This window comes from Dictyoglomus sp. SSW, assembly GCF_055181335.1.
Window position 1 is genome coordinate 230,687 of the sequence record NZ_CM143705.1, and the last position, 57,671, is coordinate 288,357.

Here is a 57,671-nt window from a genome sequence, read left to right on the forward strand (position 1 = left end):
AATGTAACTGATTTTACTTCTACAAGTATTTTATTATTTACTAGAAAATCATATCTTTTGCCATGGAACGTAAATTCTTTTCTTAAATCTTTGACCTTTACAGGAAATCTATATAGATTTTCTTCAAATATACGATTGGCTAAGGATGCATTTAAAGAAACAAGATTTCCGTTCTCTACCCCAAGAACAGCCTCAAAAGATGTTTTTCTTTTTTCTCCTTCTTTCTTAGATATATAAACCACAGATGAAGGATAAATTATATTTTCCAATCTCCCAGGATTTGGAAGATATGAAAGTACCTCTTTTCCATCATACTTTATAAATAATCTGAATCTTTTTTCTCTTCTTATAACTTCCGCTGATTCTAAAAGAGGAAGTCTCATAGAATGAATTATAACATAAAAGGGAGAAAGGAATATATTTCCTTTCTCCCAAAATAAAATTAGGTTATTACTTATTATTTATGTTTACTTCAAAAGATCCACTATCTTTTTGCCCTGATAGGTTAAAAGGTCCAATTTCTTGAGGGCCAATCTTTTCACATTATCAGGTAGAGGTACATATAAGAGTTCTTCAGCATATTTGTCTCCCTTTTCATATGCCCATCTAATAAATTTTACAAGAGCCTTTCCTTTTTCTAAATCTTTCTGTTCCTTAGGGATCAATAAGAAAGTGTAACCTGTAATAGGATAGCTATTTCTTCCAGGAGCATCTACTATATATACTGCAAAATCATCTGGTACCTTAAAGAAAGCTGCTGAACTCTTTATAGTCTCAAAAGTTGCATCTACCACATTACCAAATTTATTTCTTATTTTTGCATAAGGAAGATTATTTTGCTTTGCATAAGCAAGCTCTACATATCCAATAGCACCTATAGTATTTTTAACAATTCCTGCCACTCCCTCATTACCTTTTCCACCTATTCCTACTGGCCAGTTAACAGATGTACCCGCTCCTACTTTTTCCTTCCACTCTGAACTTACAGTAGAAAGAAAGTTGGTAAAAATAGCAGTTGTACCACTACCATCAGATCTTCTTGCTACAATAATAGGCATATTGGGAAGATTTAAATCTTTATTTACTGCTCTTATTTTGGGATCATTCCAGTTCTTTACTTTTCCAAGATAAATATCTGCTATAAGATCTCTTGTGAGTACTAAGTTATTTATATTAGGTAAATTATAGATCATCACAACAGCACCTATAACAGTAGGTATCATTATTAAACCATTTTCTCCCTGATCTTTTCCAGGAAGAGGTGCATCTGTTGCCCCAAAATCTACTGTTCTTGCCTTTATTTGCTGAATACCTGCCCCACTTCCTACAGATTGATAATTTATTTTAATGCCTGTTTCTTTCTCAAACTCATAAAACCAACGAGAATAAAGAGGATAGGGAAAAGTTGCTCCCGCACCGTTTATAAGAATACTTTGACCTAAGGATATAGAAGAAAGAAGAAGTAAAAACACTAAAATGAGAACCTTTCTCATGAATTTCCCTCCCTTTTAAGAATTAATATTCCTAAAAGAAATCTAATTTTTTAACTATTATCACCTCCCTTTCCAATTATTTCCATTATAGATTCTATTTTTTATAATTTAAAGTCCATTTAATCTTCAGTTAAATTTGTATAAAAAAAGGTTAAGTAATTGTTAAAGATAATTTGTGCTATAATAAATAAAAATTTTTAGAAAGGAGCGTGCAAAATGCCAGAATTTGGTACACCATTTTCAGTATTAGGCTTAGAAAGAAAAATTACAAAGGAAGAACTTATCAGAGCTATAAGATTATTCATTGCTGCAGAGTATGAAGCTATCCAATTATACGAGGAAATTGCAGAGGCTACTGATGATCCACTTGCTAAAAAGGTCCTTTATGATATAGCCAATGAAGAAAAAGTTCATGCTGGTGAATTCTTAAGACTTTTGAAAGAATTACATAAAGAGGAAGAAGACTTCTACAAAAAAGGCGAAGAAGAAGTGGAAGAGATGATAAAAGAGGAAAAAGAGTAAAAAATGTTTCACGTGAAACACTTTTGAGGGGATAGAATGGGTAAGATCATATCTGTTGCTAATCAAAAGGGAGGAGTAGGTAAAACTACTACAGTTATAAATTTGGGATATGCATTAGGAGAAATGGGTAAAAAAGTACTTATTGTGGATGGAGATCCTCAGGGAAATGCTACTAGTGGAATCTCTCCATTAAAAAATAAAAAACCAAATCTTTATTCAGCCCTTATAGGAGAGGTACCTATAGAAAAAGTTATATATCCTTTAAGAGATGGAAAAAATCCTATAAGAGAAAAGCTATTTCTAATACCTTCTAACATAGATCTGGCAGGGGCAGAGGTTGAACTGGTTTCAATGTTATTTAGAGAATTAAAATTAAAAGATTTGTTGAAAAAAATCTCCGATAATTTTGATTTTATTATTATAGATTCACCCCCCTCTCTTGGCCTTCTTACTGTTAATGCATTAGTTGCTTCAGATTTTGTATTAATACCCCTTCAATGTGAGTATTATGCTTTAGAAGGAATATCCCAACTTTTGAAGACTATAAATATAATCAAGAAAAATTTAAATCAAGATTTAGACATATTAGGTGTAGTACTTACCATGTACGCAAGAACTACCCTTGCTCAGCAGGTAGTAGAAGAAGCCTATAATTATTTTAAAGACAAAGTGTTCAAGACCCTTATACCAAGGAATGTCCGTTTAAGTGAAGCACCAAGTTATTCCCTTTCCATATTTGAATACGCCCCCGATTCTACAGGGGCAGAAGCCTATAAAGAATTTGCCAAAGAGGTGGTAGAACGTGTCTCTTAAAAAGAAGGGTTTAGGAAGAGGATTAGAAGCACTTCTTGGTGAAAATGAAAGGGAAGGAATAGAATTTGTTCCCATAGATAAAATTATTCCAAATCCAAAACAACCAAGAGAGACCCTTAACCCTGAGACATTACAAGAACTAATAGACTCAATAAAAAATGTGGGACTTTTACAGCCTATTCTTGTAAGACCAAAAAATGATTTATATGAAATCATAGCTGGTGAGAGAAGATACCATGCTGCAAAAGTAGCAGGTTTAAAGGAAATACCTGTAATCATAAAAGATATCGATGACCAAACAGCATGGGACATAGCCCTTACAGAAAATCTTCAAAGAGAAGATCTAAATCCTATTGAAAAAGCAAAAGCCTTCCAATACTATATAGAAACCTTTAATGTGACCCAAGAAGAATTAGCAGAGAGATTATCAATTAGTAGATCTGAGGTAGCAAACTTTCTCAGGCTTTTACAGCTTCCTCCAGAAATCCAAGAAGAGGTAAGAAGGGGAAATCTTACCTATGGCCATGCAAGAACACTTCTTGGAGTAGATGACCCCTACATTCAAAAACTTCTTGCCCAAAAGGTTATAAAAGAAAAGCTTTCAGTAAGAGAAACAGAAGATTTGGTAAAAAAGAAAAAAGTAAAGGAAAATATAGATCTTCCAGAAATAAGATCCATAGAAGAAAAACTACAAAGGCACTTAGGTACTAAGGTAAAGATACAACCTAAATCCCCTAATAAGGGTAAAATTACTATAGAGTATAAAAGTATGGAGGAGTTAGAAAATATTATTAAATTATTTCTGGACTAAATTATGAAAAAACTAAATGGAAAGATTCTTGAAAATTTAATACTTGATACATTAAAGGAGTTTGTAATTCTTTTGGATAAAAATTTAAAGATTCTTTTTGCCAATTCTTCGGCAGCAGAATCCCTACAACTTCAAAAAGAAGATATGATAAATAAATATTGTTATGAATTATGGCATCAAAGAAAAGAACCATGCATTAATTGTCCAGTAATAAGAGCAATGAAGAAAAAAGAACCCGATGAAGGAGAAGTGGTAACCCCCGATGGAAGATACTGGTATATAAAAGGGTATCCTGTAATAAATGAAGAAAATCAAGATATAGTAGGTGTTGTAGAGATAGTACAAGAAATAACAGAGAAAAAGAGAATGGAAAAAGAAATTCAATATTTAACATTCCATGATAAACTTACAGGTCTTTACAATAGAGCCTTTTTTGAAGAAGAATTAAAAAGATTAGATACAAAAAGACAGCTTCCTATAAGCATTGTAATAGGAGATTTAAACGGTCTAAAATTAGTAAATGATGCCTTCGGACATGAAAAGGGAGATGAACTTTTAATAAGTATCGCGGATGTTTTAAGAAAATCGTGTAGAAAAGAGGATATTATTGCCCGATGGGGCGGAGATGAATTTGTAATAATCTTTCCTAAGACACCTAAAGAAATAGCAGAGAAAATCTGTGATAGAATAAAGCAAAACTGTGAAGAACATAATAAAAACAATAATCAAACCCCTATACCTTTAAGCATCGCTTTAGGATATGCCACAAAGGAAATAGAGGATGAAAAAATAGATGAAATATTAAAGATAGCAGAAGATAGAATGTATAGAAATAAATTAATAGAAGGAAAGGGATTTAGAGATACGGTGCTTCAAACCTTAAAGGAATTGCTTTGGTCAAACTCTTACGAAAGCAAGGTGCATGAGGAAAGAATAAAGGAACTTGCCATAAGGATGTCTGATATACTGTATCTTTCTGATATAGAAAGAGAAGATTTAATACTTCTTTCTTATTTTCATGATATAGGAGAAATTACCATACCCCCTGAAATTTTAAAAAAGTATACATCCCTTACTAAGGAAGAATTTAAAAAAATAAAAACCCATCCAGAGGTAGGATACAGAATAGCAGAAGCATCTTATGAATTAACCAAAATTGCAGACTACATTCTTACTCATCATGAGTGGTGGAATGGTAAAGGATATCCAAGGGGATTAAAAAGAGAAGAAATTCCCCTTGTATCAAGGATCTTTTCAATAATTGATGCCTATGAAGTAATGACCTCAGGAAGACCATATAAGAAAGCAAAGACAAAAGAAGAGGCAATAGAAGAGCTAAAAAAATGTGCAGGATCTCAATTTGATCCAAATTTAGTAGAAGTATTTTTAACAATTATATAAACCATGGAACTTAAAGGGATAATTTGGGATTGGGATGGTACATTAGTAGACTCTTATACAGCTTGTATTGTAACCACTAAAAAGATCTTTTCTCATTTTGGTATAGAGGTAAAAGAAGAAGAATATAGAAAAAACTTTTCTCCAAATTGGTATGAAATATATGAAAATCACGGTTTACCAAAAGAATATTGGGAAAAAGTAGATGAGCTTTGGAAAAAATATTTTGACTATTCTCTAGTTAAGTGGAGAGAGAAGGCAGAAGAATTACTTTATTTCTTAAAAGGTTTTGGCCTTAAATTAGGAGTGGTAACTGCAAGTACAAGAAAAGATATTGAATCGGAAACTCCCTATTTACATCCCGAAAGATTTATAGACGAATGGATTTTTTGGGAAGATTCAGAAAAACCCAAACCAGATCCTATGCCTTTAAAAAAGATTTTACTAAAGATGAAATTATCTCCCTATGAGATTATATATATAGGAGATGCCCCTCAAGATATTTTAATGGGAAAAAGACTAAAGGTAGTAACTATTGGAGTTTATTCTTCATTTGTCTCCCCAGAAAGATTAGAAGAGGCATCTCCTAATTTCATTTTTAAAGATCTAAATGACATCTTTCATTTTTTTAAGGATTTACTTCTCTAATAATTTCTCTAAATTCTCCTTAATACTCTTTATAAAAGTTTCCGTATCTACATATTTATCAACAGGCGGTACTGCAAGAGGTTGAAGATCCTTTGTCATTATTCCACCTTCAATAGTCATAATCACCGACTTTTCAAGCTTATCAGCAAATTCTATAACATCCCTATCTCCATCTAATTCTCCTCTTTTTCTTATACCTCCGGTCCAAGCAAAGATGGAAGCAGTAGGATTAGTAGATGTCTTATTACCTTTCAAATACTCGTAATAATGCCTTCTTACAGTTCCATGAGCAGCTTCATACTCATATTCTCCGGATGGAGATACTAAAACTGATGTCATTAAACCAAGACTTCCAAACCCTGCAGCAATCATATCAGACATCACATCCCCCTCATAGTTCATACAAGCCCACAAAATTCCACCCTCACTTTTTATTATCTGGGCTACTGCATCATCAATAAGAAAATATCTATAACTTATACCACTATTCTCAAAGTCTTTCTTTCTTTTTTCTACCTCATCTCTAAATATTTCCTTAAAAAACCCATGATAAATTTTTGATATAGTATCTTTTGCTGAAAACCATAAATCAACTTTTTCGCTTAAAGCATAGTTTATACACGATTTCGCAAAACTTCTAATAGACTTCTCTGTATTATGAATAACCATAAATACACCTTTACCATCAAAATTATGAACCGAGAAATTCTTGTTTTCAGAATTTTTTAAACTTACTTCCAAAGAAACATTACCTTCCACTTTGTATTCAAAGGCATTATAGATATCTCCATATGCATGTCTTCCAATAATAATAGGCTTTTTCCATGTTCTAACAAAAGGTGGAATATTTTTTACAATAATAGGTTTCCTAAAAACAGTACCATCTAAATATGCCCTTATTGTTGCATTTGGACTTTTCCAAGCTCTTTTTAGATTATACTCTTTTACTCTTTCATCATCAGGAGTAATAGTGGCGCATTTTACCCCTACCTTATATTCTTTTATAGCCTTAGCGGATTCCAAAGTTACCATATCATCAGTCCTATCTCGATTTTCAATTCCTAAATCAAAATAGATTATAGGTATATCAAGATAAGGAAATATAAGCTCTTCTTTTATCCATTTCCACATAACTCTTGCCATTTCATCTCCATCAAGTTCTACAATTGGATTTTTTACTTTTATCACTTTATCATTCCTCCTTAAAAATAATATCTTGAAGGATTATAATAATATAAATAATACAAGAGGAAAGGGAAAGGGAGCAAGTACATGTGGTGGTTTAAAAAACCCTATCTTATTCTTATATATGAAATCACATTTATCTCTCCCTTGACACCTGAGAAGAAAATAGAGATAGAAAATCAAAAAAATTATATTTATAGAATTTTGGAAGAAGAATTTAAAAAAGCAAATTGCGAGGTTATTATTTGGGATAAAGATAAATATCATCAACCAATAAATTCCACTTATGCAGTAATAATTAATCCAGTTTATCTTAGCCTAAATGAAAAAGTAGAAAATGTACTCAAAAATAATACAGAGGATATAAACCTTTTAAGAGAGGAACTCCCAGAGGTAGAACCCTTAGCTGTAAAAATTGGCAAAAAAATTTGTGAAAATCTACAAATTTATCCAGAGCTTCACCCCAATTTTATAAATATGATATTCATGGAAGATAATATAGACATTCATCATATTAAATCCTCCACAAAGGTGCTTTTTATAAGATTCCTTATGGCAAAATTAGGAGCCTTTAAAAATATAATAGTTCCGATAAAAGAAAATAAAATAAAAGATAACAAAATTATCTTAGGAACCTTAGAAGGAGGACATCCATCCCTTTCTTTAAATGAAATTGCCAAAAGACTTATGGTTTTTGGTTCATGTAAAGAGGTGGGTGGTTGGAAAGAAATAGAAAATATAGAAATTCCAAAAGAAGTATGGCAAAAATCAATAGTTTTAAATAGTGTGATTGAACTTGGAAAATTCTTAGGAGAAAAAGGATTACTTTCTTCTCCTGTAGAGATAAAAAATCTAATAAAAGACGAAAAATTATATAAATTTATTACTAGATTAATCAATTACTCAAGACAGGCTGAAGGAGCTTTCATGGCTTATGAGCCTGATATATATAATGGTGTTTTTGCAGTAACATGTTCAGGAAAATATGGCACTATAAAGAGTAATCTTACCTCTAAGGACATAGCTTTTGTCATTCCTATAGAAGAAAGAAGAATTGGAGTAATAAAAAAGGAAGGCGAAGAAACCTTAGGACCCTCTGTAGAAGCAGAAGAATTTGTTATACCATTATGGGAACATGATAAAAAGATAAAAATTAAAAAGGTAGAAAATGGTTATTCATATGATGAAAAAGGGAAATATATGCCTCCTATAAGAGGAATTGTTCATCTTCATAGAGGATATAAAATTCATTCTTTTAATGATGAATTCATAGAAGTACCAGTAGATATAGAAAATTATCCACCAGTTGGATGTGGAGTAGATCTTATGCAAGAAATGAGCAGATATGCCATTAATAAAGCAGTAGAAATATGGGAAAATAAGGATAGAAAGCCTTGTCTAGCCTTTTTCAATGTACCTAATCATGGTACTAATATATTTATATTTTGGAAGGATATAAATGGTATTATTCCTAAAAATCCTTTTTATTTCCTTATAAAGTATATTTCAGAAAATAAAATAAATTTCATAGAAGTACCCCAACTCTAACTTTAGTATTTTTCTTACAATTTTTGTTAAAATTTTTTAATAATTTCAAAATGAAATTACCCCCTTTACAAGATTGTTTCTATATGATATTATTTTAAACACAAAGGGACCTTAGAGCATGGTCCAAGATCTAATTTACCCCAAATATAGGAGGTGTAAAGATGAGGGGTAAGGTTTTAGGGGTACTTTTAACAGTTTTACTTTTAACACTTTTGTTTGTACCTTCTACCTTAGGTCAAGTTTCTTTACCACGTAATGAGACTGTATATACTGTTGGAGCTCTTTGGTCAGCAACTACTTATAGCTTATATGCACCCTCAGCAACCTATGGAACAGAACATTTCATGTACTTACCACTCTTTATCTACAGCAACATGAAAGACGGATGGTTACCAGTTATTGCTGAGTCATTCACAGCAGTAAATAAAACCACATTAAGAGTAAAGATTAGAGATATTGCAAAATGGAGTGATGGTACACCAATTACAGCTCAAGATGTTGAGTTCACTTTTAATTGTACAAAGGAAGTAGGATTTGGTCCTGGTAATGGTTGGTGGGATTACATTAAATCTGTAAAAGCAGTAGATAATAAAACTGTAGAATTTGTAATGAGACCAGATGCTCAAAACTATGCATCTTTCTTAGGTTATGCATTAACAACAAGAATCGTTCCTAAACACGTATATGAACCACTTTTAAAGAAAGGCGTTCAAGCTGTAAAAGACTTCCAAAACGATGATCCAGCCAAACAAGTAGTATCTGGACCATATAAACTCTACTACACAGATCCTAACATCGTTGTATACGGAAGGATTGATGATTGGTGGGGTAAATCTGTATTTGGACTTCCTGTACCAAAATATATTGCCAACGTGATTTATAGAGATAACGCAGTTGCAAACTTAGACTTTGAGAAAGGAAATGCTGATTGGGCAGGAGTATTTATACCAGATGTAAGCTCTCTCTGGAAAACCAAGAAACTCCCAATTGGTACATGGTTCAAAGATAAACCATACTTCATGCCAGATGGACTTGATTTACTCTACATAAGCTACTACAACCCACTTCTTAAAGATCCTGCTGTAAGAAAAGCTATTGCCTACGCTATTCCATACAAAGAAATGCTTGATAAAGCATACTTTGGCTACGGTAACCAAGCCCATCCATCAATGGTAATAGATGACTTTGAAGCATATCATGAATACATTGATCATGCATATGCAAGATATTACTGGGGTTCTCCAGATGGAAAACCTAAGACTGATCTTAAGAAAGCAAACGAGATACTTGATAAGGCAGGATACAAGAAAGGAAAAGATGGAATAAGAATTAGCCCAGATGGAAAGAGAATGGGTACCTTCACCATCCAAGTTCCAAATGGTTGGACCGACTGGATGATGATGTGTGAAATGATGGCAGCAAATATGAGAGCAATCGGACTTGATGTAAAGACTGAATTCCCAGACTTCTCTGTATGGTGGACAAGATGGACACAAGGAACATTTGATTTCATACTTGGATGGTCTGCTGGCCCCGGATTTGATCATCCATGGAACGTCTACAGATTAGTACTTGATCCAGCACTCTATAAGCCATTTGGTCAGGATCAATATGGTAACTTTGAAAGATATAACAATCCAGAAGTAGGAAAACTCTTAGATAAGATTGCAGCAACTCTTGATCCAAAAGTTAAGAGAACATTATTCTTCCAGATACAAAGAATTATTTACAGAGATCTTCCTGCCATACCTCTCTTCTATGGTGCCCACTGGTATGAATACAACGAAACAGTATGGACAGGATGGCCTAATGCAGAAAAACCATGGTGGTTCCCAGCTGCTCCATGGAGTGGATATGCACTTCCTGTTCTCTTTGGTATTGCACCAAAAGGTCAAACACCCAAAGTTCCTACATGGGTAGAATTTAAAGCAAAAGGCGGACTCTTGATACCAACCAACGATATACTCAATGCCTTAGCAAAAGCAAAAGCCAAGTAATAATTTAGGAAAGCAAAATGGATCATGCTCTAAGGTCCTAAAGGTTAATAACGAAACATATCCCCCCGGATTAGATTCCGGGGGGTATATTTTGATTAAAAAATGCAATAGGTAAACACAACAATACAAAAGGAGGCTTATAAATAAATGCCAAAATCAGCCTTAAAACCTTTCTTAAAATATATAGGAAGAAGGCTTTTCTTCTTAGTACTAACATATCTCGTTGCCATAACCATAATCTTCATACTACCAAGGGCAATCCCTGGAAATCCTCTTGCCACCCTTCTTCAACGTATAGCTGTACAGGGTGCAGCCAATCCAGAAACCGTATCAAATGTACATAAAGCTCTTATGGAAGAATTTGATATAGACAAACCTATAATAATACAATATTTAAGATTCATAGGAAGACTTTTTACAGGAAATCTTGGAACTTCTATTCATTATTATCCTAAAAAATGTCTTGATGTATTAGCACCTTTTATTCCTTGGACTTTATTTTTACTTATACCAGCCACCCTTACAGCCTGGATAATTGGAAATACCTTAGGAGCAGTAGCCGGAAATAAGAGAGGTACATGGATAGATAATATAGTCCTAAATTCTTCTCTTGTAATTAGCCAAATACCTTACTATTGGTTAGGTATGTTACTTATTTATACTTTTGCAGTAAAACTAAATATATTTCCGAACCAAGGAGGATATTCTCAAGGAATAATCCCAAGTCTAAATATCAAATTTATATTAGATGTTCTTCATCACTATATACTACCTTTTCTCTCTATAGTAATTGCAGCTATAGGGGGATGGGCCATTGGTACAAGACTTCTTGTTATTTATGAACTTGATGCAGATTATACCGTTTTTGCTGTAAACTTAGGAATGAGAGATTCCACAGTTTTTAAATACGTTTTCAGAAATATACTCTTACCCCAAATAACAGGTCTTGCTTTAAACTTAGGTTCTGCCCTTGGCGGTGCTTTAATTACAGAGTTAATTTTCAACTATCCCGGTACTGGATATATACTATTTAGGGCATTGAGCACCTTAGATTACCCCTTAATACAGGCCATATTTGTAATCTTAATAGTTGCTGTTTATTTAGCCAACTTTATTGTTGATTTTGTTTATGCCATTGTAGATCCAAGAATAAGATTAGGACAAGGAGAGGGAAGCTAAAATGTGGAAACAAATGATAAGACCTTTATTTAAAAATCCCAAATTTATTGTTGGATTGACCATATTCCTATTAATAGTTCTTATGGCTTTAATAGGACCAGTAGTCTATCCCAAAGATCCCACTTCCTTTGCAGGAATGCCAGAACAACCACCAAGTAAAGATTATCCCTTAGGAACAGATACTTATGGGGGAGACCTATTAGCTAAACTTCTAAATGGTACTAGATCTTCACTCTATATCGGATTCTTAGTTGCTATTATCTCAATGATCATAGGTTTATTAGTAGGAATCTTCTCAGCAATGAAAGGTGGAATAGTAGATGAGCTTTTAATGTCCTTTACAAATATTGTACTAACCATACCAAGCATTCTTCTTGCCATATTAATTGCAAGTTACCTAAGAATTAGAAGCTTAGAAGTCATAGCAGTAATCTTAGGAGTTCTTACATGGCCATGGTTTGCAAGAGCAATTAGAGCTCAACTTATGAGTTTGATAAATAGAGAATATGTATATCTTTCAAGACTTGCTGGATATAGCGACTTCAGACTTGCAATTGAAGACCTAATTCCTGCAATAGCTACCTATGCCTTTATGGCTTTTATACTCTTTATCAATGGTGGTATTTTAGGTGAAGCAGGATTAAGTTTAATTGGCTTAGGACCAACAAAGGGAGTAACCCTTGGTGTTGTACTACAATGGGCAGTACTTATGGAAGCAGTAAGAAGGGGATTATGGTGGTGGTTTATCCCTCCTGGTGTTGTCATAGTTCTTCTTACTTCCTCTCTTCTAATAATAACCACAGCAATGGATGAAGTATTTAATCCAAAGCTAAGAGAGAGGTGATAGAAATGAAAGGAACATTAATAATAAGCTTAGATAATGTAAAAGCATACTATGCAAGAGGGGAATATTATGTAAAGGCAGTAGATGGAGTAACATTAAATGTTTATAAAGGAGAAACAGTAGGAATTGTAGGTGAAAGTGGTTCTGGAAAATCTACTCTATCAAACGTTATGATAATGAATATCAAAAAACCATTAACTTTTATTGACGGAAAAGTAACATTAAATGTGGGAGCAAACTTCTTAGAGCTAAATAATATGTCAAGACAAGAGCTACAAAAAATTATATGGGGGAGAGAAACCTCCATTATTCCTCAATCAGCAATGAATGCCCTTATGCCAACAAAAAAAATAAGAGATTTCATCTCTGACTTGGTAAAAGATCATTTTGAAAGAGCCTTAAATGAGGAAGAAATCGTTGAAAGGGCTAAACAAAGATTTACCGATGTAGGAATAAGCCCTAACGATATATATAGATATCCTTTTGAACTTTCTGGTGGTATGAGACAAAGAGCAGTAATAGCTATTGCTACTCTCTTAAATCCAAGACTTCTTATATGTGATGAGCCTACATCCGCCCTTGATGTGGCAAATCAAAAATTAGTATTGAAAACCCTTGAACAATTAAGAGTAAGAGAAATTGTAGAGTCTATAGTATTTATAACCCATGATATTGCTACTGTAAGACAGATTGCCACAAGAATGGTGGTTATGTATGCAGGAAAAATTGTGGAAAATAGCCCTACTGATGACATAGTAAAAGAACCTCTACATCCTTACACAAAGGGTCTACTTATGTCAGTTGTAACTCCAGAGCCAGAAGTAAAGAAACGTGGTATATCTTTCATTCCAGGTACACCCCCAGATCTTGCTAATCCACCTATGGGTTGCAGATTCAATACCAGATGTCCTAATAAGATGCCAATATGTGAAAAAGAGGAGCCTCCTCTTATAAAGATAGATACAAATAGAGAAGTAGCATGTTTTCTATTTAATAAATGAGGTGAGATAAAATGGCACTTTTAGAAGTTAAGAATTTAAATAAAATATATGAAGTGGGTCTTTTTGTAAGAAGGCATATACATGCAGTGAAAGGTATTAATTTTACAGTAGAAAAGGGAGAGATAGTATCTCTTGTAGGAGAAAGCGGCTCTGGTAAAACAACTACTGCAAAGATGATATTAAGGCTTGAAAAACCAACCTCTGGAGATATTATTGTGGAGGGTATAAATGTTTGGAAAGATATAAAGACAGTGGAAGACAAGAAAAACTATTATAGAAAAGTACATGCAGTATTCCAAGACCCTTTTGCCAGTTATAATCAATTTTATCCTATTGATAGAATACTACATCAAGCCTTAAATTTAATAGGTATAGATCCCAAAAATGAAAGATCTAAGGAACTAATCGAAGAAGCATTAGTAAATGTAGGTTTAGAGCCCAAAAACATTCTTGGAAAATATCCTCACCAGCTTTCTGGAGGAGAAAAACAAAGAATAATGATTGCAAGATGCTGGATTTTAAGACCATCATTAATTATAGCTGATGAACCTGTATCCATGATTGATGCATCAACTCGTGGTGGTATAATAAAGCTATTTGAAAGATTAAGGGATGAAACAGGAACTTCTATTATATTTATTACCCATGATATGGGACTTGCTTATTATATATCAAATAGAATCTTCATAATGTATAAGGGTGAAATAGTAGAAGAAGGAACACCTGATGAAATAATTTCATCTCCAAAACACGATTATACAAAGAACCTAATTGGAAGTATACCAACCCTATATAAGAAGTGGGAAGATATTGGAGAACTGGAAAAAAGAGCATAGGGGAGAGGCTTTCTCTCCCCTTTTATTTTTTTATTAATATTATCCACGTTACCTAATCCCCTTTTATAAAATTACCTTTTAATTATTTTATTAGTACCAACGTGAAATTTTCATGATATACTATAAATATAATTTGTTAGGGAGGTATATTAAATGGAGAGGGATATAAAAAAACTTATCTCACAGATGACTCTTGAAGAAAAAGCCTCTTTATGCTCTGGACTTGATTTCTGGCACACAAAACCCATTGAAAGACTTGGCATACCATCAATAAGAATGTCTGATGGTCCCCATGGACTTAGAAAAGAAGAGACCATGTTCAGCAAGACTGTACCTGCCACCTGTTTTCCACCAGCATCATGCCTTTCTGCCTCTTGGGATAGGGATCTAATTGAGAGAGTAGGAAAAGCTATTGGAGAAGAATGCCAGGCAGAAAATGTACAAATTCTACTTGGACCTGGAGTAAATATAAAAAGATCTCCCCTTTGTGGAAGAAACTTTGAATACTATTCTGAAGATCCACTTCTCTCATCAGAGATGGCCAAACACTTCATAAAAGGAGTACAAAGTGAAGGAGTAGGAACATCTATAAAACACTTTGCAGCTAACAACCAAGAACACAGAAGACTTACAGTAAGTGCAGAAGTAGATGAAAGAACATTAAGAGAGATCTACTTAGCCAGTTTTGAGAAGGCAGTAAAAGAAGCAAAACCATGGACAGTAATGTGCTCTTACAACCGAGTAAATGGAGTATATGCCTCTGAAAATGAATTTCTTTTAACAAAGGTATTAAGAGAAGAATGGGGATTTGAAGGATTTGTAGTATCAGACTGGGGAGCTGTAAATGACAGAGTAAAAGGACTATCAGCAGGACTTGATTTACAGATGCCTTATGATGGAGGTTGGGGAGACAAAAAGATCATAGAAGCAGTAAAGAAAGGAGAACTAAAAGAAGAGATTTTGGACGAAGCAGTAGAAAGAATACTAAGCATTGTCTTCAAGGCTATAGAGAATAAAAAAGAGAATGCCACATATGACAAAGAAGCCCATCATAGGCTTGCCAGAGAAGTAGCAAGAGAATGCTTTGTCCTTCTTAAGAATGAAGAAAAGATCTTACCATTAAAGAAAGAAGGAAGGATAGGTTTAATAGGAGCCTTTGCAAGAAAACCTCAAATACAAGGAGGAGGAAGTGCCCACGTAAACCCAACCATGGTAGATGATGCAGTAGAAGAGATAAAGAAACTTTTGGAAGGAAAAGCAGAGACACTTTATGCAGATGGATACAAAATAGAGACTGATGAAGTAGATGAAAACCTCATAGAAGAAGCAAAAGAAGTAGCAAAGAAATCAGATGTAGTAGTAATCTTTGCAGGACTTCCTGAAAGATACGAATCGGAAGGATTTGACAGGCCTAACATGAAGATGCCCGAGAATCACAACAGATTAATAGAGGAGATAGCAAAGATAAACAAAAATGTAGTAGTGGTACTAAGCAATGGAGCACCAGTAGAGATGCCATGGGTAGATAAGGTAAAGGCAATACTTGAGACCTACAGAGGAGGACAAGCCTGGGGAGGAGCAGTGGCAGATGTACTTTTTGGAGTTGTAAGTCCATCAGGAAAGCTTCCTGAAACCTTCCCAAAGAAATTAAGTGATAATCCCTCCTATCTCTTTTTCCCAGGGGAAGGAGACAAGGTAGAGTATAGAGAAGGAATCTTTGTAGGATACAGATACTATGACAAGAAGGAGATGGAAGTACTCTTTCCCTTTGGACATGGCCTCTCTTATACAACTTTTGAATATTCAGATCTAATTTTAGACAAGAAAGAGATGACTGATGAAGAGATATTGAAGGTAAGGGTAAAGGTAAAGAATACAGGAGGGATGAAAGGTAAAGAAGTAGTACAGCTTTACGTAAGGGATGTAAAAAGTAGTGTAATAAGACCAGATAAAGAGCTAAAAGGATTTGTAAAGGTAGAGCTTGAGCCAAAGGAAGAAAAAGAGGTTACTTTTGAACTTGATAAGAGAGCTTTTGCTTACTATAACGTAGAGATAAAGGACTGGTACGTAGAGACAGGAGAGTTTGAGATACTAATAGGAAGATCATCCAGGGATATAGTACTCAAAGATACAGTATTTGTGAAATCTACAAAACAAATTAAGAGAAAGTATCATATTAATTCCACTATTGGTGATATCTTAGATGATCCTGTGGCAAGCGTAAAATTTCAAAATGTACTTAAACAATTTGTAAGCCTATTCCCACAATTCTCAACTGAAGAGGGTATAATGAACTTTGCAGAGATGATGAAATATACACCTTTGAGAGGATTAATACACTTTGGTAGTGGTAAATTTACAGAAGAAATGTTAAATGATTTACTAAAAGAACTCAATTCTTAAATTTCAATTAAAATAAAAGGGAGATAAAACATGGAGATTAAAGGAAGGCCTGCCACTATATGGCTCTCTCTTCCTTCAGATCTTCTTATAGGAGAGAGCGTCTTAGATATAAAGGACGATCTTCTTATAGAAAAAAGAAAAGTATTTTTTGAAGAAAGATATACCTATCTATTATTATCTGAAATAGAAGGTATTGAGATTACTCAAAAAGGGGATAAAATCTTTTCTTTTCTCTTTTTTGCCTTTTTGGCAGGAAGACTCTATTTTCTTTCTTTCATATCTTTACTAATTTACTTACTATGGAGACCCACTTTTCTTATTGTTCATGGAAAAAACTTACAGATAGGAATATCTATAAATCAAAAAGATATTAAACCTTATGTGGAATTTGCTAACAACTTAATTGAGAAAGTAAAAGAATACAAAAAGCATTGAGGGGGATTTTAATATGAGTATTCATATAGTACCAGAGCCCAAAAAATTAGAGTTTAAAGAAAGATGGTTTGAGTTTGATGGATTTGAAAATTTTCCTGAATTTCTTTCTAAGGAATTTCAAATACCAAAAGGAAGTTGGAAGATTAAAAAAATAGAAAAAAATGGAACAGGCATCAACATTAAAGATAAAGAAGTGGAAATATGGGGAGATACAAACATATGCTTTGCCACTTTGATCCAGTTAATACTACAAAACAAAAATCAATTACCAGAAATATATGTGGAAGAAGATTTTAAATTTAAATTCCGAGGTTATCATCTTGATATAGCGAGAGGCGGCGTACCTTTACTTAAGGAATTCAAAAGAATTTTAAGACTACTATATTTATTAAAATACAATTTCTTTGCCATATACTTTGAAGATCTTTTCCCTTGGAAAAGCTTTCCCCAAATAGGAGCTCTAAGGGGAAGACTTGCTGAAGAAGAATTGAGGGAAATTATAGACTATGGTAAGAACTTAGGAATAGAAGTTTTTCCATCCTTAGAGCTTTGTGGACATATGGAAAATATTCTTATTCTACCTGAATTTATGAAATATAGTGAATGGCATAGACCTGAAGAAGGATGTTTAGATGTTTCAAACGAAGAAGCCAGAAATTTTACCTATAAACTTCTTTCCGAAGTAATAGAATTCTTCCCATCCCAATATATCCATATTGGTGGAGATGAAACATGGGCTCTTGGAAGAGGAAGAAGTCTCGATAAAACAGGTATATTTCAAGGACCTGAACTTTTTGAGATGCATCATAAGAATCTAATCTATCAAGTGAAGGAAAGTGGAAAGATACCAATGGTTTGGGGAGACATGCTCACGGGAATGTATTTGAGAGAGGAAGAAAAGGAAAGATGGAAGATAGTTCTTGAAAGTAATATATGGGATGAAACAGTTATTGCTAATTGGGATTATACCCACCTCTCTGAAGAACATTTTGAGAAGAAGATAAATATGTTTGGAAAAAGAAAGGAAAAAGAAATAGCCTCTCCTGGGGTTTCCAACTGGGGAAGGTTTTATCCAAATTTTGATATTGCTTTAACTAATATTACAAATTTCTTAAGACAAGCCAAAAAAGAAAACCTTCCAGGATTTCTTCTTACAGCATGGGGAGATGATGGGGCTGAATGTCTATATTCTTTTCTAAATCCTTTAATACTTGCCACTATGGAGATTGCGGAAGGAAAGGAAAATTGGGAAGAAAAATATAAGGCATTATTTAAAGAAAAAGATGAATTAATAGAAATAAGAAAATTATTAGGACAAAATTCAGTAGCAGAAACTATAAAACATGTATTTCTTGGAGATACTTTGTACAGATATAATACAGAATTCAAAATTGAATTGAAAAGTACTGGAGATTTTTGGGTAGATTACTATTTAGGCATATCTTCCCTTTTATCTAATAAGGATGAACTTCTCAAAATATATAGCAATGTATTAAACAAAATGGAGTCTATAGCTTTACCAGAAGATCTTTCCCTTATGAAGAATATGCTAAAAATAGCCATCAATAGACTTAATGGAAATCTAAGTTTTTCCGAATATATAGCCTTTGGGAAAAAATACGCAGATCTTTGGCTTTCTGAAAGGAAGAAAGCAAACTTAGAAAAGGTCATTATAAAAATATATGGGGCAGGAGGTAGGGCAGATCTTAATATATACTAAAGAGCATTGTAAACAATATGACCCTCTACCATAGTAAGTTTTACATTAAAAGATTCATCCAATACAGTAAGATCTGCATCCTTTGATACTTCAAGGCTTCCCTTTCTTCCATCCATACCTATTACCTTAGCGGGAGAAAGGGAAGCCATATAAACAGCATCTACCAAATTAACAATTTCTTTTTCTACCATATTTTTAATTGCTTTATTCATGGTTAAAGTGCTACCAGCTAAGGAACCTGATTCAAGTGTTGCCTTTCCATCCCTCACTAAAACCCTTTGTCCTGCCAAACTATATTCTCCATTAGAAAGTCCAGCAGCCATAATTGCATCAGTTATTAAAACTACTTTATCCCTTGGTTTTATCTTGGTTACCAATTTAAGTATATGATCTGAAAGATGATATCCATCAGCTATTATCTCCACTGACAATCTATCATCTACTAAGGCAACCCCTATAATCCCAGGCTCACGGTGATGAAGAGGCCTCATACCATTAAAAAGATGAGTAACATGAGAGAGTCCCAAACTTATAGCCCTCTCCACATCTTGAGAAAGGGCAGATGTATGTCCAGCTGATATTATTACTCTTTTTTTTGATAGATATGAAATAAGATCTAAAGCTCCTTCTAATTCAGGGGCTAATGTAATAAGCTTTACATGGAGAGAAAGAAGTTCATTAAGACTATTTAAATCTGGTTTCAAAATAGCATCTTCTCTCTGAGCTCCTTTATAATCAGGATTTAAAAAAGGTCCCTCTAAATGGATTCCTATAAATTTCGTTCCTTTTACGACATTAGATGAAATATACTTTTCTATCTCATAAATTGCCTTTTTCATTTCAGGAAGAGAAGAGGTAGCAAGAGTAGGAAGACAAGAAGTTACCCCTTTTGATGCAAGGAAATAAGAAATTTCCTCCATATCATTAAAAGAAGAATTAAGAAAATCTCTTCCATAAGATCCATGAATATGAATATCAATAAATCCTGGTGATATAAAGAAATCTTCTAAATAAAAAACCTCACTATCTTTGTCTACTTCCTTTCTTTCTCCCACATAAGAAATTTTATCCTCTTCAATTTCAACCATTCCTTTTTGTAAAATCCTATCCTTCAATATAACCTTTCCAATAAAAACTCTCTTTTTCATGTTAAAACTCCTTTATTTTATCTTTATAGATTTTAATAAGCTTCTGATTTATATCATTCTCCCTACTATCAATACTACATCTAAACAAAGGAGGAATAATATCCATTCTCTCTAAAATACAAGCAGTCTCATAAAAGATCTCATGTAAAATGATAGAGGAAATAATAGTAGATACGGGTGAAGTCTTTATCTTTTTATCTCTCTCTAAAGATAGAAGAAGATCGTCAGAAGGTCCTGGAATAAAAATTACAAGATCACATATATCTTTTAAATTTTTCTTGGAAGAATGTTTAGAAGGGATATTAGAATTTTCCTTGTTTATAAGACCTATTGTATAAACTCCTCTTTTCTTTGCCTCCAATACAGAATCAATAGCAATCAAATCTCTACCAGTATAGGATATAACATACAGAATATCCTCAGAAGACAATTTATGATTATTTATTAATACCCTTCCATATCCTTCAATCCTTTCTAAAAAATTACCTTTCAGTATCCCATCCATATAGGAAGTGGAAAAATCCCATATAGGATTAATACATGCAAAAACTCCTGCCCTAAAGAAAAACTCTAAGGATAAAATATTATAATGCCCAAAACCAAGTATATGTATAATGCCACCATTTTTTATAGATTCCGCTGTTTTTATAGCTGATTTTTCAATAGATTCTTTTTCCCTTTTTATTTCCTCGAGAAGTAATGACAAAGTATCTATATATTTCATATTAACACCCTCTTTATAAAAGAGGATACTTTATTATAACACCATTTTATCAAGTATATTTACTAATCGTTTTCTTTCTGATTTCTTATCCAAGGAGTAGACAGAAAGTAATGTAGGAAGAGGTTTTAATCTAAATTCTTGAATAAAATTTTTTAACATACCCTTAGAAAAAGAAACACCCCATTTCCTATCATACCTCACATAATTCCTTATAAATTCATCAATTAAGATCCTATCTTTCTCATTAAGATTTAAATAGTAATTTATAAATTTGTCCCTTTTCTTCAAAGGCAATATATTAAAAAATTTAACTGCAAGGTCTTTTCTTCCCTCCAAAAGAGGATGAGATTTTCCAATAATCTTGTTTGTAAACCACATGATAAACATATTTTTTTCAGCCTTTTGAATAAAAAGATCTATATCATTTATAAAAAGACTATAAAGTTCTTTTAAATTAAAATTACCTTTATAATCATTCCTCTTAATTAAACTCATATAAGTACTTATAAAAAGTATCTTCCTTTTTTCCTTTGAAATCTTCTTTAACTTCTCTTTGTTTTGTAGAAATTCCATAATTATCTTTAACTTTACATACTCATTTACAATGGGATATGGATCATTCATATAATCTACTTTTAAATCTATCCTTTCAAGCATATTTCTTATAGTCTCTGATCTTACCTTAAAAGTCCAACCTTTTAATATTTTTGAGAGATTAGGCTTACTTATACCCAAAATATCTGATAGCTCATACAATTTTTTATCTTTTCCAATATTAATTAGATACTCCCTAAGCTCTTTTGTATTTTCATAACTTGAGATATCAAAATTAATTCTCTTAGTATTACAAAACTCAAATAAACTCTTATAATGCTCCTTTGTTCCCCATCCTCCCTTTTCTGGAAGATCATCATATAAAAGACAAATTATTTCCGCTGTCTCCCATATATCTTCATCTCTTACAATCTTTTGTATCTCAAACAAAGTATCAAGAATATAAAACCTTCCCTCCATATCCTCCCTAAAACAGCCTAAATAATAACAAGCCTTTTTAGATATGTTAAGAGAAAAGCAAGGATGTATATCTTTAAGATACCAAGAAGCATTATTAAGATTAGATAAAATTCCTGTAGGATGGGGAATTTTTAAAGCAGTTTTTGCTCCTTCAAAATATAGCCTTATTGCCGATCTTATGTTATTCTCCATTACTTCCATATTTGCCCTATTCCAAAGAATAAAAACATAAGTAGATGGATCTTTAAGATATTCCTTACTCCAAAAACGTATCTTAGCAGATCTTCCCTCGTAGGACCTTTTTAGATAATAATCATACAGGATAGGTGCAATTATCTTCCTGGCAAGAATGGGAATTTTAGAAAAATTTTTCCTAATATCCTCTAATATAAATTCAGCATTTTTGTCTTTAAGAAACCTAAGAAAATTAACTTTATCCGAAAGCAAAATATAATATAGGGTTAAATTATCTTTGGAAAGTTTCAGGGCTTTTTCCACATATTGTAGAGCCAGTTCATAATCCTGAGACCACTTATATCTCTGAGCAACAAAATAATAATACCACTCCTTTGGCAATTTTTCCTCTAACATAAGATTTAAAAAGGGTTTGGAAAAATTACCATATTTAAATAAAATATAAGAGATAGTATGTACCTTTTTATACATATTTTTGTTTTATTATATCAAAAAGTAATATTAGATACAGCAACATCAAAAATAAGAAAAAGTATAGAAACATGGATCTCAAAATGTAGATAATATCTTAATCCTTATTAATAGTATATTTGATTGTCAAATAAAAAGATATATTGTTAAAATAGAAGTTATCTTAAAGGAGGATATGTTAATGAAGAAAATAATAACCATTTTAATAATATTGATTATATCATTATTTAATATTGTTTTTGCTGACCCAGCACCAGGTGAAAACCAAACCTATACCTCTAAGCCACCTGTAGAGGTTGTAGTAAATCTTTCCAACAAGTAAGCTAAAAAATTTATCTGGAAGGGGGGAGGGGGACCCTCAAAAGGGTCCTTCTTTTTCTTATTACATGAAAAAATTTCTAATCCTAAAAATCATAATACTTCTATTACTAATGTTTTTTCCTGCAAAAGGTGAGAACACAAATACTCTTACCTTTGCAGGAGATTATAACTTTCCTCCTATCGAATATATAGACTCCCAGGGAATTCCTCAAGGGTTTGCAGTAGATATTATAAGAGAGTTGGAAAAAAGGATTAATAAAAAGATCAATATAATACTAGTACCATGGAATGAAGCAGTAGAACTTCTTGACAAAAGAGAAATTGATGGCATAGAGTTTATGAGGGTAACCGATGAAAGAAAAAGAAAATATGATTTTATCACATATTTAGAGAGCTTTAGTGTAATAATAATACCCTCTGATTCACCTATACAAAGCTTTGGTGATCTTAAAAATAAAAAAGTTGCAGTTTTAAACCAAGATGTAGCTCATATATTTTTAAAGGATATAACAGAGACTATTCCTTTTAAAAGTTCTGAGCTTGTTGTTCAAGCTTTAATAGAAAGAAAAGCTGAGGCTGGAGTACTTAATTACTACGTGGCAAGATATATCATAAATAAAAATAATTGGAATGATCAACTTAAAATACTCCAAGATAAACTCTTTTCAAGTTTTGCAGGTATTGCCCTTCCTAAAGGAAGCCCTTATTATTCTGAGATTAAAAAAGGCTTAACTGAGATACTAAATAGTACACATTATAGAAATCTTTTAACTAAATGGTTTGGGGAAGAAGTATTACTAAGGCTGGAATATAAAAAGAAAGAAGCAGTATCTAATGCTTTAATTTTTATGATTACTATAATTATCCTTCTATTAATCGGCATTTTAGGAAGCAGAGAATATCTCAAGAGGGAAGTAAAAAAGAGAACTAAAGAGATCAATTTAGCATACACTTTTCTCAAAGATATAGCTCAAAAAAACTTAGATGATATAGAAAAAGTATATTTTGAAAAATTAAAAGAACTTTTTCCCAATTCCAATATCAAATATTACAAGAGAAAAAATGGAGAATTTTTTCTTGCCTACTCCTATCCTCAAGAAAAAGGATATTCATTAACAATTGAAGACATAGAAAATATGGAAGGTTATAGAAGATATTTTATGGTAGAGGGAAATATTTATTCTGTATTAATAATTGAAGAAAATATTCCTTATCCTATTACTTACTTTAACCTTTTATCAGAAGAATTTCAAAATGCATTAACAAGGTTATATATAAAAGAGAAGATAGATAGGGAAAAAGAGATAAATGAAATTATGAATCTACTTTCCAAAAAAGAGGATGAAAATATTCTTTTAGAAAATCTTTTAAAAAGAGTCTTACATATTCTTAAAGCTGATGCAGGATCAATAATGATCTATGATAAAGAAAATAAAATATTAAAAATTAAAGTTGGGATAAATATACCTCATGAGGTAATAAAGAATACTCTTCTAAAAGAAGGCGAGGGAATAGCAGGATGGGTTTTAGAGCACAGAGAACCTTTAATATTAGAAGATGTATACAAAGATAAAAGATTTAAAATTATAGAACCCCGTTTTGAAATCAAATCCTCTATATGTTATCCGCTAATACACAAGAATGAACCAGTTGGGGTAATAAACATAAACAGCCTAAGAGAAAACAGAATTTTTACTAACGATGACCTTTCCATTATAGAAAAATTTGCCCCTTTAATTTCTGCATATATTTACAATGAGGAAATGGAAAAAAAGATATTTAAACTTCATCGTGAAACATTAATCACCATTGTAGAGATGGTAGATGCAAGAGATCCTTATACAGGAGGACATTCAAAAGAAGTAGGTAACATAACAGTAAATTTTGGTAAAAGTTTACTTCTTAATGAGGAAGATATGAGAAGATTAGAGTATTCTGCCTATCTTCATGATATTGGAAAGATAAAAGTGCCAGATTTTATTCTGAAAAAACCTGGAAAACTTTCTGATGAGGAATATATGATAATGAAAATGCACCCTGTATGGGGCGAAGAACTTTTACACCATATATCAGTCTTTAGAGACATAAGTAAAATAATTAGGCATCACCATGAAAGATGGGATGGAAAGGGTTATCCTGATGGATTATCAGGAAATGATATACCCTTTTTATCAAGAATTATTACATTAGCTGATAGCTTTCAAGCCATGACTGCTTTTAGACCATATAAAAGACAATTAACCATCGATGAAGCTATTCAAGAGATAAAAAGGTATAAAGGTACCCAATTTGATCCAGAGCTTTCAGATTATTTTATAGAATTCATTCTAAAAGAGACTAAGCCAATAAAATAATTAAAACTTACTTACAAAATCCATTATTAATTCCTTTAATGTGGGAATTCCTGCATCTTCATAATGGTAATAAATTCTTATAGTCTTATGTCTTATATTTATCACAGATCTCAAATCTACAGGAGTTCCTATAATTACATAGTCACAATCTACATTATTAATAGTTTCTTCCAGCTCTTTTAATTGTTCTTTACTATAACCCAAAGCAGGAAGTATCTTGTCTATATGTTTATATTTTTCATAAGCCTCCTTTATACTTCCAACTGCATAAGGTCTAGGATCCACCAATATAGCCCCTCTCTCCTTTGCAAATAGATATCCAGCTCCAAAAGGCATTTCTCCATGAGTCACAGTAGGTCCATCTTCTATCACCAATACTCTCTTTCCTTTAATATCTTCTTCCTTCTCGGATATTATGGGTGATTTTGCTAAAACAATCTTTGCCTTCTTATTTCTCTTTCTCACATTCTCCATTACCCTATTAATATTCTCAGAAGGAGCAGTATCTACCTTATTTATCACTATTATATCTGCAAGATATACATTAATCTCCCCCGGAAAGTAAGATAATTCATGACCTACTCTGTAAGGATCAACTACAGTGATAAAAAGATCAGGCTTATAAAAGGGAAAGTCATTATTCCCTCCATCCCAAACTATTATATCTGCTTCCTTTTCTATTTCCTTTAATATCTCTTTATAATCTACTCCTGCATATAAAATAGCCCCCTCTTTAAGATGGGGCTCGTATTCCTCTCTCTCCTCTATAGTACATTCATATTTATCCAAATCCTCTAATTTTTCAAATCTCTGAATCCTCTGTTTTAAAAGATCACCATAAGGCATAGGATGCCTTACCACTACTACTTTAAATCCTCTTTCTCTTAAAGTTTTAACCACATATCTTGAGGTTTGACTTTTCCCTGATCCTGTTCTTACTGCACAAATAGCTATAACTGGCTTTTCACTTTTTAACATGGTCTCCGTTCCAAGAATTTTAAAATCTGCAGAAAGAGATAATACAAGACTTGCTCTCTGCATCACATACTCATGGGATACATCGCTATATGAAAAAATTACTTCATCCACATTATATTCTTTAATGGTTTCTTCCAATCTATCCTCACTAATTATAGGAATACCATTGGGATAAAGTTCTCCAGCAAGTTCAGGTGGATATATTCTTCCTTCTATACCAGGAATCTGGGTAGCAGTAAAAGCTACTACCTCATAATCAGAATTATCTTTAAAATAGACATTAAAATTATGAAAGTCTCTCCCACCTGCCCCCATTATAATGACTTTTCTTCTCATAATATCACTCCCCTAATTTATTCTTTATATATCTTTTTCACATAAGGAGATGTAAAGGCTTGAAGAAGGGCAGAATAATTTAAGGAAAAGCTTAAACTATCTCCTACTTTAAGATCATAATCTCCTATATCCACTACTGTATAATCTGATGTAGCTCCTAATACTTCAATACCTGAAATTTCAGGAATAATTCCTTGAGGATCAATATCTTGTCTTCCAAAATTCATAAGAGCTCTTCTCCTTATCCCTTTATCTACAAAGGAAGGCTTATGGGCAAAGGCATCCTCATTTATAACTCCCCAAGGCATCGATGGCTTTTCCTTTATCTCTAAGATCTCCCCTATAAATCTAAAGGTATCAAGACGAGCCCCTGGAATAGGATTTCTAAAAGCAGTGTCCTTCCCCAGCATAATTCCTTCGCCAATTCTCAGATGATTTATTTTTTTTGGAATTTTCCCTTCAAAAAGAAGAGGAATACTACTGGAATTTCCAGCAGATATAAGAGGCAAATTTATAGAAAAAGTTTTTTCAATTTTTTCCACTAAATCTATAAATTCCCAATAAGTCTCTACAGTAGGTACTACACCCCCAAAACATGTAAAATTAGTACCCAGGCCATAGAGTTCTAAATTTTTCATCCTAAGAACTTCCTTTACCACCATTATCAGTTCATCTTTTTTCCATATTCCTTCTCTAATATCCCCCATCTCTACCATAATTATTACCTTATGCTTTTTTCCTAATCTTTCTGAAGCTTCCTCTAAAGCCCTTAAAGTCATAATCTCTGAATTTAAAGAAACATCTGCATACTTTACTTCTTCTTCCACTTGAGAAAAACAAGGAAGCCTAATAAGAGTATACTCTATATCTACCTCTTCTCTCATTCTTTTTATGCTCTCAATCCGAGAATCAGAAAGTCCTCTTACCCCAGCCTTTACAAGAATATCTGCTATTTTAGGATCCCCTAAGGAGACCTTTGTAACTCCATCTATATATATTCCCATTTCCTTTCCCTTTTCTACAATTAATTTAGCATTATGATAAATAGCCTTCAAATTAATCTCTAAAAGAGGTGAACATATATTCATAACCTACCTCCAATTCAAAATCCATGCCCCCAAGATCATTATTATAACCCCTATTATTCTCTTTCTTATATCTTCTTTAAAGACATTTTTAGCAAGAAACAAAGTGACCAACATACTCAACATAGAAAGGGGTTCAGCAACACTTACATCTATACTTCTGAAAGCAATAAGAAGAAACATATAAGAATAAGCATTAATACCTGCAGCTATAGTTACTAATAAAGTCTTTTCTTTTAAGAGTTTGAATATTTCCTTTAATTCTTTTCTAAGAAGTATATAAAAAAACTGATATATAGTAATAACAAGATACAAGAAAAAGCAATAAAAAAGAGAATCTATTTTACCAACTACAAATCCATCAATAGTCCTACCAATAGCAATAAGAAAAGAACTTCCCATCATAAAAAGGGTATCCTTTCTTTTAAAGAGCCCATAGAGAGATTTATATAGATTTTCTTGGCGATTTAAAAAGGAAGCTCCATATACTAATAAAGAAAGTCCCACAATCTTTGATATGGTAAAAGGCTCCTTTAAAAATATACTGGTAAGAATAAGAAGAAAGAAAACATTGAAATTATATAATGGACCAACAAGAGAAGCTTCACCAATGGAAAGGGATTTAACGTATAACACAAAGGAGATGGAATATATGAATCCACTAAGGATGCCATATTTAAGAGTGGATAAATCAAAAGAAGGATTGATAATGGCGAAGGGAAGTAAAAATAAAACAGCAATACCAAAAAATAAAAAAGATGTAACTATACTATTACTATCTGTTCCTACCTTCTTAACTACAATTTTTTCATAACCTAAAAGAATAATTCTTCCAAGCAAAAATATATAGGCCATCATAATGAATATTTTACTATAAGATTGTATAATTTAAAGTGGAATGAGAGAAAAGGTTTTTATAAAATTAATTGTTTTAACCATATTCATAATAAATATCTTATACGCACAAGATATTAAGATAGATTTTTCCTTAGGTATAAATTCTGAATGGAGAATTGATAGATTCCTCCCCCTATTTGTTGAGATCTATAATGAAGGAAACAAAGTAAAACTCATATTAGAAGTAATATATACTCAGGGACTTCGATATGCAGGGTATTGTGAATCTACATACAAGAAAGAAGTAGAAGTACCACCTCTTTCTCAAAAAAGGTTTGAATTTCTCCTTCCCCCAATAGATTTCCGCTATCCAGTTAGAGCCAGAGTTTTAAAAGATAATAAGACTATCAAAGAAGAGAAAATAGATTTTTCATTAGAAAGAATAACCTTACCCCTTGTATTAATAATAGGAAGAGAAATACCAAAGATAGATTTCTTTAAAAAAGCAAGAATAGTAAGAGTATATGATGAGAAGCTTTTACCTATCAATTATAAAGCTTATGACAACTACGATTTAATAATTATAGATAGGAATTTATTTAACTCCTTTTCAAACTCTATAAAAAATTCTTTAATAATGGCAAAGATATTTACAAAAAGGGTCTTATTTAACGATGAAATAAATAAACTTTCCAAATCTATAAAACCCACACCTTATACTATAAGCATTCCTCATAACACTTTCCTATACACACCTGATCCTTCTACATTACAAGGCCAAATGTTCCTTTATCCTGATAGATGGCAGATCCTTATCTTTTTATCTCTGTACTTTATCCTTATCTTTCTTTGGATAAGATTTCTTTTTCAGAAAAGATACTCTTTTATCTCTTTCTTATTCATAATTATTTTTTCATCATTAATAGGTTTTGGGATAAACCAATCCTTTACCAAGGATGCCATAGCCTATGGAGAAAAATATCTAATTTTTCTTGATAAAAATACATATGTTGCAGAAAACCTTATCCATATATCTCTTTTTTCTCCCTTCAAAAGAGATATCACTATAGAATATCCCCCCAATATATTTCTTCTCTATAATGCCTACTATCAGCCTCAAAAAAACAAAACTACTCTATTGGTAGATATCAATAATCAAAGAGCCAATTTATCCCTGGAAAGAAATAGAATATACTTTTTAGAAGGCATATCTTATCATTTTATACCCATAGATATTAAAATTAAGGAGTTAAATGATAGATATATATTGGAGATCTCCAACAATTCTCCTATAAATATAAAAGATTGTGTATTTAAGCATGGAAATAAAGAAAATTATGTGGGATATATTCCTAAAAACGCATATAAAGAGTTCATTATCTGGAAAAGTGGATTAAAAGAGCCTTCTCTTTTAAACGAATTCATAAAAAAATATAGGATAATACCTCCTATTGGAGATAAATTAATAATTTGGGGAAGAATAGATGAGCCCCTGAACCATGTAAAGATTTTAAATATTAAAACCCAAAAAAGTATAGACGGGATTATTATAATTCCTATAGAAGGATGAGGAAAATATGAGAATATGGTGGTTTATTGATTTAAAAGCAAAAATTTCTGATAAGAAATATCTAAGAATTATCTATACTTATTTCTTTATCATAACCCTAATTACCGTCATAATTTGGCCATCTAAATCCTTTGATCTAAATAAGTATTCTATAACAGATCTTTTTCTTATATTTTCCATTGCTCATTTCATATTCATAACATACCTTTCTTCCCTTACTTTCTCAGGAAATCTTATTGCAGAAAGAGAATTTAAGATTATAAACCTTGCTCGCTTTTCACCATTTAAAATAAGAGAAATAATAAGGGGAAGATTTTTATCTAACTTACTTTATCTTATCTTTATCCTTCTTATCCTTCTTCCCTTTAATTTAATGATAGGTTTCTCTGTTGATTTTTCAAAAATAATTATTCTTTACTTTCTTCTTCTTTTAGATTCCCTTCCCATTATGGGATTAGGAATTCTCTGGTCAACCTTTTCCAATCCATCTATAAACTGGCTTCTCCACTGGACCACCTATATCCTATTTATAATTTTTCCCTTTCTCTTCCCATCAACCTTCTTTTTATTTCCTTTAAATAACGTCCTCTGGCTTGTAAAGGCAGAAAACATCCTATATTTAAAGGTAAATTTTTACCCTTCAAGAGACCTTCCTATTATTATAATTTTCTACTTAATTATTTTTTTAATCTCTATACTTATCGCCGAAAAAAGGTTAAAATATTATCAAGGAGTTGATAAAAGATGAGATTTTTTTGATAACATAGAGAAACTTATTAATAAAGTAAATTCCTACCACCTTCTCGATATCATTTTTGTTTCTATATTAATTTTTTTAAACACTATTCTCATTTTTAATCTTCTTTCCGTGAAAATGAACTTTTTTATCCTTCTTCTTCCATTCCCTATTTTTTATTTATATTTTATAAAAAAGAAGAAACCTAATTATTATCAGATAATTCTTCAAACAGATAAATATTTCTCTTTAGATGAAGAGTTAATAACTTTTTGGGAATACAAAGATTACGATGATCCATACGGACTTATGGAAAGATTAAGAAAAAGATTAGAAGAAAAGCTTTCTAAAATAGACTTATCAAAGGCTTACAAATTTAAACCCTCTCCTCTTTTGAAAATTCTATTCCTTATCTTTGTATTTCTTTTAATACTAAATCTTATAACCTCTAAGGATATGCCAAAAAGTATTCCTCATATATTGGAAAACAAAGAAAATCAAGAAAGTAAGGTCAGTAGAATACCTGAAGAAAAGTTAGCTCTTAACGAAGAACTTTCCAAGAAGAATATTCCAAAAGAAAAGATATCTCAAGAAGAGTTTGACAAAGAGAAGTTAAAAGAAATGGAAAAACCAAAATCCTTAGAAGAATTTCTATCCCAATATAACTTGGATAAAAATACCCTAAAAAAAGAAAATAATCAAGCTGAAAAACATAAAGAAGAAAGAAAAGAAGCATCAAGTAAAAATAATAATCAAGAAAAGGGAGAAGAGGGAAAAGAGCAGAATATAAGTAATCTTCCCTTCCAAGGAGCAGGAAAATCCTACGCTTATGCTAATCCTTATGAATCCAAAGAAAAGAGCACTCTTCAAGATGAAAAAGCTCTTAAGGAAGATATGAAGGGTAGTGAAACTCCATCAAATCAAGAGGGAACATTACCAGTTCCTACAGAGAGTGGGAAAGAAGTAGATAAAAATCCAAAATCAGGAAATTTACCAGGTACAGAAGAAAGGCCAGATAAACTTGGTCAAGAAACTCAAAGAAAAGTCTTTACAGGAGAGAAGATATATGTACCACCATCTCAATCTGAAGAACTGGGCAAAAATTATCTATTTCAAGCACCAACCTTAGAAGGAAGAAGACTTTCTCAAGATAAAAGCCTATCTTTCAATCCTTCTTATACTAAGGAGAGAGCAGTATCCTCAAGAATTCTCCCTTTAGAATTTAAAGAGATTTTAAAAACCTATTTTTCTCAGTAAAGGAGGTTTAACAAATTGACTTTATCAATACAAGATTTTACAGCTGTGGTAGATAGAATCAAAAAGGAGATAAGTAAAGTAATTGTTGGATATGATGAAATTATTAATTTTACTATTATATCTCTTCTCTCAGGAGGACATGTACTTTTAGAGGGAGTACCTGGTATTGGAAAAACTCTACTTGTAAGAACCTTAAGTGAAATTTTGGATTTGAAATTTTCTCGTATTCAATTTACTCCGGACCTTATGCCTGCAGATATTACTGGTACCAACATCATTTTAGAGGATGAAAACGGAAGAAAATATTTCAAATTCCAAGAAGGTCCAATCTTTGCCAATATAGTATTAGCAGATGAAATAAATAGAGCTACACCTAAAACCCAATCTGCCTTATTAGAAGCTATGCAAGAAGGAAGTGTTACATCTGGAGGAGTAATATATAGCCTTCCAAAACCCTTCTTCGTAATGGCAACCCAAAATCCTATTGAGATGGAAGGAACTTATCCATTACCCGAAGCCCAACTTGATAGATTTTTCTTTAAACTTATTCTTACCCCTCCATCCCAAGAGGAACTATTAGAGATTATTGAAAGAACTACAAATATTGAGACACCTAAGGTTAATAAAGTGGCAGACGGTAATACTATAGAAGAATTAAAGAAAATTGTAAGAAGTGTACCTATACCAATGGCTGTAAAAGAATATGCTGTAAAGATTGTACTGGCGACACATCCCGAAAGCCCCCATGCTACAGAAAAGGTAAAAAAATATGTAAGATATGGGGCAAGTCCAAGAGGAGCCCAAGCTCTAATTCTTGGAGGAAAGGCTTTAGCCCTAATAGAAGGTAAATCAAACGTAAGTTTCAAAAATATCAAAAAGGTAGCCATTCCTGCATTAAGGCACAGAATAATATTGAGCTTTGAAGGAGAAGCTGAAGGAATAACCACAGATGAAATAATAGAAGACATATTAGAGAAGGTGAAAGAATAACTATGGAAATATTAGATACAGAATTTTTAGAAAAAATAGAGAAATTAAGATTAGCAGTTAAAAAAATTAGGATAATAAGTAATGTGGGGGAAAGGAAAAGTCCCAAAACAGGAAAAGGCACAGAGTTTTCAGATTACCGAACTTATCAAATAGGAGATGAACTTAGGTATTTGGATTGGAATATATACGCTCGTTTTGAAAAATTTCTTGTAAAACTCTTTGAAGAAGAGGAAGACTTAGAAGTACATATTCTACTTGATAGCTCCTTATCTATGGACTTTGGAATTCCAACCAAATTCTTCTATGGGAAAAAATTAGCCTTAGCCTTCAGTTATTTAAGCCTTTCAGCCTGGGAAAAAGTCACCGTCACATACTTCCAAGATGATATAAAAGGAATCATCTCCTTAGAGAGGAAAAGAGAAAATATATTCAAATTATTAGATCAGCTTAATAAATTAGAGGCTCAAGGAAAAACAAATTTAAATGAAGTCATAAAAAAATATGTCTCATCTCTTAAAAGAAGAGCTATTTTAATGGTAATATCAGATTTTCTTTCACCCTATAAAGATGGAATCTTATATGCAAGATACAAAAAACTTCCAGTATATTTAATTCATGTGATCTCAGAAGAGGAAATATCTCCTCCATATGAAGGAAATCTCCAGTTAATTGATAGCGAAACCAATGAAATAATCAATCTATATTTGGATAAATCCCTAATAGAGAATTACAAAAAGACTTTAGATAAATTCCTAAAAGATATAGAAAATTTCGCTTTAAAAACTAATGCAGAATATATGAGAACATCCACCGTTATCCCGGTGGAAGATCTACTTTTTAGATACTTAAGGATGGGAGGATGGCTTAAATGAATATAAAATTTCTTAATCCATCCTTCCTATTCCTATTATTTTTAGAAGCTATCATTATAATCCTTTACTTAATAAAACCAAAAAGACTAAAGATAAAAGTACCAAGCTTAATACTTTGGGAAAAGACCATTGAAGAGAAAAATTTAGGAAGATGGTTTAAGAAGCTTCCTAAAAATCTACTTTTACTATTTCAGCTTCTTATCCTCTTTTTCCTTGTATTATCTCTATCAAAACCTATACTTAGTCTTCCCAGCATAGGATCAAAACCCACAATAATCATCTTAGATTCCTCTGCCAGTATGGCATCAAGGGATATATTACCATCCAGATTTCAAGAAGCAAAATCAGAGATTATAAAACTTATCAAAAGAAATCCCTTTAACATAAAGATGATAATAGCAAAGGAAAAACCAGAAATTATCTTAAATAAGAATGGAAGAGAAATAGAAAAGGAATTAGAGAAAGAAAAAGTCTTTCTTGGAGAAGGAAATTTAGAGGAAAGTATTAGAAAGGCAGAAAGTATATCCAAAGGAATCTCTCATGAAATTCATATCTTTACTGACGGAAGCGATCCTATCTCTATTCCAAAAGATTCTATAAACCAATATTTTTTACATATTATTGGAAGAGAAAGCTTTAATATAGGGATATTAGATGGAAGAATATTTCCCAAGAATGAATATATATATGAGATATTTTTAAAAATTGGGAATTTTTCACATAAACCTCAAGAATTTAATTTAAGGATAATACAAGACAACAATAAATTAAAGGAAGAAAAAATAAGAATGGAACCCAAGGAAATAAAAGTAGTAAAAACTGAGATTACAAAGGCTAAAGGAAAAATAGTAGGAGAAATAGATGTAAGAGATAACCTTCAAGAAGATAATAAAGCCTTCTTTTATATACCAACCTTTTCTCCAAAGGTTTTGCTTATCACCCTTGGAAATCCATTCTTAGAGAAAGCATTAAGATCAATACCCAATCTAAAAATCGATGTCAAAAGAGATTTTATAAATGTAGACCTAAAAAATTATAACTTTTACATCTTCGATGGACTAATCCCTTACTCAGATATATCAGGAAATTTTCTATTTATAGGTGGATATCCTGGCATTAATCCTCAAAATATAGAAAAGATAGGAAAAGTTAAGATACTAAGCTGGGAAGAGCATCCTATCACAAGATTTTTACAACTTTATGGAATAGGTATTGATAATGCTTATACCTTTAAAGATGAAAACTTAAAACCCCTTATATATACTGATAAGGGACCAGTAGCCTATATTTATGAAAAAGGCAATTCAAAAGGTATAGTATTATCCTTTGACCTATTATCCTCATCTTTTATATATAGTGATTCCTTCCCCATCTTCATATACAACTTATTAAGATACTATCTTTCTTATGATCCTCAAAAAAGATGCGATAATTATATGGATTCTCCAGGATTTAAAGAATATAATGGATACCTTTACGCTGTAAACATATTTTCACAAAAAGAATCAGATATATCTAATAAAATAAATATGGAAACAAAAAAGGAAGAAAGTAAAAAGGAAGAAAAAGGCTTTATACAAATAGATCTCTCCAAACCTTTAATATTCTTAGTCTTTCTTCTTCTTATAATGGAGATTTTCTTCTATCAAGGAGGAAAATACTATTCATGATATCTTTTGAAAATCCCATCTTTTTAATACTTATCCCCATAATATATATAATCATTAAAAGATACGGAAAAAGATCTCTATTAAGATCCCTAGAAATATTGCTTATCATCTTTGCGCTATCAGGCTTTCAGATTGTATCTTTTTCTGATAGAACAAATGTATTTTTCCTTTTAGACCAATCTGCCAGTATACCATCTTGGGAAAGAGAAAAAGCAATAAGCTTCATAAAAGAATCACTAAGGTATAAAAAATCCTATGATAGGGTAGGTATAGTATCTTTTGGCGGAGATACAAATGTGGAACATGATCTTTCAGAGAACATAGATATATCCTCACTTACTGGGATAAAGAATCCATATTTTACAAACATAGAAGATGCGGTAAATACTGTACTTGGATTAAAAAGCAAAGATACACCAGCAAGAATTATATTACTAAGTGATTTACAAGAAAATGCAGGAAATATAGAAAATATTCTCAGGAAATTAAAAGAGGAAAAAATACAGATTGATATCTTTCCTCTTAATACATCTTTCTATAAAGAGATAGGTATAGAAAAAATTCAAAATCCGGAAATGGTACATTTAGGACAGGTTTTTCCTGTAACAATAAAAATTAAAAGTTATGGGGTAAAAAACGCCAAATTAAGAATAAGATTTGAAGGAAAGCTATATACTTATGAGCTAAAGGATCTTAAAGAAGATAATATCCTTTCCTTCTCATTAACCTCTCAGAAAACAGGTTTAAAAGAGATAGAAGTTGAAATCTTATCCTCAGATGATACCTACAAAGAAAATAATCTTTATTCTTCTTATGTATATGTGCAAGGCAAACCCAAGATTCTTTATCTTGTAGGTAAGGGCTTTTCCTCCATCTTTCCTCAAGCTCTCATTAATCAAGGTTGGGAAATAGATTTTGATTATCCTAAATACAAAAAAATACCAATGATAGATAACTATCAAGCAGTAATAATAGATAATGTGCCAACCAGTGATATTTCTTTGGATAAAATGGACCTTATAAAAAGATATGTAACAGAAAAAGGAGGTACCTTACTTATACTTGGAGGAGACAAAAGTTTTTCTGCTGGAAACTATCATGGAACTCCTTTGGAAGACATTCTTCCTGTTACATTGAAACCAGAACAGATTCTTAAAAAAAGCAATGTAGCTATTGTAATAGTACTTGACGCTTCTGGAAGTATGGGAAGCTACTCGGGAGGAGAAGCAAAAATAGAACTTGCTAAAGAATCATCTCAACTTGTAATAGACCTTTTGGAAGAAAAAGACTATTTTGGCCTTATTGCCTTTGATCACTCCTATCAATGGATTGTACCTTTAGGGCCTCTTTCAGATAAAGAAAAGGCATCCTCCCTTATATATAAGATATCCCCAGGGGGAGGTACTGCTTTATATCCTCCGCTAAAATCTGCAGGAGAAGTACTGCAACGCGTACCCTTAAAGAGTAAACATATTATAGCTATCACTGATGGTCAAACTGAGGGAGGAGATTTTTATAATCTTGTAAGAGAACTTGCAAAAAATAACATCACAGTTTCCACTATTGGAATAGGAGAAGATGCAAATATCCCACTATTAAAAAATATAGCCAGTTGGGGAAATGGGAGATTCTATCATACATGGAATATCCGAAATCTTCCCCAACTTCTTCTCTCTGAAACTAAAGCGTTATTAAGATCTAACATAGTAGAAAAAAGATTTTTACCCCAAGCTAATTTAGAGGAAAAAGAAGAATTTCCGCCTCTTGAAGGATATGTATTAACTTCTTCTAGATATCCTTACCCAGTCTTGTTATCATCTCCTGAAGGAGATCCCATCTTAGCAAAAGGCCAGTTTGGGTTAGGACAGGTTATAGCCTTTACATCTGCTTTAAAACCCTACTGGGGAAGAGAATGGCTTTCATGGATTAAGTTAGGAAGCTTTTTTAGTGAGATGTTGAGAGAATCTATTCCTCATCAGATTTCAGAGGTTCAAATAAGCATAAGGGGGGAAGGAGGAAAGGGAATTATAAACTTAATCTATACTGATAAAAAAGGAAATTACATAAACTTTGCAGATTTAAAATACAAAGTAATAGATATGGAAGGAAAAGAATTCTCAGGAAATATGATACAAAAATCAGCAGGAAATTATGAGGGCACCTTCCCTATTGATAGATTAGGAAAATATCAAATTACTATTTATGAAAAAGAAAAAATTATTGCAAAGGTTCCATGGATGTTTGGAAACTCTCCTGAATTTTCCTCAAAAAAATTCAATAATAATTTAGCCCAAAAAATTCTTTCTTTTACATCTGGAAAGTTCCTCTCAAATCCATCAGAAGTATTTCGTAGAATATCCTATCCCGATATAGAAAGAAAAAATCTTCTTCCCATATTACTTATAACTTCCCTTATACTTTTCCTTTTAGAACTTTTCCTTAGAAGATTAAAAGAGATAAAGGAGATAATCTTAAACTTCCTTGGAAAAGTAAAAATAATAGAAGATCAAGAATGGTATAAAGAAGTAGAAAAGAAGATATTAGAAGAATTCAAAGGGAGTTCATCTCCATCCATGTTGGAAACAGTATCCTTGGAGATGAGAGCCCGTATGTTTATAGCCCATCTCAAAGAAGAGGAGAGAAAGAAAAAAGAGAAAAAGTAAAACTACTTAAGGTAAAAGGTAGCAACTACTGCCACCATAACTTCTTTTTCAATTGTTGAGGTATTGTAAGTTCCATAATCGCTTATCTCTGTAGAGTTTGGAGCCAAGACTTGTACAGCCCCCATATGTACAGATCTAATTGGACCTACTTTTTGTCCAGTACTTTCTGCAATCTTTTCCGCCCTATTTTTAGCATCCTGCATTGCCTCAGAAAGAAGATTAATTCTTAACTCTGGAAGTTTAGAATAATAATACTCTAAGGACTGGGTTGAGAAGGCTACACCATTATCAGTTAACTCTTGAAAATTCTTAGCAAGCTCTGTTATCTTTCGAATATCATTAGATTGCACCTCTACCGTTTGTCTTAAAATGGAATCCCTTGAATATTGCCTATCACTATAAAGCCAAGGTTGTTCAAGGTATACTGGAGATATGATAACAGTATTTGTATCTATGCCATTCTTTTTCAAAAATTCTAAAACCAAATTTAAATCTCTACTCATCTGTTGATATCCTTTATTAAGTGAATTAGCAGGTACAGTCCTTGTAAAAACTCCTACCCATTTCACTATATCTGATGTAACCCTTTTTCTTGCAGAACCTGTAACCGTTAAAGTATTATCTAAAGACCTTATCCTAATAAATGTATAGGATAAAATAAAAGCACTTATGATTATACTTATTCCCAATATTAATGCCCACAAAACATTATCATTCTTCATCTTGCTTCCCATAATAAAAAAAATTTAGTTTATTATACCAAATATATTAATCATGTTTTCTTATTATAGAACTATAAAATTCATCCAGATCTTTTTTATAGTAGTTTATATCCTCATAACTTTTTCCCATCATATGCCTCATCATAAAATTTCCTTCTTCCTGACATATCCTATCATGAATAGGAAAAACTTCTCTAATTAAAAAGAGGGTAAAGAGTACCAATCTTGAACTTCCATAAACCCTAGTTTCTCTCCCTGGAATAGCCTCCACTCCTACACTATATCCAAGTTTTATACTTTCTATAATATCCTTTAATTCCAAACTTAGTGAAAAAACTACTGTATAATACCAACCAAAAAGACTTCCAGTATCACACCCATGAGCATCTGTAACTCCAACTACAGGAATATTTTCACCCTTACTTTTTTCATAATGGTAAACCATTTGAAGATTATTAGAGGATAATTCAGAAATATGATATCCTCCCACTATCTCCACAGCATCAAAAATCCTCTTTTCATATAAGAGATGAAGGAGTCTTTCTGAAATATAATAGCCTTCTTTAATTCTCCAGAATGGATGACATAAAATACCAAGTCCTTCTGCTTCTCTTATTTTATTAAAAGACCATATAGAGGATGCTAATTGATATCTTTCAGGAATATCTGGTATTTCTAATTTTAACTTTTCCTCTATCTCCCAGACCTCCCGATTATATTTTTCTCTTTCTCTTTCAAATAATTCATTGATACTAAACTTTCCTCCAAAGTTTACAATATGTAAGGGATTATTGGGAGGATGGACCTCTTCTCCAGGAAATATCTTAAATCCCAAATCTAAATCTTTAAAGGTGTCAATAGCCTCAATAGAAGGAAAATATTTACCATGATCTGTAATAGCTACAAAATCTAAACCTATTCTTCTACAAGAACTTGCCACATAGGAAGGAGATTCTAATCCATCAGAATAATAAGTATGAATATGCAAATCACCTTTATAGGGTATTCTCATTAAAAGATCATCATTCACCGAATATATTGAAAAAGAAAAATTTTTATTGCCTATATCTATATAGATCACATGTTCTTGTTCCTCTTCAAAGAAACCCTCTATATAAAGCTTATTCCTATCACGCTTTACTTCAAGCCTCTTATATTCTTGTCTACTATTATAACTAACAGGAGAATGGAAAACTTTAACTTCAACTTCGGGTATTTTCCAATAGGAAAATTTAGGTTCTAAAGTTATAATCGATTTTGTATTTGCTCCTACTACCTTTGGATAAATTTTAAAATAATTATCAAGACTTATCATTTCATATACTCCTTTCTAACAATTTCACCACTTACTTTTAATCATTATCTTTTAAGGTAATAAAAAACAAAAATTCCTTGGTCAGACTCTTAATTTTTTCCACCAATATATAGATAAAATAAACAATACTTATAACATTAGAATAAAGAGTACTACTACTAAAATAATTTCTTAACCCTGAACTTAGAAACCATAAACCAGGAATTAAAATAAAAAGAGAATATAAAAGACTGTAAACCTTAAAAATTGACAGAACATTCTTTTCAGCATTAATTACTCTTAACCTTAACCAAGGAATAAAAAACATTAAAAAGCCAGAAAATAAAAGAGCAAGAGAAAAGATATATCCTTCCTTGGATATCAAAAAAATTATTGAGCTGATCTTTCCATCCCCATCTTTTAGATTTAGCAAGATAAAAACAATATATGGCATTATCGACATTAATGACATTTTGAAAGACTTAGGATATGAGAAAAAATGAATACCCAAAAATATATAAAGAGCAATAATAAACCACTGGGTATACCATCCAAGATTCGTCTCACTTAGAGAAAAGCCATAAAAGATTATAGTACTCTCAATAAGCATTAACAAATAATTAGAAATAGCAGTGCATAAATTATATTCTTTATACTTTAAGAACTCAAGATGAACCGGCATGTAAACTATACCACCAATAAAAGATGCCAAAAACAAAATAATGAATAAAACAGAAAGCTCTTCTTCCTTGTCCCCATAATTTATATAAAAATAAATACTTGTGAATAAAAATAAGATAGAAAAAAGAACCATAAAGGCTATAAACGTCCTATTAATAAAAGCCTCTCTTTTCTTATTTTCCTTTATAGACATTTTTAATCCCAAAAATTAATCTGAGAAAGGTATCCTCAATATAGGATCAAGAATCTTAGGAAAAGGTAAATGAGGTTCTGTTTGGTACCAAAAGGCAGTAGAGGAATAATCATCATATCTATTATTGTTATGTCCCTTTTCTATAGTTACCTTTATAGACTTCTCAAAATAAATAGGATCCTCTATATGGAACCTATAAAGAGTAATATATCCCTTCCAATTATTCTCACCTGGTAATATCAAACCATGGTAAGGAGCAGAATATTTTTGAGTAGGACACCATGCCATATTAAAATAATCTTCAGTACCTGTGCCATGTAATGACGGTGGCCATTTTTCACCATCAATGAATATCATATCATCTCCCTCTCCATACCAATTGAATAAATCCACTTCTCTCCTATTATGTATAAACAAAAAGCATCCCACATAATGCCCTTTACCTTCTGCCTCTAATATTACATAATTACTCTCACCAGTCCTATTTTCACCCCCAAATTGAAAAACATCATTCATGATAAAACCTGAGCTTATACCAAATGCAGATTCCGGTCCTGAAATTATCTCCTTTACTATATCTTCTTCACTTTTACCCTTCGCAATCTCCCTTCTCCATTGGGAATGAAAATATAATGTATTCTCTGGAAACTCTGGCCACAATTCATAATCAATATAATAATATACAGTTAAATCTTGAGAAAAATTCTGATTTTCTATAGAAATAACAGCTCTCTTTTTAAAGGGCATAGGAAACCATAAGTTAAATCCTTTACCATTTTCTGGACTCATCTGTATTGGTAAAGAAACAAAATTCTCAGTCTTACAATGACCACCTCCAAAAAAGTCTCCTATAGGAACCTCAACACTCGGATTTTCCTCCTCATCCCACCACATTCTTAAAATCCCTAATCTCAGAAAATGTTTCTCATTGGATCTAAAAGTCATCCATATATGAACTATTGCCCCGGGACCTTCTATATCTGCTAAAACCTTACTTTCTCCTGCCTTTATTTGTATAAAATCTTTATTCCCCCCACTTTTATCATAACTTGATATTCTCTTTCTCTTTATGTTCCTCTGAAACATCAGAGATCTTAAAGATGTATATGCATATTCCATATTCATCCTCCTGAATTTTCAAAATTTATTAACATAGTTTACCATATAGATAAAGGAGGATAGAAGATTAAATAATGATTAGAGAATCAGGCAATTCGTACTAACCTATAATCGGCACCACCCCTCCCTGGAAATTTTTAAAATAATTACAAGGCAGAAAATAAAGCTCACTGTTAAAGACAAGCAAAATTAAACTCACTTATAATATTCTTTTCATACGCAACCCCACAAGTTTCAATTATTTACCCAAAAATAGAAAAACAGTATCTGTAACTATAACAATTCAAGCTATTTCAATAAATGATATAAGTGTAGCAGATGAAGATAGTCCTTTTAATAAAATATTTCCTCACGAGTCTTTGAAAAAGTAAATTGATATTAAGTAAATAACAAATTGGGATCTCTCAATTTTCTGTCACTTCCCATACAAAACTTTCATTTAATTTCATCATTGATTATTAGCTTAAGAAAAATATACTTGTTTTTAAAGAACTTTTTAAAATAAAAAAAGAGAAGAATATAAACAAAAGCTTATTGTTAAAGATAAATCACAACTTCAGCTATATTTTCTTTTCTCCAAATTTGTTTAAAAAAAGGTTAAAGAAGGCTTATGAAAAAGATTATTAATCTTTTCTTAGTCTTTTTTCTTTTTACCCTTTCAATATCTGGTTTAACATCTAAATATGAATCCGAAGTTTCAATAAGTGTTTGGCAAAAAAACATATAGGGGAAGTAGTGATGACTGGGCTAATTCTGTAAGGCAAACAAGTGATGGAGGATATATAGTTGCTGGAGTTACAACTTCTTTTGGAGCAAGAGGAAAAGATGTATACATCATAAAACTTGATGCAGAAGGAAATACAGGACCATATCCTTCTAAGTAATGAAAGATTAATAATATCAAGCTAAAAATATGATTATCATGATTCTTAAAAAGATCTATTTAAGAGCCAGAAAGCAAAGGCACATAAACTCCTTTTAAAGGACCTAAATGTGAATTTATGATGTTATATGACGAATTCTTACATTACTGAAGATTTCAGTCAATTTTAAATCACACCTGATTTTGAAAAAATTTTCTGAATATATGTCTCATCTTCTTGAAAGATTATGTTGTGTTTTTCAAAATCAACCTTTTCATAGTTGCCATCCCCAAATATCATTTTAATATCATCATAGGAAGATATGGATACGATAAAAGCATCAAGTATTAGAGTAATATCTCTCCCTTTTACTTTTTCATTTACCTTCTTTTCTATTTCTTTTATATAAGATGCACATAATTGAATTTTATATCATTAAAATTTCCTAAATTTCTAATACCTTTTGGATCAACAAAAATCATATTTTGTTTGTTTCCATTTTTAGCCCATATAATGAAATCAGGATAGAAGCCTGAGCTTATAAAAAATCCTATTCCTTTTCTTGATAGGTTTCTAAGTAAAAATATATCTGTGTTTCCAAGTAAATGTTTGTTTTTATTCAAAAAATTTTTAAAATCTTTAATGAATTTTGTCTCACCCCTATTTAATTTTACCGGAATTGCTTTTATTTCTTCTTTGTCTTTCTTCCAGATGACCAACGGGGTATATAGATGATTGTCAAGATGAACTATAAAAGAATTCCAATTTTTCCAATTTTCAGGAAATTTTCCACTATTAGGATCATATTCACTTAGCTGTTTTATAACTTCCTCTATATCTTCTGTTAATTTCATTGGAATTTTGATGATAACCTTATTATCTTCTGGAAACATAGTAGAATGCCATTTAGTTAATGGCTCAACTTCCAAATAATCCATAGTTTTTCTTTTTTCTTCTCTTCTGTAAAACTTCTGAATGTAATCTTTTAAAATCACCAAAATTAAATCGTGAATTATTTTTATTCTTTCAACTTACTTCTTTATACTGATATCTATGTTCATACCTATTGGGAATTTTCCTAAATTCTTGACTTTACATAAAAAAATTATATTAGTATTCTTACATAAAATTGAAATATTTTCAGAGGGATAAAATGAAAATATTAATGAAAATTATGATTATATTGTTTTTATGCTACTTTTTCTCTTCTTTCGAATAGGAACAATAATTTTAATAGCTAATTTCTTTAAGAGAGGCACACCAAAGGATGATAGAGTTTATTCTATTATAAAAAATTACCCTCATTTAACTTATAAAAGTGTGCAATTTAAGTCAAACAAAAGTCAAATTTTAAAGGGATATATCTACTGGAAGAAAGCTGATAAGGCAAGGAAAGGAATAATAGTAATTTCTCATGGATTTGATCAGTCTCATATTGATTATATAAACGAAATAAATTATTTTACAAATAGAGGATTTTATGTTATGGGATTTGATAATACTGGCTGTGGTGAAAGCGAAGGAGAATCTAAAATTGGCATTCCCCAAGCAGTTATTGATCTTGATTATGCATTAAAATTTATTGAAGAGAAAGATGATTTTAAAAATACTCCTATATTGCTTTTTGGGGTTAGCTGGGGTGGTTATGCTGTCTGCTCATTACTATCAAATCCACATAGGATCGCAGGTGTAGTTTCATGTGCTGGGTTCAATTCTCCGCATGAAATGATAAAAAGTTTTTTAATAGATTCTTATGGATTAGGAGGAAGAGTCATTTCCTTCTATACAAATTTATTTGACAGAATAAGATTTGGGAAACTTGCAAGCATAACCGCAATTGATGGAATAAAGAAAAGTACAATACCTATTTTGATTATGCATAGTAAAGATGATGACACTGTAAAATTAAAGGTTAGTATTTACGAAGCATGCAAAATTTTAAATAAACCAAATGTTACCTTAAAAATATATGATAATAAAGGACATATTGTTTATTTATCAGATAATGCTATAAGATACTATAAACAAAAAAATAAAGAATTTGAGGAATTAGCAAGAAAATATGGTGGCTATAAGAAAATACCTAAGGATGTGTTAGATAAATTTAAAAAAAGTATTGACCGCAAATTGCTAAATGAGATTGATCAAGATATAATGGACTATATAGTCAAATTTTTTGATAAAGCAATAGAATTAGCAAAAGCTATCTAATTTTTATTTCATTTTTAAATCATGTTAAACTAAAAATATGAGATTAGGAAATAAACCTATTCCAGAAAATATAATGGGGTTAATCCCAAAAGCTCAAAAGATTCTTGATGAGAATCCAAAGGTAATCTTTGCCTATCTTTTTGGAGGACTAGCAAGAGGAAGAATTACCCCTATTAGTGATGTGGATATAGCAGTATATCTAAAAGATTTTAAAAGTGAGGAGGACATTTTTGATATAAAATTAGAGCTTTTAACTTCTTTATCAGAAGTATTAAATACAGAAGAAATTGATTTAGTGGTATTAAATACTGCTCCTTTACCTTTAAAAGCAAGAATTATACAGAATAAACAAGTATTGGTAGATAAAGATCCAAATTTTAGATACTCTTTTGAATCTTTAACTTTAAGAAAGTATTTTGACTTCTCTATTAAAGAGAAGGCAATTCTTTATAGGAGATTTGGCATTGGTAGATAGAGAGCTGATTTTAAGAAAATTATCAGAAATTGAAGAGCATCTTCAAGAATTAGAAGAATTCAAAGATATATCCATTGAGAATTATGAGAAAGATTGGAAAATTCAAAGAATTGTAGAGAGAACTCTTCAAATTCTTATAGAAATTTGCATAGACATAGCTAATCATATAATTTCTGATGAAAAATGGAGGGTTCCTTCAAGCTATAGTGAAACCTTTAAAATTCTATATGAAAATAGAGTTATTGATAGTGCACTTTTCAAAAATTTGGAAAAAATGGCTAAATTCAGAAATATCATTGTTCACAACTATGATAAAATTTCTCCAGAAGTAATGGTTAATATTCTTAGGAAAGAATTAATTGATTTTTTAAAATTTAAGGATAGTATAATTCTTTGGCTATCTAATAAGTAATATATAGCAAGGCAAATGTATTCTACCGTGAGCCCTCTAAGCTACTTAAATCCTCAAAACAATCTAAACAAACCATTTTTCCTTCTTTTATTCTTATACTTCTTTCGCTTGCCATCTCCCCACATATCTCACATTTTATAGAAGGGTATATTCTCGCTCTCTTAGGAATAGGGTCCTTAGGAGGCTTAAAATCAAAAAGTTCTTCTAAAGATGATGTAAGAATATACCTTGTCCATTCATCTCTGTCTTCTCCTCTTTTTCCTCCTTTAAAAACTATTCTTACTCCCTCATTGGTATCCCTTCTAAGAAAGGTAAATGCTTGTTTTCCTTTATCCTTAAAGATAAGATTTCCTTTACCAAAAGTACATCCAAGTATGTATTGAATGGCATCCACTCCACAAGCATTATTCTCCGTTATACATACCACCTCTTCATCCTCTGAAAAAGTCAAATTAAGCTTTTTAATAGCAGCTTCTGCTGCCCTATATCCTATAGCAAGTCCAGGACATGAATGCCCATGAAAAGATACACATTCATCCCAAAGAAGATCGTTGAAAAAGATTTTTCTTCTTGGCCTTTTTATAGCATCAAGGTCATATACATAAGGCTTAATATCTAAAAGAGGACTTTTATCCAAGGCATCTAAACCTTTAACAACTAAATTATTCCCTTCGATTCTCACAAGATCCACAACACAAAAAGCAATTGGATTTGGCCTTGATGGAGATCTAGTAGCAAAAACTCCTTTTTCTTCAGGTCCCCATGGAGTTACTGTTTTTAATACATCTCTTCTTGCCCTATCACACCAGTACAGAACAATAATATGTCTCAAATCTTGAAGATTCTGAATTGCATCTATATATTCTGGAAATACCTCAATAATAGATTCTTCTACAGGATTTGCCCATCTTCCTTGAAAAGGACCCTTTTCTTTATACGGACTATGAATTATTCCGATAGGTTTTAATTCCGTAAGAATCCCTCCCTTTACTACATAGGTATCACTATAGGAATACCTCTTACCTTTTCTAAAATTACAGGTATTCCATAAACCTCTTTAATCACTTCCTCATTAATCGAATTTATATCTCCATAAGAAAATATGGTACCGTTTTTTAAAAATATGAATTTATCTGAAAATCTAAAAGCCAGATTTAAATCATGAAGCACTATAATAGCTAATATATCTTGGGTTTTAACATGCTCTTTCACTATACTGAGCACCTCTATCTGATTCTTTAAATCCAAATTATTTGTTGGTTCATCCAAGAGCAAAATCTTAGGTTCCTGAGCAAGAGCCCTCGCAATAATAACCTTTTGAAGCTCTCCTCCTGATATCTCATTAATATTTCTTAAGGCCAAATCTTCCAAATTTAATCTTTCTATTATATTCCTTACAACTTCCATATCTTTTTGACTTACATCCCATTTAATATAAGGGCGTCTTCCTAAAAGAATAGCATCAAATACTGTTAAGTTTGTATAATCATACTTTTGGGAAACATAACCTATAATCTTTGCAAGATCCTTTCTTTTTATACTGCTCAAATCCTTCTTGTCCAAATATATAGCCCCTTCTTTAGGCTTTAAAATTCTGTTTATACACTTTAAAAGGGTAGATTTTCCTGCCCCATTATTCCCTAAAATACATAAAATCTCTCCCTTTTCTACTTTAAAAGATATATTTTTAAGAACAGGTACGCTCTTATAACTAAACCCAATATTCTCAATCTCAAGAATCATCTTCTATACCTCTTAGAAAGAAGGTATAAAAAGAAAGGAGCACCAAGGAAAGAAGTAATAGCTCCAACAGGAAGAACAATTGGTGATATAATAGTTCTTGCCAGAGTGTCAGAAAGAAGAAGTAAGACCCCTCCAGAAATACCCGAAGCCGGAATTAAAAATCTATAATCATTTCCCACAAATCTTCTCATTATATGGGGAGAAATTAAGCCAATAAATCCAATAACTCCACAAGAAGCTGTCACTACAGCAGAGATAAAAGAGGAAATAAGCATACTAATAATTCTTTCCCTTTCCACATTTATACCTAAGCTCTTTGCCGTTTCCTCTCCACTTTCCAAAGTATTATAATCCCACCTTTTAAACATAAAATATATAAAGCTAAGAAATACAGAAATAGTCATTATAGTAAGCTCTCTCCAAGAGATTCTCCCTAAATCTCCAAAGGTCCAAAAAACCACAGTAGCTATTTTCACTTCATCGGCAAAATATTGCAAAATTGTAGTAAGAGCAGAGAAAAGAGATCCTAAAGCAACACCAGAAAGAACCATAGCCTCAGGAGTTACCCTATAGTTTATGGAGAGAATAATAATAACAAAAGTTGCTAACATAGAGCCCCAAAAGGCAAAGAGAGGAACAAGATAAGGTATATTTTTACTTATCATAGTTATGGCCAATGTAGCACCAAAAGCTGCCCCTTGAGATATTCCTAAGGTAAAAGGAGAGGCTAAGGGATTTCTCAATATATTTTGGGAAATACATCCTGCTAAAGAAAGACCTATTCCAGCTACAACAGCCCCAATAATCCTTGGTATCCTTATATCCCAAATTATAATTCTTAACCTTTCATCTCCTCTTCCCAAAATAGTCCTTATCACATCCTTAAGAGAGATACTATAGGACCCCGCATTAAGGGCATAAAAGGAAATAAAAAGCATCCCAAAAGCTATAGAAAGAATTATCCATATCTTTCTATTTATGTATAACTTATATTCTTGAATTAAATCTTTTCTTTCCATACTTTACTCTTCCAGATTTACTTTTCTAAATCCGCCATATGCTTTTTCCATTTCTTTATAAATATTTCTTCCTCTTTCTCCAAAGAAGAGAGTATATATCTCATTTGCCTTTTCAACAGGATCTATATCTCTAAATTCCTTAGGATAAACTACCTTTGCAATATAATACATATCACAAAGAGCGGTATCAATATTGGTATTATAATTGTTATAGGGCAAGATACCATATATGTTTTGTTTCCTATATGCCTTTAAAGCTTTATAAAAATCAGGATTTTTACTAAAATCCTCTTTAACTAAATATAGATTTCCAAGGTCCACAAAAATAATATCAGGATCCCACAAAAGAAGTTTCTCCTTCTCAATAAAAATACTTCCCTTCTTACCAATAGAATCAGCCACATTCTTTATGTAAAGAGGAGTAAAAAGAGGAAAGAAACCTTGTGTACTCTCGATACCTCTTGCCCCCTTAAATCCTAAAGCTCCTACATAAACACTTGGCCTGTTTGTATCCCTAATATACTTTGTCCTTAATGTAAAACTTCTTTGGGTATTTTTTATAAAGGAGATAAGAGCTTTTACCCTTGGCTCTTTATCTAAAACCTTGCCTATAACCTCTAAAGATTTGAATAAATCCTCTTCAAAGGTCCCAAGAGTTCCATAACTTAATACTACCACAGGAATCTTTGTCCTACTCTGAAGTTTATCTGCTCCATCTTTATCTAAAAGCTGGATTGCAAAAATTACGTCAGGATTTACAGAGATGATCTTTTCAGGATCAGGAGATGTATCAGGTCCTCCTTGCCCTATTATTGGAAGTCTTTCAATAATATCACTAAAGGCCATATTATAACTACGTCCTATTGTGTATTTTTTATCTATATTCTCTACTCCCACAATACGGTTAAACTGGTCCACATAACTTACTAACCTCAAAGCTCCAGGTCCAATAGCAACTACTCTTTTTACAGGTTTATTTATTTCCACCTTTCTCCCTAAAAGATCTGTAATTTCTATCCTTGATTTACCTTGGGAAAAGGTAAAATCAAGAAGGAAAAATACTAATAAAATCAGTAAAGCAATATATTTCATAAAACATACTTTCTTCCTTGCCATCTTTACCTCCTCCATTTTAAGTAGCACTTTTTTAAAAAATTATAACACAAAAACAGACAATCTTAAACAAAAAGACCTACAAAAACTATAAGAAGTTAAGTTATAATTGATATAAAGATTAGGAAAGAGGGGGAAGATAATAGTGGAAAAGGTAAACGAGAGGGAGAAGGAATTTAGGTTTGGAGATTGGGGCCCAAAATATTTAATGAGAGGACCTAAATTAGAGTGGGGAATATTAAAAATAACTCCAGGAAAAGAATTAGGAGCTCATTACCACAAAGAAGTTGAAGAAATATTTTACGTATTGTCTGGAAAGGCAGAGATGATTGTAGATGAAAATAAATTTGAAATAACACAAGGAGATGCTGTAAGAGTTGAGGCAAATGAGGAACACAACATTATCAATCCTTCAGAAGATTTTCTTGCGGTATTTATAAAGGTACCATATATCCCAGAAGATAAATATACAAAATAATAACGGAGAATTATTATGTCCATCAAAAAAGGAGAAAATATTGAAGGAATTTACAAATACAAAAAGGAGAAAGAAGTAAAACTTCCCTTATTCATATCAAAAGTTCCCGCAGGATTTCCCTCACCAGCAGAAGACTATATAGAAAAATATTTAGACCTCAATGAACTCCTCATAAAACATCCATCTGCCACCTTTTTTGTCAAAGTCTCTGGAAACTCTATGATAAATGCAGGAATTTACGATGGAGATATTTTAATTGTAGATAGAGCTTTAGAACCACAAAATAACGATATAGTTATTGCAGTAATAGATGGAGAGCTTACTGTAAAAAGATTGATTATAAAAAATAAAAAGATATATCTTTACCCTGAAAACTCCAACTATAAACCTATAGAAGTGGGAAGTGAAGAAAGTAATTTTATAATTTGGGGTGTTGCTACCTACGTTATTCATAAATTATGAAACACAAAAATGTATTCTTCATTGTAGATTGTGATTCCTTTTATGCCTCCTGTGAAAGAATATTTAACCCAAAAACTTGGGGAAAACCTGTAGTAGTACTTTCTAATAATGATGGATGTGTGATCTCCAGATCTCAAGAGGCAAAAGATATTGGTATTGAAATGGGAGTTCCTGTTTTCAAATGCGAAGATCTAATAAAAAAGTATGATGTACAAGTTTTCTCAGCCAATTTCACCCTATATGGAGATATCTCAAGAAGAGTAATGAATACTTTATCATTATTTTCGCCAGACATAGAAATATACTCAATAGATGAAGCATTTTTAATGTTTCCATATGAAGAAAACAAAGATTACACATCCATAGGAAAAGAAATAAGAAAAACCATATTAAAATGGATAGGAATACCTGTTAGCATAGGAATAGGTCCCACAAAGGTCTTAGCCAAAATAGCCCTCAAAATTGCTAAAAAAGATAAGAATGAAAAGGTATTTAATTTCCTGGATATAAAAGATCCAGATGAGATATTAAAAAATTTTCCTGTAGAAGACATATGGGGAATTGGTAAAAGGTATGCAGAATTTTTAAAAAGTAAAGGAATAGACACTGCCTATAAACTAAAAAATCTTCCTGATAGTTTCATTAGAAAATTCCTTACTATAATAGGATTAAGACTTGTATGGGAATTAAGAGGTATATCTTGTATACCCTTTGAAGATATGCCACCTCCTAGAAAATCAATTATTACATCCAGATCCTTTGGAAGCGATATTGAAAATATTGAAGATCTCGAGACCGCCATATCAAACTTTATTACTATATCCTCAGAAAAACTTAGAAAACAAAAAGCTCTTGCCAATTACATCCAAATATTCCTCCTTTCAAACCCCTTCAAAGATACCCCTCAATATTTCAATGAGATTACTATACCTTTAGAAAGACCTACAGCAAACACTATGGAATTGATTAGCTATGCCCTTTTAGGATTAAGAAAAATATACAAAGAGGGGATAAAGTATAAAAAAGCAGGAGTTATACTAATGGGACTTACTCAGGAAAAAGAAATTCAATTAAACTTTTTCTATACTCCATACCCCAAAAGCAAAGATGAAGAACTTATGAAGGCATTAGACGAGATAAACCAAAAATACGGAAGAAACACAATCTTTCCTGCCATAAATGGTATTCCTTCTGAAAATCAAAAATGGAGGATGAGGCAGAGAAGAAAATCAAGAAGATTTACCACATCTTGGAATGAGCTCCCCATTGTCAAAGCGTAAAAGGTTTAAGTAATCTCAGAAATGTGATACAGATCACTTTCAAAAAATCATTTTTTGATTTAATATAATGTATATAAAGAGTTATGATTTATAAATCACCCTCTAAATAAGTTTTATAAATCATCAACTCTTTAATACTTCAATATGAGGGGGGTAAGATGAAAAAATGCATCCTTTTATTCCTCTTAATCTTTTCCATTATATTTCTTTCTTCTACAAATGCTGCTCCAATAACACCAAAGTATGGAGTATTATTTGCAAGAGATGGTCAGACTATAAGCTATAACTTTACATTCCCAGATATCCCAGTCGTCTTAACTTCTGCTCAGATAAATGGGAGAGCGTTATCAAGCTGTGCGGTAGATGTGGAAAAAGATAAGTTTAAAATATCTCTAAGGGATGATGCAGGAAATAGAGTATCCTCTGCATGGGTTCAGTGGATTGCATTCCTACCTAATCCATCCCTTAAAATGGTAGGTGGAATAATAGTTGCAAGCCATGGTCAGAGAATTTCTTTCAATCTTCCCACATATCCAGTTATTGTTACAAATGCACAGATAGGAGGTAACGCATTAATTTCTGGGGCAATGAATAATTCTACTACTGGATTCGACCTTTACCTTGTTGATAGCAATGGAAATCCTGTCCAAAATGCGTGGGTACTTTGGGGAGCTATTGTTCCTGATGAAAAGCTTAATGGATTTAAAGGAGAAGTAAAATTACTCGGAAATGGTGTAAATATCAGCTTCTCACCTCCTTTCCCACAGGATCCTGCATATATACTATCCGCACAACCTGGTGTAATTGCTGGTGCTGTAAATAACAGAAAGGATGGCTTTTTACTTTCCCTTATAAAACATGATGGAACACCTGCCCAAAGCGTTTGGGTACAATGGCTTGGATTTGCTGGAATACCTACTACAACACCTCAAGTTACTATCCCCCCTCAGGTAAGTTATACAGAAATTGGAAGTGGATATGGAGCAGATATTTCCTCTGGTACATATAAATACACCATTGATAATGGATATTTGAAGGCATGGGTCTATGCTTATGCAAAACTGCCTGCAAGTGATGTTACTTCTTATTTAAGAGTACTTACTTACAGAAAAATTCAAATTAATGCTCCTGATAACAATTTTTACAATTGCAATCTAAATATGACAGTAGATGTTAAGGGATTAATTGCAAAAATTGATTATGCAATTCCTTTAGGTGCAAGTGACACTCAGTATTTAGGGAAAGTTGGTGTAGGAATAGTGGAATAGCCAGATCCATATAATTTCCAAAATAAACCTGGATATTCTGCAATAGTATGGCAAAAAGCCTCCCAGGATTGGTTAGAGAATTTACAATCCACAGTTTATACCACATATGGAGGCTTAGTGGGATATTTTGTACCAGGTTATGATGCCTTAGTAACTCTTTTACAAGTAGCTAATCAATCTATTGATGCAGCAGAATGTGTAAACGGAACATACAGATTAGATTTTAGAAATATACGTTTAAAAGGAACCACTACTTACTGTATATATGCATACATAGAAGGAAAGGCAAGAGCAGTTTGTTTAGGTGCTGCAGAATCTGCTTGCGAAGTAGATTTTTATCACCATGCTCCATATATTGCAGAATCTAAAAATAATGATCCTCTTGGAGGAAGAGGAGTAAAAATATTGAACTATAATATTACTTTTAAATCACAGTAAAGAGAGAGTATATCCTTTTATCTTTCAAGAATAACTAGGATGAATTTTAATAAAAAAGGAGGTAAAAATATGAAAAATAGATTTAATTTCCTTCATATTTTCCTAATTACCATAATTCTCCTAACTATTTCTATTGGAAAAAATTTTTCAGAATTAACCTTTGCTGGAATAACCTATCCTTATCAAGCTGGAATTTTATGTCATGATGGAGATTATGTAAGATTTTACTGTGATGCAAATAAAAATAACTATTTCTCTTATATGACCTCAAAGTCAAAATCCTGTTATATTGAGTTCTACACCTATAATGAACAAACAAAACAAGCAAAAGGAGAGGGCAGTGTCGTAAAGTTAATTGCTAATCAATATATCCCATCAACAAACTTGAATAGCTGTAATTTCAAAATCTTCTATATCCCCTCCAAATATTATGGAAAAATAATTGAGATCCATTTTGTAGAAAATAGATCTGTAGGTGGAGTAAATTGTCCAGAAAATGATCTGATTATAAAACTACCCCATATGGCAGAAGTAAGAAGATGGCGAAAAGTAGAATCTCCTCCTTGGTGCGACTTAGATATCTTTGGATTATATTCGGAAAATGATTGGAAGAACTATGCTAATAGTGTGGCAGATATAAGATTGAAACAAGGTATAGAAAGCATCTTTGGTTATAATGGAATATTCCAATCTATAAAGAATATAAAACCAAATGAAGTTTATACCAATGTAGCCTTAAACAGTATTCTTTCTGGAATAGCAGATGCCTATCTCCCATCCTCTTTTTTAGATCTTATAAATGATTGGATAATTGATAATACAATAGAACTTGCAAGTGTTATCTATGAAATTCAAAAAACCGCTTTAGGAGAGTTAGGAGCAGCTTATGGAGATGTTTTAAGTGCTGGTTTCATGGCAGTAGAATACGTACAATGGACCAAAAGCATATTATGGGAAAAAGTACCATTATCTATACAAAATGCTCAAGAAGCAAAATCTACTATTGAAAATTACCAAAACATAGCCAATTCATTATATTCTACCTCCTACTCCCAATATCAAGCCTTAGTAAATTTAATAAATCAAGAAAAAACTGCAAGACTACAAGGAAATAAATTATCATTGTTAAATGCTCTACAAGGACAAAAAAGCATCTATTATAAAGCTGGCTTTAGAAACAATCCCAAATTCCTAAACGATAATATAAGTGATAGTGAAGGCTTACCTTTGATCCACATTGCCCTCAAAGCCTATAGAATAGCCCAAAGAGAATCAAGCAGAACTGATATACCAAAGGAGTATAAAAATGCTTGGAAAGAAATAAAATTACTTTCCAAAAAATTAACCAACACATACTTTGATCTTTTCATATTGACCGATTGGGTGTTAAAAACAGAAAAGGAAAAATACCTACTTAAAAATTTTTAATAAGAAGGAGGATAAAATGAAAAAGTTCAAATTTATTTTATCCTTAATTCTCATAATTTTTTTAAACATAGGCTTTTCAATTGCCCAAGAGGAAATAGAAGAATTTATAGAAGAGGAAGTTGAAGGCTTAGAACTAATCCAAAATGGTAATTTTAACGAACTTATACCATGGGAAATAATATTAATAAATATAAAAGAGACTAACTACTATGAAGCACAAATATATGTTGACTACTTTATGTGGGTAAGAAAAAATTCAGAAGCTGATGGAGGATTTGTAGGAATTAAACAATCCTTAGGAAACTTCGATTTAAGAGATAAAAAAAGTTTAAAATTATCCTTTGATATATTAATTTCCTTTCAAGAATTAGATTCTGATGGATGGGCAGGAGGAGAATATCCAGCTCAAGTTATACTAAAATTTGAAAACGAAAACAATGAGGAATATGTATATAAAAAATGTTTTATACTGAAAGGAAGCACAATAAATTATCCAGAAAATAATGTAACAGAAATAGAAAGTGGAGATTTTTATCACTTTGAGGCAGATTTAATAGAAGAAGATATCTATAATAATATAGTATCTCATCCATATCTAAAAGAGATTATTATTGGTGGAAGTGGTTGGGACTTTGTAGGGGCAGTTGATAACGTATCATTAATCGTAAAGTAAAATTGTTAAAATATTTTAATTTGCCTTTTTTTCAAAATAAGTTATATTTAAATAGAAATAATTACAAACCACAAGGAGGTGGAGCTATGAAAAAAATATTAATATCAGTTTTATTAGCCTTAACTATCTTTACTTTAACTTATTCTCAACAAACTCCCAAAATAGATGGAAAGCTTTCTCCTAATGAATATAATAACTATATTAATCTTTCTAATGGTGATTTTAGGATGTTTTGGAAAATTGTAGGAGATGAAGTCTATATTTTAATGATTGGAAGAACAAAAGGCTATGTAGCTCTTGGAATAGCACCAACAGTAAAAGCTGGAAATGCAGATTATATAATAGGGTATGTGACTGACAAAGAAGTAAAAGTATTGGATTATTTTGCCCCTGAAAAACATGTAGCACATACATTAGATAAAAAACTTGGAGGAAAAAACAACATATTAGAATTTGCAGGCACGGAGGATAATGAATATACCTACATTGAATTCAAAAGAAAACTAATAACAGGAGATAAATACGATAAAGAATTTCCAAAATCTGGGAAATTACTTATCGTTTGGGCTTTAGGAAGCTCTGATGATCCAAGCTCTATGCACGCAAAAAGAGGTTATGGAGAGTTAAACTACTAAAATAAAAATACAAAAAGGGGGCTTTTTAGCCCCCCTTAACTATAATTCTTAACTACTGAGGATTAGCTCCTGTATTTCCATCTTTATCAAGCTTTAACACATAAAAATTATATGCACTTGGTCCAAAAGACGCTGTAGCACCTGCCACTATATAACCACCATCGGGTGTAGTCTTTATACACCTTGCTTCATCATTGGAAGGTCCCCCATATTTTTTATCCCATTCCTTTATACCATTACTATCAACCTTTACCACATATACATCTTTAAAGCTTTCCTGAGAAGTCTCTCCTGCCAAAATAAATCCCCCATCACCAGTTTTTACTATGGAATAAGCTTTATCATTGTTATTTCCTCCAATTTTTCTTTCCCAAGCTATATTCCCATTTTCTAATACTTCCAATAAATAGATATCATAGTCTCCTGATTCTTTTGAATCACTATATCCGCAAACAACATATTTTCCTGCCTCTACCTCTACTACATCAAAAGCTCTATCATCTCCTGATTTACCATAAATTAGATCCCATTCTTTTTCTCCATTTTCCCTTAATTTTAATACGTACACATTACCATTTCCATTTTCATTTACAAATCCAACAACGATAAAACCTCCATCGCTGGTAGGCTTAACACTATTTGCACACTCAGGTTGAGTACCTCCGTATGTTTTTGACCATGTTACGTCTCCTTGACTATTAAGCCTTAAAATATAAAAATCACTACCTCCAGCTCCAAAGGAAGTAGTATATCCCGCCAATATATACCCATCATTTAACTTAGCTATACTGTTTGCAACATCAGCATTAATTCCCCCAAAACTTTTTACCCAATCTGCATCTCCATCTTGTTTGAGTTTTAAAACATAAAAATCAGCATTTCCCTCTCCCATAGAATAGGTCTCCCCTACACCTATATATGATCCATCATCCAATTGTAAAATAGAGTAAATTATGTCATCAGCTGAACCACCATAAAATTTTTCCCATAATTTATTTCCATTTGCATCAAGCTTAAGAATATAAGCATCACTTCCTAAACCAGTAATAAAAGATTGACCTGCAACAATATACCCACCATCATTGGTAACATCTACAGAAAAGGCAAAAT

The 57,671-nt window shown here is 31.9% G+C and carries 54 protein-coding genes and 1 pseudogene (2 of these 55 running past the window's edge); 35 read left to right on the top strand and 20 right to left on the bottom strand.

Annotated elements, in window-relative coordinates:
- Together ACY3JM_RS01070 and pstS are read right to left on the bottom strand one after the other, a co-directional pair.
- Positions 1-383: the 5' portion of a DNA/RNA nuclease SfsA gene (locus tag ACY3JM_RS01070; RefSeq protein WP_463082957.1), read on the bottom strand. 274 nt of this gene lie to the left of the window's left edge; the window shows 383 of its 657 coding nt (coding positions 1-383); it begins with the start codon at positions 381-383; the stop codon falls past the left edge of the window.
- Positions 384-467: 84 nt separating this feature from the next.
- On the bottom strand, positions 468-1,493 hold the full coding sequence (gene pstS, locus ACY3JM_RS01075; RefSeq protein WP_463111479.1) for a phosphate ABC transporter substrate-binding protein PstS: 1,026 nt from the start codon (positions 1,491-1,493) through the stop codon (positions 468-470).
- A 216-nt stretch (positions 1,494-1,709) separates the two neighbouring features.
- Here pstS and ACY3JM_RS01080 point away from each other — a divergent pair, with 216 nt between their 5' ends.
- From ACY3JM_RS01080 to ACY3JM_RS01100, 5 genes are read left to right on the top strand one after another with little or no spacing between them, the layout of a single operon-like run.
- Positions 1,710-2,015, top strand: coding sequence for a ferritin family protein (locus tag ACY3JM_RS01080; protein WP_463082959.1), 306 nt, complete (start codon positions 1,710-1,712; stop codon positions 2,013-2,015).
- 36 nt (positions 2,016-2,051) lie between these two features.
- The gene (locus ACY3JM_RS01085) at positions 2,052-2,828 is read left to right on the top strand and encodes a ParA family protein (protein ID WP_463082960.1); all 777 of its coding nucleotides are present in this window, start codon (positions 2,052-2,054) and stop codon (positions 2,826-2,828) included.
- Complete coding sequence (locus ACY3JM_RS01090; protein ID WP_463111480.1) at positions 2,818-3,639, top strand: ParB/RepB/Spo0J family partition protein; 822 nt, start codon at positions 2,818-2,820, stop codon at positions 3,637-3,639. The genes ACY3JM_RS01085 and ACY3JM_RS01090 overlap by 11 nt, the downstream gene beginning before the upstream one ends.
- A 3-nt stretch (positions 3,640-3,642) precedes the next feature.
- Entirely contained in the window at positions 3,643-5,040 is a 1,398-nt protein-coding gene (locus ACY3JM_RS01095; protein WP_463111481.1) for an HD-GYP domain-containing protein, read from the top strand.
- Positions 5,041-5,043: 3 nt separating this feature from the next.
- Complete coding sequence (locus ACY3JM_RS01100) at positions 5,044-5,685, top strand: HAD family hydrolase (protein WP_463082963.1); 642 nt, start codon at positions 5,044-5,046, stop codon at positions 5,683-5,685.
- Here the strand turns inward: ACY3JM_RS01100 and ACY3JM_RS01105 are convergent.
- Positions 5,674-6,828, bottom strand: coding sequence for an NADP-dependent isocitrate dehydrogenase (locus tag ACY3JM_RS01105; RefSeq protein WP_463083655.1), 1,155 nt, complete (start codon positions 6,826-6,828; stop codon positions 5,674-5,676). The two genes, ACY3JM_RS01100 and ACY3JM_RS01105, sit on opposite strands and share 12 nt — an antisense overlap.
- A 129-nt stretch (positions 6,829-6,957) precedes the next feature.
- On the opposite strand from ACY3JM_RS01105, the gene ACY3JM_RS01110 reads away from it, so the two are divergent.
- From ACY3JM_RS01110 to ACY3JM_RS01150, 9 genes are all read left to right on the top strand, one after another.
- On the top strand, positions 6,958-8,418 hold the full coding sequence (locus tag ACY3JM_RS01110; protein ID WP_463111482.1) for a hypothetical protein: 1,461 nt from the start codon (positions 6,958-6,960) through the stop codon (positions 8,416-8,418).
- Positions 8,419-8,579: 161 nt separating this feature from the next.
- Positions 8,580-10,415, top strand: coding sequence for an ABC transporter substrate-binding protein (locus tag ACY3JM_RS01115; RefSeq protein ID WP_463111483.1), 1,836 nt, complete (start codon positions 8,580-8,582; stop codon positions 10,413-10,415).
- Positions 10,416-10,562: 147 nt separating this feature from the next.
- Positions 10,563-11,594, top strand: coding sequence for an ABC transporter permease (locus tag ACY3JM_RS01120; protein WP_463111484.1), 1,032 nt, complete (start codon positions 10,563-10,565; stop codon positions 11,592-11,594).
- A gap of 1 nt (position 11,595) precedes the next feature.
- Complete coding sequence (locus ACY3JM_RS01125; RefSeq protein WP_463082967.1) at positions 11,596-12,438, top strand: ABC transporter permease; 843 nt, start codon at positions 11,596-11,598, stop codon at positions 12,436-12,438.
- Positions 12,439-12,443: 5 nt separating this feature from the next.
- Positions 12,444-13,439: an ABC transporter ATP-binding protein gene (locus tag ACY3JM_RS01130; protein ID WP_463082968.1), complete on the top strand. Its 996-nt coding sequence runs from the start codon at positions 12,444-12,446 to the stop codon at positions 13,437-13,439.
- A gap of 11 nt (positions 13,440-13,450) precedes the next feature.
- A complete protein-coding gene (locus tag ACY3JM_RS01135) occupies positions 13,451-14,275 on the top strand; it encodes an ABC transporter ATP-binding protein (protein ID WP_463111485.1) in 825 nt (274 codons plus the stop codon).
- Positions 14,276-14,428: 153 nt separating this feature from the next.
- Positions 14,429-16,678, top strand: a complete 2,250-nt coding sequence (locus ACY3JM_RS01140; RefSeq protein WP_463082970.1) for a glycoside hydrolase family 3 C-terminal domain-containing protein — start codon at positions 14,429-14,431, stop codon at positions 16,676-16,678.
- 30 nt (positions 16,679-16,708) lie between these two features.
- Positions 16,709-17,113 (top strand): hypothetical protein, encoded by a 405-nt coding sequence (locus ACY3JM_RS01145; RefSeq protein WP_463082971.1) that lies wholly within the window; start codon positions 16,709-16,711, stop codon positions 17,111-17,113.
- A gap of 13 nt (positions 17,114-17,126) precedes the next feature.
- Complete coding sequence (locus tag ACY3JM_RS01150) at positions 17,127-18,833, top strand: beta-N-acetylhexosaminidase (RefSeq protein ID WP_463111486.1); 1,707 nt, start codon at positions 17,127-17,129, stop codon at positions 18,831-18,833.
- On the opposite strand, the gene nagA is transcribed toward ACY3JM_RS01150, so the two are convergent.
- The 3 genes from nagA to ACY3JM_RS01165 are packed head-to-tail and all read right to left on the bottom strand — an operon-like array spanning position 18,830 to position 22,385.
- Entirely contained in the window at positions 18,830-19,981 is a 1,152-nt protein-coding gene (gene nagA / locus ACY3JM_RS01155) for an N-acetylglucosamine-6-phosphate deacetylase (protein ID WP_463111487.1), read from the bottom strand. The two genes, ACY3JM_RS01150 and nagA, sit on opposite strands and share 4 nt — an antisense overlap.
- 1 nt (position 19,982) lies before the next feature.
- Positions 19,983-20,705 carry a sugar isomerase domain-containing protein gene (locus ACY3JM_RS01160; protein ID WP_463082974.1) on the bottom strand — a complete coding sequence of 241 codons (723 nt, stop codon included), beginning with the start codon at positions 20,703-20,705 and terminating at the stop codon, positions 19,983-19,985.
- A 33-nt stretch (positions 20,706-20,738) separates the two neighbouring features.
- Positions 20,739-22,385: a hypothetical protein gene (locus ACY3JM_RS01165; RefSeq protein WP_463111488.1), complete on the bottom strand. Its 1,647-nt coding sequence runs from the start codon at positions 22,383-22,385 to the stop codon at positions 20,739-20,741.
- 181 nt (positions 22,386-22,566) lie between these two features.
- On the opposite strand from ACY3JM_RS01165, the gene ACY3JM_RS01170 reads away from it, so the two are divergent.
- Together ACY3JM_RS01170 and ACY3JM_RS01175 are read left to right on the top strand one after the other, a co-directional pair.
- Positions 22,567-22,707, top strand: coding sequence for a hypothetical protein (locus tag ACY3JM_RS01170; protein ID WP_463111489.1), 141 nt, complete (start codon positions 22,567-22,569; stop codon positions 22,705-22,707).
- 109 nt (positions 22,708-22,816) lie between these two features.
- The gene (locus ACY3JM_RS01175; RefSeq protein ID WP_463111490.1) at positions 22,817-25,060 is read left to right on the top strand and encodes an HD domain-containing phosphohydrolase; all 2,244 of its coding nucleotides are present in this window, start codon (positions 22,817-22,819) and stop codon (positions 25,058-25,060) included.
- Here the strand turns inward: ACY3JM_RS01175 and ACY3JM_RS01180 are convergent, their stop codons facing one another.
- From ACY3JM_RS01180 to ACY3JM_RS01190, 3 genes are read right to left on the bottom strand one after another with little or no spacing between them, the layout of a single operon-like run.
- Entirely contained in the window at positions 25,061-26,374 is a 1,314-nt protein-coding gene (locus tag ACY3JM_RS01180; protein ID WP_463111491.1) for a cyclic 2,3-diphosphoglycerate synthase, read from the bottom strand.
- A 17-nt stretch (positions 26,375-26,391) separates the two neighbouring features.
- Entirely contained in the window at positions 26,392-27,462 is a 1,071-nt protein-coding gene (locus tag ACY3JM_RS01185) for an alanine/ornithine racemase family PLP-dependent enzyme (RefSeq protein WP_463111492.1), read from the bottom strand.
- Between the two features lie 3 nt (positions 27,463-27,465).
- A complete protein-coding gene (locus tag ACY3JM_RS01190) occupies positions 27,466-28,317 on the bottom strand; it encodes a DMT family transporter (RefSeq protein ID WP_463082980.1) in 852 nt (283 codons plus the stop codon).
- A 40-nt stretch (positions 28,318-28,357) separates the two neighbouring features.
- Here ACY3JM_RS01190 and ACY3JM_RS01195 point away from each other — a divergent pair, with 40 nt between their 5' ends.
- The 7 genes from ACY3JM_RS01195 (at position 28,358) to ACY3JM_RS01225 (ending at position 38,054) form a co-directional block, all read left to right on the top strand.
- Positions 28,358-29,866, top strand: coding sequence for a hypothetical protein (locus ACY3JM_RS01195; protein ID WP_463111493.1), 1,509 nt, complete (start codon positions 28,358-28,360; stop codon positions 29,864-29,866).
- Between the two features lie 7 nt (positions 29,867-29,873).
- On the top strand, positions 29,874-30,614 hold the full coding sequence (locus ACY3JM_RS01200) for a hypothetical protein (RefSeq protein ID WP_463111494.1): 741 nt from the start codon (positions 29,874-29,876) through the stop codon (positions 30,612-30,614).
- 126 nt (positions 30,615-30,740) lie between these two features.
- Entirely contained in the window at positions 30,741-31,859 is a 1,119-nt protein-coding gene (locus tag ACY3JM_RS01205) for a hypothetical protein (protein ID WP_463111495.1), read from the top strand.
- A 15-nt stretch (positions 31,860-31,874) separates the two neighbouring features.
- A complete protein-coding gene (locus tag ACY3JM_RS01210) occupies positions 31,875-32,849 on the top strand; it encodes an AAA family ATPase (RefSeq protein ID WP_463082984.1) in 975 nt (324 codons plus the stop codon).
- Positions 32,850-32,851: 2 nt separating this feature from the next.
- The gene (locus tag ACY3JM_RS01215) at positions 32,852-33,721 is read left to right on the top strand and encodes a DUF58 domain-containing protein (RefSeq protein WP_463082985.1); all 870 of its coding nucleotides are present in this window, start codon (positions 32,852-32,854) and stop codon (positions 33,719-33,721) included.
- Positions 33,718-35,391, top strand: a complete 1,674-nt coding sequence (locus ACY3JM_RS01220) for a vWA domain-containing protein (RefSeq protein ID WP_463082986.1) — start codon at positions 33,718-33,720, stop codon at positions 35,389-35,391. Before ACY3JM_RS01215 ends, ACY3JM_RS01220 begins: the two co-directional genes overlap by 4 nt.
- A complete protein-coding gene (locus ACY3JM_RS01225; RefSeq protein WP_463082987.1) occupies positions 35,388-38,054 on the top strand; it encodes a VWA domain-containing protein in 2,667 nt (888 codons plus the stop codon). The genes ACY3JM_RS01220 and ACY3JM_RS01225 overlap by 4 nt, the downstream gene beginning before the upstream one ends.
- A 2-nt stretch (positions 38,055-38,056) precedes the next feature.
- On the opposite strand, the gene ACY3JM_RS01230 is transcribed toward ACY3JM_RS01225, so the two are convergent.
- The 4 genes from ACY3JM_RS01230 to ACY3JM_RS01245 are packed head-to-tail and all read right to left on the bottom strand — an operon-like array spanning position 38,057 to position 42,063.
- Positions 38,057-38,788, bottom strand: coding sequence for an SIMPL domain-containing protein (locus ACY3JM_RS01230; RefSeq protein WP_463082988.1), 732 nt, complete (start codon positions 38,786-38,788; stop codon positions 38,057-38,059).
- Positions 38,789-38,822: 34 nt separating this feature from the next.
- A complete protein-coding gene (locus ACY3JM_RS01235) occupies positions 38,823-40,091 on the bottom strand; it encodes a PHP domain-containing protein (protein ID WP_463111496.1) in 1,269 nt (422 codons plus the stop codon).
- Positions 40,092-40,128: 37 nt separating this feature from the next.
- On the bottom strand, positions 40,129-40,944 hold the full coding sequence (locus tag ACY3JM_RS01240; protein ID WP_463082990.1) for a hypothetical protein: 816 nt from the start codon (positions 40,942-40,944) through the stop codon (positions 40,129-40,131).
- 15 nt (positions 40,945-40,959) lie between these two features.
- Entirely contained in the window at positions 40,960-42,063 is a 1,104-nt protein-coding gene (locus ACY3JM_RS01245) for a glycoside hydrolase family 172 protein (protein WP_463082991.1), read from the bottom strand.
- 704 nt (positions 42,064-42,767) lie between these two features.
- Here ACY3JM_RS01245 and ACY3JM_RS01250 point away from each other — a divergent pair.
- Positions 42,768-42,947 (top strand): hypothetical protein, encoded by a 180-nt coding sequence (locus tag ACY3JM_RS01250; protein WP_463111497.1) that lies wholly within the window; start codon positions 42,768-42,770, stop codon positions 42,945-42,947.
- A gap of 380 nt (positions 42,948-43,327) precedes the next feature.
- Here the strand turns inward: ACY3JM_RS01250 and ACY3JM_RS01255 are convergent, their stop codons facing one another.
- Positions 43,328-43,924, bottom strand: a complete 597-nt coding sequence (locus ACY3JM_RS01255; protein ID WP_463111498.1) for a hypothetical protein — start codon at positions 43,922-43,924, stop codon at positions 43,328-43,330.
- A 193-nt stretch (positions 43,925-44,117) separates the two neighbouring features.
- On the opposite strand from ACY3JM_RS01255, the gene ACY3JM_RS01260 reads away from it, so the two are divergent.
- From ACY3JM_RS01260 to hepT, 3 genes are read left to right on the top strand one after another with little or no spacing between them, the layout of a single operon-like run.
- Positions 44,118-45,137, top strand: a complete 1,020-nt coding sequence (locus ACY3JM_RS01260; RefSeq protein ID WP_463111499.1) for an alpha/beta hydrolase family protein — start codon at positions 44,118-44,120, stop codon at positions 45,135-45,137.
- A gap of 37 nt (positions 45,138-45,174) precedes the next feature.
- A complete protein-coding gene (mntA, locus tag ACY3JM_RS01265; RefSeq protein ID WP_463082995.1) occupies positions 45,175-45,612 on the top strand; it encodes a type VII toxin-antitoxin system MntA family adenylyltransferase antitoxin in 438 nt (145 codons plus the stop codon).
- A complete protein-coding gene (gene hepT, locus ACY3JM_RS01270) occupies positions 45,602-46,024 on the top strand; it encodes a type VII toxin-antitoxin system HepT family RNase toxin (protein ID WP_463082996.1) in 423 nt (140 codons plus the stop codon). The genes mntA and hepT overlap by 11 nt, the downstream gene beginning before the upstream one ends.
- 22 nt (positions 46,025-46,046) lie before the next feature.
- Here hepT and ACY3JM_RS01275 read toward each other — a convergent pair whose 3' ends face one another.
- The 5 genes and pseudogenes from ACY3JM_RS01275 to ACY3JM_RS01295 form a co-directional block, all read right to left on the bottom strand.
- Positions 46,047-46,586, bottom strand: a complete 540-nt coding sequence (locus ACY3JM_RS01275; RefSeq protein WP_463111813.1) for an FmdE family protein — start codon at positions 46,584-46,586, stop codon at positions 46,047-46,049.
- A gap of 27 nt (positions 46,587-46,613) precedes the next feature.
- Positions 46,614-47,003, bottom strand: a pseudogene (gene tsaA, locus ACY3JM_RS01280) (tRNA (N6-threonylcarbamoyladenosine(37)-N6)-methyltransferase TrmO); the annotation flags it as partial.
- An 11-nt stretch (positions 47,004-47,014) separates the two neighbouring features.
- On the bottom strand, positions 47,015-47,767 hold the full coding sequence (locus ACY3JM_RS01285; protein WP_463082997.1) for an ABC transporter ATP-binding protein: 753 nt from the start codon (positions 47,765-47,767) through the stop codon (positions 47,015-47,017).
- Positions 47,764-48,786 (bottom strand): FecCD family ABC transporter permease, encoded by a 1,023-nt coding sequence (locus tag ACY3JM_RS01290; protein ID WP_463082998.1) that lies wholly within the window; start codon positions 48,784-48,786, stop codon positions 47,764-47,766. The genes ACY3JM_RS01285 and ACY3JM_RS01290 overlap by 4 nt, the downstream gene beginning before the upstream one ends.
- 3 nt (positions 48,787-48,789) lie before the next feature.
- Positions 48,790-49,902, bottom strand: coding sequence for an iron ABC transporter substrate-binding protein (locus ACY3JM_RS01295; protein ID WP_463111500.1), 1,113 nt, complete (start codon positions 49,900-49,902; stop codon positions 48,790-48,792).
- A 142-nt stretch (positions 49,903-50,044) separates the two neighbouring features.
- Between ACY3JM_RS01295 and ACY3JM_RS01300 the strand changes: the two genes are divergently transcribed.
- The 8 genes from ACY3JM_RS01300 to ACY3JM_RS01335 all read left to right on the top strand — a co-directional run bounded on the left by ACY3JM_RS01300 (position 50,045) and on the right by ACY3JM_RS01335 (position 56,561).
- Positions 50,045-50,377 carry a cupin domain-containing protein gene (locus ACY3JM_RS01300; RefSeq protein ID WP_463082999.1) on the top strand — a complete coding sequence of 111 codons (333 nt, stop codon included), beginning with the start codon at positions 50,045-50,047 and terminating at the stop codon, positions 50,375-50,377.
- 15 nt (positions 50,378-50,392) lie between these two features.
- A complete protein-coding gene (locus ACY3JM_RS01305) occupies positions 50,393-50,839 on the top strand; it encodes a LexA family protein (RefSeq protein ID WP_463083000.1) in 447 nt (148 codons plus the stop codon).
- Positions 50,836-52,119: a Y-family DNA polymerase gene (locus tag ACY3JM_RS01310; protein ID WP_463083001.1), complete on the top strand. Its 1,284-nt coding sequence runs from the start codon at positions 50,836-50,838 to the stop codon at positions 52,117-52,119. Before ACY3JM_RS01305 ends, ACY3JM_RS01310 begins: the two co-directional genes overlap by 4 nt.
- Positions 52,120-52,277: 158 nt before the next feature.
- A complete protein-coding gene (locus ACY3JM_RS01315; protein WP_463111501.1) occupies positions 52,278-53,387 on the top strand; it encodes a hypothetical protein in 1,110 nt (369 codons plus the stop codon).
- Positions 53,388-53,504: 117 nt separating this feature from the next.
- The gene (locus ACY3JM_RS01320) at positions 53,505-53,825 is read left to right on the top strand and encodes a hypothetical protein (protein WP_463111502.1); all 321 of its coding nucleotides are present in this window, start codon (positions 53,505-53,507) and stop codon (positions 53,823-53,825) included.
- A gap of 69 nt (positions 53,826-53,894) precedes the next feature.
- Positions 53,895-55,253, top strand: a complete 1,359-nt coding sequence (locus ACY3JM_RS01325) for a hypothetical protein (protein WP_463083003.1) — start codon at positions 53,895-53,897, stop codon at positions 55,251-55,253.
- A gap of 16 nt (positions 55,254-55,269) precedes the next feature.
- A complete protein-coding gene (locus ACY3JM_RS01330) occupies positions 55,270-55,926 on the top strand; it encodes a hypothetical protein (protein ID WP_463111503.1) in 657 nt (218 codons plus the stop codon).
- A gap of 86 nt (positions 55,927-56,012) precedes the next feature.
- Positions 56,013-56,561, top strand: a complete 549-nt coding sequence (locus ACY3JM_RS01335) for a DOMON domain-containing protein (RefSeq protein ID WP_463083005.1) — start codon at positions 56,013-56,015, stop codon at positions 56,559-56,561.
- Positions 56,562-56,613: 52 nt separating this feature from the next.
- Here ACY3JM_RS01335 and ACY3JM_RS01340 read toward each other — a convergent pair whose 3' ends face one another.
- On the bottom strand, positions 56,614-57,671 hold the 3' portion of the coding sequence (locus tag ACY3JM_RS01340; RefSeq protein WP_463111504.1) for a hypothetical protein. Its footprint extends 112 nt past the window's final position; the window shows 1,058 of its 1,170 coding nt (coding positions 113-1,170); its start codon lies beyond the right edge, outside the window — the gene reads right to left on this strand; the stop codon is at positions 56,614-56,616.

Bases quoted from the DNA above. Each gene is read 5' to 3' on its own strand.
- pstS (WP_463111479.1), bottom strand. From the start codon at position 1,493: ATGAGAAAGGTTCTCATTTTAGTGTTTTTACTTCTTCTTTCTTCTATA.
- ACY3JM_RS01080 (WP_463082959.1), top strand. From the start codon at position 1,710: ATGCCAGAATTTGGTACACCATTTTCAGTATTAGGCTTAGAAAGAAAA.
- ACY3JM_RS01085 (WP_463082960.1), top strand. From the start codon at position 2,052: ATGGGTAAGATCATATCTGTTGCTAATCAAAAGGGAGGAGTAGGTAAA.
- ACY3JM_RS01095 (WP_463111481.1), top strand. From the start codon at position 3,643: ATGAAAAAACTAAATGGAAAGATTCTTGAAAATTTAATACTTGATACA.
- ACY3JM_RS01100 (WP_463082963.1), top strand. From the start codon at position 5,044: ATGGAACTTAAAGGGATAATTTGGGATTGGGATGGTACATTAGTAGAC.
- ACY3JM_RS01105 (WP_463083655.1), bottom strand. From the start codon at position 6,828: ATGGCAAGAGTTATGTGGAAATGGATAAAAGAAGAGCTTATATTTCCT.
- ACY3JM_RS01110 (WP_463111482.1), top strand. From the start codon at position 6,958: ATGTGGTGGTTTAAAAAACCCTATCTTATTCTTATATATGAAATCACA.
- ACY3JM_RS01115 (WP_463111483.1), top strand. From the start codon at position 8,580: ATGAGGGGTAAGGTTTTAGGGGTACTTTTAACAGTTTTACTTTTAACA.
- ACY3JM_RS01120 (WP_463111484.1), top strand. From the start codon at position 10,563: ATGCCAAAATCAGCCTTAAAACCTTTCTTAAAATATATAGGAAGAAGG.
- ACY3JM_RS01125 (WP_463082967.1), top strand. From the start codon at position 11,596: ATGTGGAAACAAATGATAAGACCTTTATTTAAAAATCCCAAATTTATT.
- ACY3JM_RS01130 (WP_463082968.1), top strand. From the start codon at position 12,444: ATGAAAGGAACATTAATAATAAGCTTAGATAATGTAAAAGCATACTAT.
- ACY3JM_RS01135 (WP_463111485.1), top strand. From the start codon at position 13,451: ATGGCACTTTTAGAAGTTAAGAATTTAAATAAAATATATGAAGTGGGT.
- ACY3JM_RS01140 (WP_463082970.1), top strand. From the start codon at position 14,429: ATGGAGAGGGATATAAAAAAACTTATCTCACAGATGACTCTTGAAGAA.
- ACY3JM_RS01145 (WP_463082971.1), top strand. From the start codon at position 16,709: ATGGAGATTAAAGGAAGGCCTGCCACTATATGGCTCTCTCTTCCTTCA.
- ACY3JM_RS01150 (WP_463111486.1), top strand. From the start codon at position 17,127: ATGAGTATTCATATAGTACCAGAGCCCAAAAAATTAGAGTTTAAAGAA.
- nagA (WP_463111487.1), bottom strand. From the start codon at position 19,981: ATGAAAAAGAGAGTTTTTATTGGAAAGGTTATATTGAAGGATAGGATT.
- ACY3JM_RS01160 (WP_463082974.1), bottom strand. From the start codon at position 20,705: ATGAAATATATAGATACTTTGTCATTACTTCTCGAGGAAATAAAAAGG.
- ACY3JM_RS01165 (WP_463111488.1), bottom strand. From the start codon at position 22,385: ATGTATAAAAAGGTACATACTATCTCTTATATTTTATTTAAATATGGT.
- ACY3JM_RS01170 (WP_463111489.1), top strand. From the start codon at position 22,567: ATGAAGAAAATAATAACCATTTTAATAATATTGATTATATCATTATTT.
- ACY3JM_RS01175 (WP_463111490.1), top strand. From the start codon at position 22,817: ATGTTTTTTCCTGCAAAAGGTGAGAACACAAATACTCTTACCTTTGCA.
- ACY3JM_RS01180 (WP_463111491.1), bottom strand. From the start codon at position 26,374: ATGAGAAGAAAAGTCATTATAATGGGGGCAGGTGGGAGAGACTTTCAT.
- ACY3JM_RS01185 (WP_463111492.1), bottom strand. From the start codon at position 27,462: ATGAATATATGTTCACCTCTTTTAGAGATTAATTTGAAGGCTATTTAT.
- ACY3JM_RS01190 (WP_463082980.1), bottom strand. From the start codon at position 28,317: ATGATGGCCTATATATTTTTGCTTGGAAGAATTATTCTTTTAGGTTAT.
- ACY3JM_RS01195 (WP_463111493.1), top strand. From the start codon at position 28,358: ATGAGAGAAAAGGTTTTTATAAAATTAATTGTTTTAACCATATTCATA.
- ACY3JM_RS01200 (WP_463111494.1), top strand. From the start codon at position 29,874: ATGAGAATATGGTGGTTTATTGATTTAAAAGCAAAAATTTCTGATAAG.
- ACY3JM_RS01205 (WP_463111495.1), top strand. From the start codon at position 30,741: ATGAACTTTTTTATCCTTCTTCTTCCATTCCCTATTTTTTATTTATAT.
- ACY3JM_RS01215 (WP_463082985.1), top strand. From the start codon at position 32,852: ATGGAAATATTAGATACAGAATTTTTAGAAAAAATAGAGAAATTAAGA.
- ACY3JM_RS01220 (WP_463082986.1), top strand. From the start codon at position 33,718: ATGAATATAAAATTTCTTAATCCATCCTTCCTATTCCTATTATTTTTA.
- ACY3JM_RS01225 (WP_463082987.1), top strand. From the start codon at position 35,388: ATGATATCTTTTGAAAATCCCATCTTTTTAATACTTATCCCCATAATA.
- ACY3JM_RS01230 (WP_463082988.1), bottom strand. From the start codon at position 38,788: ATGGGAAGCAAGATGAAGAATGATAATGTTTTGTGGGCATTAATATTG.
- ACY3JM_RS01235 (WP_463111496.1), bottom strand. From the start codon at position 40,091: ATGATAAGTCTTGATAATTATTTTAAAATTTATCCAAAGGTAGTAGGA.
- ACY3JM_RS01240 (WP_463082990.1), bottom strand. From the start codon at position 40,944: ATGTCTATAAAGGAAAATAAGAAAAGAGAGGCTTTTATTAATAGGACG.
- ACY3JM_RS01245 (WP_463082991.1), bottom strand. From the start codon at position 42,063: ATGGAATATGCATATACATCTTTAAGATCTCTGATGTTTCAGAGGAAC.
- ACY3JM_RS01260 (WP_463111499.1), top strand. From the start codon at position 44,118: ATGCTACTTTTTCTCTTCTTTCGAATAGGAACAATAATTTTAATAGCT.
- mntA (WP_463082995.1), top strand. From the start codon at position 45,175: ATGAGATTAGGAAATAAACCTATTCCAGAAAATATAATGGGGTTAATC.
- ACY3JM_RS01285 (WP_463082997.1), bottom strand. From the start codon at position 47,767: ATGATTCTTGAGATTGAGAATATTGGGTTTAGTTATAAGAGCGTACCT.
- ACY3JM_RS01290 (WP_463082998.1), bottom strand. From the start codon at position 48,786: ATGGAAAGAAAAGATTTAATTCAAGAATATAAGTTATACATAAATAGA.
- ACY3JM_RS01295 (WP_463111500.1), bottom strand. From the start codon at position 49,902: ATGGCAAGGAAGAAAGTATGTTTTATGAAATATATTGCTTTACTGATT.
- ACY3JM_RS01305 (WP_463083000.1), top strand. From the start codon at position 50,393: ATGTCCATCAAAAAAGGAGAAAATATTGAAGGAATTTACAAATACAAA.
- ACY3JM_RS01310 (WP_463083001.1), top strand. From the start codon at position 50,836: ATGAAACACAAAAATGTATTCTTCATTGTAGATTGTGATTCCTTTTAT.
- ACY3JM_RS01315 (WP_463111501.1), top strand. From the start codon at position 52,278: ATGAAAAAATGCATCCTTTTATTCCTCTTAATCTTTTCCATTATATTT.
- ACY3JM_RS01325 (WP_463083003.1), top strand. From the start codon at position 53,895: ATGAAAAATAGATTTAATTTCCTTCATATTTTCCTAATTACCATAATT.
- ACY3JM_RS01330 (WP_463111503.1), top strand. From the start codon at position 55,270: ATGAAAAAGTTCAAATTTATTTTATCCTTAATTCTCATAATTTTTTTA.
- ACY3JM_RS01335 (WP_463083005.1), top strand. From the start codon at position 56,013: ATGAAAAAAATATTAATATCAGTTTTATTAGCCTTAACTATCTTTACT.